This window comes from Streptosporangium sp. NPDC000509 (assembly GCF_042898365.1).
Classification (GTDB): Bacteria; Actinomycetota; Actinomycetes; order Streptosporangiales; family Streptosporangiaceae; genus Streptosporangium.
This window is the reverse complement of sequence record NZ_JBIAYX010000033.1, coordinates 1-49768: the sequence shown is the minus strand read 5'-3', so window position 1 is coordinate 49768 and position 49768 is coordinate 1. Positions and strand designations below refer to the sequence as shown.

Genomic DNA, 49768 nt, shown 5'->3' with positions numbered 1-49768 from the left:
GCAGGGACGCGGCGATGACCCTGGTGGTGCGGGTGGTTTTCATGGGCTTGCTCCGTTTATGGGGGGCGGGGCCGGCCGGTCTGTCGGCCGGCCCCAGTTGATCAGGGCGGCGACCGCGGCGCGTACGCCGTGGTCGCCGCCGGTCAGGTCAGCCGCAGTTGAGCGCGGTGTAGGCGGTCTCGTAGTCGGTGGTAACCGGCTGGCCGCCGATGGTGGCGGTGCCGCTGGTGGTGACGGTGCCGGCGGCGAGCTGTCCGGTCCGGGTGTTGAAGGACTGGTAGGCCTGCTTGCCCGGGGCCACGTTGGCGACCGTCTTGGTGCCGTAGGGGGTGGTCAGGGTGATGTTGGCGGGCACGGTGCCGTTGTTGACGGCCGTGACCGCCAGGTGCACCGTGGTGCCGATGCAACGACCCTGGGCCGTAACGGTGAGCGGGACCGTCGGAGCGGCCGACACCGTGACGGTCTGGGTCTTGATCTCCTCGACGTTCCCGGCCTTGTCGGTGGCGCGGTAGCGCAGCTCGTGGTCGCCGTCACCGGTGACGTTCACCGGCGCGGTGTAAGGCGTCCAGTCGCCGCCGTCCAGGGAGTACTCGATCTTCTCCACGCCGGACGTCTCGTCCGTCGCGGAGAGGGTGACCGGCACCCCGCCGTTGTCCTGCGAACCGACCGTGGAGGTCGTCGTCGGAGCCTTGGCGTCGACCTTGACGGCGAGCGTCTTGGTCGCCTCGACGTTGCCCGCCTTGTCGACGGAGCGGTACGCCAGGTTGTGGTCACCGTCGCCGGTGATGGCGACCGGCGCGGTGTACGTGGTCCAGGCGCCGCCGTCGAGCTGGTACTCGGTCTTGTCGACGCCGCTGCCCTGCGCCTCGTCGGTGCCGGCCAGCGTGACCAGGACCTGACCGGTGAACCATCCGTTCGCCGGCTGGGCCGGGTTCGGGGTGGCCGTGGTCACCGGGGCGGTCGTGTCGGCCGTTCCACCGCCGGTGAGGCGGAAGTAGTCGAACTTGACCGTCTTGGACGCCTGCTGCGCGGTGCCGAGGGTGAACACGCCGATCTTGCCGTTGCCGACGGCGGTGTTCGCCACCGTCTGCGCCATATCGGTCCACGTGGTGCCGTCGGCGGAGTAGGAGCCCTTGAAGGTGGTGCCCTCCTTCTTCAGACGCAGGTGCCAGACGCCCTGGGTGAGCGTGCCGGTCTGCGGCTGCGGGTTCTGGACGGTCCCGCCGATCTCGCTGCGCAGCTCGATCCGGCGCGACACCGCGGAACCCGCGGTGTTGCCGGTGAGGTAGTCGAGCTTCACGTAGTTGTCGTCGTCGGCGTAGACCATCAGGCCGCCCTGCTGGTACTGCTCGTTCAGCGCCGACCCGTCGACCTTCGTCTCCAGCGTCCAGTCGCCACTCGGCGCCGTCTGCAGGATGAAGTTCTTCGGAGTGCCGTTGGTGCTGCCGTAGATGTCACCGGTGGTGGTGTCGATCTCCAGGTTGCCGCCGGTCACCCGGACGGTCGAGCTGTCGGGACGGACGATCGCGTCCCAGCGGCAGGTGTCGAGGGACGAGCCGTTGAACTCGTCGTTCGGCGCCGGCCTGCTCGCGGTGTCGTCGGGGCTGATCTGGAACCAGTCGAAGGAGGCGTCGACCACCGGGCGGGTGCCCGTGCTCGCCAGGGAGAGCAGGCCGATCTTCGGGTTGTTGATCCCGGCGAGGGCCTTGGTCTGCGGCATCGCCGTGAAGGTGGTGCCGTCCGAGGAGTAGTGGGCGGTGATGTTGGTGCCGTCGCTGATGAACCTCACGTACACCGTGTCGGGGTAGGCGTCTCCGAGGGCGGCGGTGTTGCTCTGCGTCACCTCGTTGGGCGTGCCGTTCTCCTCACGGATGAACTGGAAGACGCGGTTGGCGTGGTCGTTCGTCCCCCGCGCCTGGAGCACCATCTTGGCGTAGTTGTTGTCGTCGCCGTAGATGATCAGACCCGCCTGCTGGTACATGTCGCGGGCGTTCAGCGTGACCTTGGTGGTGGCCGTCCAGGCACCCTGCGGTGCCGGCTGGACCACGATGTTGGTCGTGGTGCCGGTGCCGGTGCCGTAGATCTCGGTGAGCGAGGTCGGCAGGACGAGGCTGCCGCCGGCGACCTTGAGGTTCTGGTCCTCACGGATGACCGACCAGCGGTTCCTGTCGAGCTCGGTGCCCAGGAAGTCGTCGGAACGACCGGAGAAGCAGTTGGTGTTCGGCGGGTCCACCTTGATGGTGAGCGTCTTGCTCGTCGAGGCGCCCTTGGAGTCGGCCACGGTCACCGTGGCGTTGTACGTGCCGGGGGCGTTGTAGGTGTAGCTCGCGTTGGCGGTGGTCGGCTGCGGCGAGCCGTTCACGCCGAAGTTCCACTTGTAGGTGAGCGGGGTGTTGTTGTCGGGGTCGGTGGCGGTCGAGGTGAAGTCGACCTTCAGCGGGGCGATACCCGTGGTCGGGGTGGCCGTCGCGTCCACCGTCGGGCGCTGGTTGTCGGTGACGCCCTGGCCGATGAAGTCGACCCAGTTGAAGTTGAGCAGGTAGGCGTCGTTGGCCGCGCTCGCCGGCTTGCGCACGATGAAGAACACCGGGCCGGTCGTCGTCGGAACGTTGTTCAGGTCGACCGTGACGTCCTGGAACGTCTGCCAGCCGCCGGTGGGCGCGATGTCCACCGAGCCCAGCAGGGTGCCGGTGTCGGCGTTACCCGCCTTGATCTGCACCGTGCCGCCGGCACCACCCGAGGAGGCGCGGAACCGGACCTGGGAGATACCGCTCAGGTTGAGCGGGGTGTAGGACCAGAAGTCGCCGTCGGTGGTGAAGCCGATGCTCTGGGCGCCGCCCTGAGGGTCGGTGGTCGTCTCGGTCTGGACGCCGGCGGCGTCCGTTCCCGTTCCGCCCGTGACCCGGCCGGTCGACGAGAAGTGCTCGGCCTGCTTGCGCTTGGGCTGGAGGATGACCTCGGCCCGCCCGGTCAGCGACTGAGCGCCACCCTGGCCACCCTTGTCGGTGTAGCTCGCCTCAAGGATGTAGAACAGGTTGTCGTCGATGCCGTGACCGCTGTCGGACAGCGTCTGGATGGTGCCCTCACAGCCCTGGTGCTGGTCGAGCGGGTGACCGTGGCTGTCGTGACCCAGGTACGCCTGGATCTGGATGTCGTCACAGTCGATCGTGCCGTCCTCGGGGTCGGTGACGACGATCTTGTACTTCACCTGGTCGCCGAACTCGAAGAAGCCGCCGTTCGGGGGCAGTTCGAGGGTCACCGTCGGACGGGTGTTGCCCACCGTGATCGGCAGGTTCGCCGTGGCGGTGACGCCGTCGGCGTTGCTGACGGTCAGGACCGCGCTGTACTGCCCGGCCTGGGTGTAGGTGTGCGAGGGGTTGGCGTCGGTCGAGTCGGAGGTGCCGTTACCGTCGAAGTCCCACGAGTAGGTGATCGGCTTGCCGTCCGGGTCGCTCGATCCCTGGCTGGAGAACTGCACGGTGAGCGGGGCCGGGCCGTCGGTCTTGTCCGCGGAGACGCGGGCCACCGGCGGGCGGACGCCCTTGGTGTACTCGATGCGGTAGATGCCGGAGTCGGCGTTGTCGCCGCCGAAGCCGGAGCCCCACTCGATCAGGTACAGCGCGCCGTCGGGACCGAACTTGATGTCCATGGGGCGCTTGAAGCTCATGGACCGCAGGATCTGGTTGATCTTGATCTGGGCGGTGCCGGCCTCGTTGAGCTGGAACGAGAACATCTTGTTCGTGTTCCACTCACCGAAGATCGCCTTGCCGTCCCAGTAGGCCGGCCACTTGACGGTCGACGCGAGGTCGGCGTCGTAGCGGTAGACCGGACCTGCCATCGGCGCGCCGCCGTTGAGCTCCGGGAAGGAGTTGGCGTTGGTGGCGCTGGTGTACCAGATCTTCGCCGCGATCGCCGGGGGCAGCGTGGTCAGACCGGTGTTGTTGGGCGAGTCGTTGGTCGTCGCGGCACAGTTGAACACGGCGCCCGACGTCTTGGTGGCGAAGTTGTAGTCGTTGTACGGGGTGTTGTCGCCCACGCAGAACGGCCAGCCGTAGTTGCCCGGCTTGTCGACCAGGTTCCACTCGACGGTGCCGCGCGGACCACGGTTGGCATTCGCGGAGCCGGCGTCGGGTCCGTAGTCGGCGACCATCGGGAAGCCGGTCTTCGGGTCCAGGCCCATGCGGAACGGGTTACGGAAGCCCATGGCGTAGATCTCGGGCTTGGTCTTGGCCGTGCCCGCGGGGAACAGGTTCCCGCTCGGCACGGTGTAGGTGCCGTCCGCCTGCGGGGTGATGCGCAGCAGCTTGCCGCTCAGGTCGTTGGTGTTGCCCGAGGTGCGCTGGGCGTCCCAGGAGGACCGGCCGGACTGCTCGTCGATCGGCGTGTAGCCGTCCGAGGCGAACGGGTTGGTGTTGTCACCGGTGGCCAGCCACAGGTCACCCGTCTTGTGGTCCATGAGCATGCCACCACCGTGGTGGCAGCACTCGGCCCGCTGCACCGGCACGTTGAGCACGACCTTCTCGCTGGAGAAGTCGAGCGAGTCGCCGTTGACCGTGAACCTGCTCAGCCGGTCGACGTTCTGGCCCACCGGCGAGTAGAAGAGGTACAGCCAGTTGTTGGTGTCGAAGTTCCGGTCCAGCGCCAGGCCGAGCAGACCGCTCTCGTTGGCGGTGAACACGTTCAGACGACCGGCCGTCACGGTCGAGCCGTTGGTCTTGATGACCTTCACGTCGCCCAGGCGGTCGATGTAGAAGACCCGCCCGTCCTTGGCGATGTCGGTCATCATCGGGTTCGACGTGTTGTCGTCGAGCGTGACCTTCTCGAAGCTACCGCTCTGCGAGGCAGAGCAGTCGGCCTTCTCGACGCCCGCGGCGGTCTTGATTCCGCCGAGGAGCATCTTCAGGAAGTTCGGCTCGACGAAGCTCGCCTTGGTGTGGCCGAGGCCGGTGTACCAGGAGCGTCCGCCGTCGTAGTCCTGACACCACACCGTCGGGTGGTCGGCGCCCATGGTGGCACCGGTGTAGGACTTCTCGTCCATCGACGCGAGCACGTGCACGTTGGCACGCGGGTTGGTCGTGTAGTCGTACCACTCGTCGGTGCGGGTCCACGAGGTCGGCAGGTGCGCCGTCGAGGGGTGCGCGGGGTCCTCGACCTTGACGGTGGCCTGCTGGATCGCCGGGTGCGACTTGAAGTACGCGCCGACGAGCTTGCCGTACCACTCCCAGCTGTAGCCACTGTCGGAGGCCGCGTGGACGCCGGCGTAGCCGCCGCCACCCTTGATGTAGCGCTCGAAGGCGGCCTTCTGGTCCGGCGTGCTCACGGGGTCGCCGGTCGTGGACATGAAGATGACGGCCTTGTACTGAGCCAGGTTGGCGTCAGTGAACTTGGCGCTGTCCTCGGTCGTGTCGACCGCGAAGTTGTTCTCCAGGCCGAGCTGCTGGACCGCCGCGATTCCCTCGGGAATCGAGTCGTGCCGGAAGCCGCTGGTCTTGGAGAAGACCAGGACCTTGAAGTCGGGATCGGCGAGGTTGGCCGCCGACGCCACGCTGGTCGAGGCGGAGCCGGTGGTGGCGTTCGCCGGTGATGTCAGGAATGTGAAGACAGGGAGCAGGGGCGCGACGACGGCCAGAGCCATCATCGCAGCCGTCCGACGTAGGGAGCGGTTTTCTGTTAACGGCAGGCTCTTGGAGAGCCCGGCCCACGTTCGAGAACGTGGTGACATGGTGATCCCTTTCCTGACTGGGGGGTCGTCAGGCAAAGCGCGCGCCGCCGCGCTGGTGCCACTTGTTACATGGGGATGAGGTTGGGTACTGCGGTGATCTGGAGGGTGCCGCCTCCAGGCTTGTGGGGATCCGTTAGCCGGTCGAGAGCTGGGGTAACGGATCCGTGATCATGGTTGGGTGGTCGATGAGCCGGTTGACCACCATGTTCGCCGCGCCTCGTGAGGCGGCTCCGAAGCCGAGATCGGAGGCGACGAACCTGCATCGGTTGGCGGAGCCGGCGACGACGAGCCGCTCCAGCTCCGCCTGGGCGTGGGGTAACAGCCATTCGGCGAGCGTGGCGAAGTAGCCGCCGACGACGATCACTCGCGGGTTGAACAGGTTGGCCAGGATCGAGCCGCCGAGCCCGAGCCACCGCCCCACCTGTGCGACCGCGTCCGTCATCTGCCGGTCGCCCGCGACCAGTCCTCTGGCGATCTCCGTGGCGTGCTCCTCGGGGTCGGATACCGGCAGATCGGCCGACCTGCGCGCCTGGTCCGGCTCGGTCGCCCGTACCAGCGCGGCCAGGCCCACCTTGGTCTCCCAGCAGCCGTGCCGCCCGCAGCCGCAGCGGATGCCGCCCGGGTCGACCGGCAGGTGGCCGACCTCGCCGGAGAAGCCGTCCGCGCCGCGCAGCAGCTTGCCGTCGACGAAGATGCCGCCCCCCACGCCGACCTCGCCCGTCAGGTAGACGAGGTGGGGGGTGCCGGCGGCGACGCCGACGGTGTGCTCGGCCACGGCCGCGAGGTTGGCGTCGTTGTCCACCGAAACTGGAACGTTCCCCGTGCCGAGCGCGTCGGAGAGGCGTTCCGCGAGGGGCAGGTCGTGCCAGCCCAGGTTGGGGGCGAACGTGACGACGCCACGCGCCACGTCGACCAGGCCGGGGACCGCCACCCCGAGACCGGCGGGGACGGCTCCGGCGAGTCTCATCGCCTCGATGGCCTCCAGGGCCATCCGGCCGAGCATGCGCAGCGCGTGATCCGGTCCGCCGGCGATCGCGTCGAAGCCGATCCGGCGCTCCACCAGGACCCGGCCGCTGAGGTCGGATCCGTGGACCGAGATGTAGTCGACGTTTATCTCCAGGCCCAGCGCGCCGACGTGCGTGCCGTGCAGGGCCAGGGGCCGCCGTGGGCGGCCGATCGCGCCGACGTGCTCGGTGTCGACCTCGCGGACCAGTCGCCGGTCGAGCAGCTCGGACACCAGATTGGAGACCGTGGCCCGGTGCAGGCCGGTCGCCTCCGCGATGTCGGCCCGGGACTGGGACACGTTGTCGCGCAGGTGGCGCAGGACCAGGGAGAGGTTTGTCTGGCGCACCATGGGGGAGCTGGTCGGCAAGGCGGTGCCGGTCGCGTGGGTGACGCTGTACCCGTGGGTCACGCGTGCCACCGCCTTCTTTTGTCTCGGCAATCAACTAATGAGGTTTGTAACACGCGAGTGTCCGGTGTGCACCTTGTTGCGAGGTAACGAGTTGACATCTTCGCGTATGCGCAGGTGAGAGACGTATCGCATGTTACGCACTGTTACGTTTTTCGTCGCATGTCTCCTCCCGGCCCGATGGCCCCCGCTCCGACCGGTCACGCGGAGCGGCTGAGGCATCCGGTTGAGGCCCTCATCGGTCCCGGCGCCCGCACCGCGTCGAGCCGCCGAGGGGACGGGCCGACCGAGAACGCCGCAGCGGCCCCGCGGGGCAGGGTGCCCGCCGGACCCACGAGGACGGGCACGAACGAAGCGGGTACGAACGAAGCGGGCACGAACGAAGCGGGCACGGCCCGACGGCCGTGCCCGCTTCGTTGGTACCGGTTGTGTTCGAGGTCAGAGCGCGTCGTCGTCGGTGACGACGAGGCGGGCGAACCCGTTTCCGATCGTCGCGTTCGTCGGCACGGACGCGACCACCTGGTATGACTGGGCGGTCGTCGCCGGTGTGGTGTCGCCCACGATCGGCACCTGGAAGGTGGCCGACCTCGCCCCGACGGGGATGACGACCTGCTGGGCCAGCGCCGTGATCACCGGTGCGACGCCGGTGACGATCGACTGGACGTTGACCGTCACCGGTTTCTTGCTCCGCCCCGAGAGCGTCAGCGTCATGGTGGCGACGCCGGGACCGTTCCCTTCGGGGACCGTGAGACTCTGCAGCGAGACCTGCGGCAACTCGTCCAGTTCGGACTTGCCCACGCGGACGTCGGAGAACGCGAGGTCGCCCAGGTACACGCCGCCGGTCGGGCTCGCGCCGGTGAGGCGGACCTCTCGCACGTCACGCAGGTTGACCTCGTCGAAGGACGACGTCGGGATGCGCACCGTCCGCAGCCACGTCTTGGGCAGCGGCGAGGTCGTACCGGGGAACGGCGTGAGGGCGTCACTCACGCCGGAGACCGGCACGGTGCCGGTCCTGCCGCGGCCGTCGACGACGGTGACCGCCAGGTCGACGTTCCCCGTCGCGTTCTCGTCGAGGGCCGCGCGGAAGGTCAGGGCGTCGCGGCCGTTGACGTTCCGCGACCCCGGGGGCAGCGGAACGCTCACCTCGCCGCTGGTGTCGGTCCAGGAGAACCGCAGGACCGGTGTGGCGGTGACGTTTCCGGCGTACGTCGCGGGTGTCCAGGACGGTGCCTGCGACGTGGTCAGCCTGGTGGCGCAGGTGGGCAGGCCGCTCTGCGGCGAGCGGTCCAGCATGCCGGCACAGATCACGCCGGTCGCCGCGCCGGAGACGGTGAAGGGGGACGACGGCGAGGTGAAGGGAGCCACATCGACGCGCTTGTCGAACTCGGCCTGCGCGACCGTGTGGACGACCGCACGCCCGGCGGAATCGGGAACGGCACCGCTGCCGTCGAACAGCGGGAGCAGCGCGTGCTCCTTGCCCTGGACGAGACGGAAGAACCCGGCGATGTAGGCCGTGCCCACCGCGTACTGCTCGGCCGGGGTGAGCCGGCCGGGGGCGGCCGTGCTGCCGCACACCGGGTCGTTCCGGTTGCTCCAGTCGTCGGACGCCGGCGCGACGGCCACGCCCGGCGTCCACTCGGTGTTGAAGAAGTTGTGATTCGTTCCCATGATCATGAGTGAGGAACGGAACGCCTCGTCCTTCTCGAAGGCGTACAGGGAGTCGTCGTAGAAGTGCTGTCCCTGCTGGTTGGAGACGTCCCCGTCGCAGTACGGCAGGAAGACGGACATCGGGATGTTGGGCAGGGTGGCACGGGCGAAGTCGGTGGGCGCGAGCGGAAGGACCGCCTTGATCCCGTACGGCTTGGGGCGCCCGGCGTTGAGCAGTGCCGCCTTGACAACACCCTCACCTCCGCGCGAGTGTCCCATCAGGCCGACGTCGTCCATGTCGAGACGGCCCTTGAAAAGCTCGACGAGCTTGGCCTCGCCCTTCCCCTTGGTCGCGTCGGCGAGCAGGTCGAGATGGCGCATGACGACCTCGCCGCGCGCGAGCGCGCCCCGGTCCTCGCTGAACGGGTTGTCGGCGGCGTTGACGCCGTTGGCGCTGACCGACACGACGGCGTACCCGTGACTGGCGAGCACGTCGGCGGGGCCGTCGTACCCGGTGAAGCTGAGGATCGGCTGCTGCCCTGCCGGGCACGGCCAGGTGGTGTTCGACGTCTGGCGCGTGACGGGGTTGTAGCACGCGGAGTGGCGGCCGTGCTGGAAGACGACCAGGGGAAGCCTGCCGGTGGCCTCCTTCGGCAGATACGTCTTCGCGCGGACCTCGGCCTGCCTGCCGCCGAGGCCGGCCAGGGTGATGGCGGTGTCGCCGAGGTCGTACTCGTCGTGGACGACCGTGTAGCGCCCGGGAGCCGCCGGGTCGACCGGCGGAGCGGGGGTACCCGGCTTCCCCGGCCGGGAGGGCGCCGGTTCGGGAGCGATCCTCCCGGTGGGGGCGGGCTCCGAGGGGACTTCTCCGTTCCAGGCCACGTCGACGGACGTCGCACCGGAGACGCCGGGGTCGGTCGTGGTCACCGTCAGGGTCGTGCCGTCCGGCGACTCCACGGCGGGGCCGAGGGAGGTGCCGTCGACGGCGAGTTCCGGTATGGCGTCCCGTACCGGAAGCGGCTCGGCGAGTCGAAGTGTGATCTTGTAGCCACCGTCGACGGTCTCGATCGACCAGGCGCCGTCTTCACCGGTTCCGGAGACGGGCGGGTCGGCGTGGGCGGAGCCCGCGAAGAGCATGGTGGAGATCATCGCGGCGGTCACGGCTCCGACGAGAGTCCGTGTCCTGAATTGCGCATGTAAGCGCATGTCTTTCCCTTCGAGCGCAATGCCCCCAAGGCGGTGCTTACGTCCGCTGTTGGTGGGGTTTTTGCATGTACGGCCCGAATCAGATCGTGCGGGATCGCCTGCGAGGGTTACGAGGTTTTTGCGAGTCTGTAAATGACATTCGGTGATGACCGTTGGAAAACCGCTCGCTGGATCCCCCTGGTCGTCCGGCGACCGCGGTGTGGACTCGGCCGCCGGATTCCAGGTCGCCGTCCCCGCTCGGCCTCGTCGTGCTCACGGGGGTCTGGCGCGGAGGGTTTCAGGAGCGAGAGGGTTTCAGAGGTGAGAGGGTTTCGGGGACGAGAGGGTTTCAGGGGCGAGAGGCGACAAGCCCGTCGGGCCCGCCCGCCCACGGAGGGTTGGCGCCGGCCACCGAGCAGGTGAGCGAGGCGACCCGGGCGGCGAAGGTCGCGGCGTCCACCGCCAGGTCGAGATCGAGCCGGTCGAGCCGCCCGCCGAGCAGGCCGGAGGCGTCCAGCCGGTGCAGGAGCCCGGCGGTGAAGGAGTCACCGGCGCCGACGGTGTCGACGACCTCCGTGGGCGGTGTGGGGACCGTGGCGCGCTCACCGTCGACGGACAGCAGCGCCCCCCGCGGGCCGCGGGTCACCACGACCAGACGGACCCCGGCGTCGTGCCAGGTGTCGCAGACCCGCTCGACGGGCTCGTCGGGGTGAATGTGCTCCAGGTCGTCGTCGCTCAGTTTGATCATGTCGGCCAGCGTGCACCACCGGGGCATCCGCTCGGCGTAGACGGCCGCGTCGACGAGCGCGGTCCGCACGTTGGGGTCGATCGAGATCGTGGCGTGGGCGGCGGCCGCCGCCAGTGCCTCCTCGACGGCCTCCGCGCCCGGCGCACGGACCAGGGCGAGCGAGCCGGTGTGCAGGCACGAGACGTCGCCGATCCGTCCCGCGGTGAGCTCCGCCGCGCTCCACCCCCAGTCGGCGGCACCGTTGGCGTGGAAGGAGTAGCGGGCCTGTCCCGACTCGTCCAGGGTGGCCACCGCCAGGGTGCTCGGCTCCACGGCGGCGACACAGCCGCCGAGATCGACCCCCGAGGCGGTGAGGTGCGCGCGGAACAGGGCGCCGAAGGAATCGCCCGACAGGCGTCCGAGAAAGCGGGTGGGGGTGCCCAGGCGCGCCAGGGCCACCGCGGTGTTCGCGGGCCCGCCACCTGGGAGAACGCGCAGGGTGAGCTCGTTCTCCGAACTGGCGGCGGTGAACGCGTCGGCGACGCACTCGCCGAGCACGGCGATCTGGGTGGAGGGCATGGTCCCTGCCTTTTCTGGAGACGCTTTCGAGGAGACTCGCCTGGGCGCTTCGGCCGGATCGCCGGTTCGTCGCGGCGGTGGGATTGACGTTTCCCGCCGGGGAGTCCATCATCCGTGGCAGTGGATGTCAACGTTGACATGTGTCAACGTTGACATCGAAACCCGGCGACAGGCGGGGTGTTCGAGACCGGTGCTCGCGCCGTCACGACCACGTCGGCCGGCTGTGGGGGAAAGGCGCGGCCGGCTCGCCGTTTCGTACCTGACCTCCATCGGCCCGGTGCGATCACCCGTCGCCCCGGACCGGGCACGGCCGCTCGCCCGCGACGACGCGGTACGTGCGGGAAACGGGGCTAGCCTGTTCGCGGCGCCGTGCCGCCGACAGACCGACGAGCCGAACACGAGGAGCGGTGATCCATGCCCAAGGTGCGCCGCGCCACCATGACGGACGTGGCCCGCGAGGTCGGCGTGACGGCGAAGACCGTCTCACGGGTGGTCAACGACGACGGCCCGGTGGCCAGGGAGACCAGAGAGCGCGTCCTGGAGGCGATGGGAAGGCTCGGGTTCCAGCCCAACCTCATGGCCAGGAACACGCGCGTGGGCGCCCGGGACTCCACGGTCGGGCTCGTCATCCCCGACATGGGCAACCCGTTCTTCGGCACGGTCGCGGGAAGTCTGGAGAACGAGGTGCGGGCCCGGGGTCTCACCCTGATCGTCGGCTCCTCCGACGAGACCGCCGAACGGGAACGCGCGCTCATCTCGACCCTCCTGGCCAGGAGGGTCACCGCGCTCATCGTGGTGCCCTCCGCGGGAAGCGACCACCGCCACCTGCGCGCGGAGCGGGCCGCAGGGCTGCCCCTGGTGTTCCTGGACCGCCTCGCCTCGGGGCTGACCGCCGACTCCGTCGTCAGCTCCAACCGCGAGGGCGCCCGTACAGGGGTGGCGCACATGATCGCCCACGGTCACCGGAGGATCGCCTTCGTCGGAGACCTGCCCGCGCTCCACACCCGCAGGGAGAGGTTCCTGGGCTACCGCGACGCGCTCGCCGCGGCCGGGATCGGCTTCGACCGGACCCTCGTGGAGACCGGGCACGACCACGAGACCGCCGCGGCGGCCGTCACCGGGCTGGTCGGCGGCGAGGACCCGGCGACGGCGGTCTTCGCGGCGAACAACGTCGCCGCGACCGGCGCGATCCTCGGGCTCGCCCGGCTCGGCCGCGGGGACGTCGCCCTGGTCGGCTTCGACGACCTGCCACTCGCCGAGGTGCTGAAGCCCGCCCTCACCGTCGTGGCCCAGGACCCCGCGGCCATCGGCAGGGCCGCCGCCGGGTTGCTGAAGGGCCGGCTGGACGGCGAGCGCTCCAGGGCCAGGACGGTCGTCGTCCCCACCCGGCTGATCGTCCGAGGCTCCGGGGAGATCCCCCCCGCGGCCGTGCCCTGATCCCGGAACGCGGTCTCGGCACCCGCCCGGGCCTCGGCACCCGGCCGTGCCCCCGCCGGAGCACGGCTGCGACGGGGCGTTTCCCGCCGGTCGCCGCGACGGCCCGTGGGGTCGCCCCCGGCTGGAGCCGAGCCCGCGCTCAGGTGACGGCCGCGACGGCGAGGACGGCGCCGGAGGCGCCGTCGACGGTGATCTCCTGGCCGGTGACGATGTGCTCGGTCGCCCCCCTCACCCCCACCACCGCGGGGATACCGTACTCACGGGCCACCACGGCACCGTGGGAGTTGGCGCCGCCCATCTCCATCACCAGGCCGCCCGCCGTGAGGAAGAGCGGGGTCCAGCCGGGGTCGGTGGAGGGACAGACCAGGATCTCCCCTGGTTCCAGGTGCGCGCCGACCGGGTCGAGGACGACCCTCGCGACACCGGTGACGGTGCCGGCCGAGGCAGGGGTGCCGGTCAGCGCACCGTCCACCGGTGCCGGTACGCCGACGGCCTCCGGCTCGGTGCCGTCCGACAGCAGGACGCGGGGGACGTGCCTGCGGCGCAGCTCACGGGCGGCCTCCTCGCGCCGCCGCGCCACGAGCTCCGCCGGTGCGGGGCGCGTGGCCCCGCCGGACGAGGGGAGGTCGAGGGCCTGCCTGGCCTCGCGGAAGGTGAGGAAGAAGACGTCGTCGGCATCGGCGAGCAGCCCGCGCGCCGCCAGCTCGACACCGACGGCGAGCAGCTCGGCCCGCATCGCGGCCAGGGCGGTAATGAGGGCGTACTTGGGCATCTCCCGCAGACCCGCCAGTGCCCGGGTCCTGCCGAGCGCGAAACGGACGAAGCGCCCGCGAAGCCCTCCGGCGCGCCCGCTCAAGGTCTTGATCATGAGGGTGGCCTCGGCGGCGCCCGTGGCGAACAGCGCGTCGGGGGCGAGGGCCGGGTCCTCCAGCCGCAGGTAGTTGGCGAGAACGCCGATGATGTGGGTCGGGTCCTCCGACCAGCGCGGCAGCCCGAGGTCGATCTCGGCGACGGCCCTGACGCCGTAGACGGCGAGGAAGTCCGCCAGGCCCTTCTGCGCCACGCCGGGAAGCGATCCGGCACGGAAACGCTCGGTCAGCTCGGCGACGGGAGCGCCCAGCAGCAGGGAGGTGGCCTCGCGGTCCTCGCGGACGCGGACGGCCACCCGCCACAGCGCCAGATCCATCTCGGTGGTCACGTTGTGCGGCAGCCCGCGCAGGACCGTCTGCAGCTCGCCCGGCCTGGCCCGTTCCCCCAGCGCCTTGGCGGCGAGGCCGAGCATCGCGAACCCGGCCACCGCGGCCGGAGCGATCGTCGGCAGCAGCGGGAAGACCTCGCGGCTCAGCACCCGCTCGACGTGGTCGAGACGCTGGATCGGGGTGGAGCCCTCGGGCGCGCTCAGCTCCCCGCGCAGGCGCGCGTTCAGCAGTTCCACGTCCCGGTGCGCCGCCGCGGGGTTGAGCAGGGCCTTCACGGCGCGTCGCGGGGCGCGGAAGCGGGACGCGATCCGCACCGCCCGGCGCAGAAGCGGGCGGAGCGAGGGCTGGGTGACGCTGAACCGGGGATCGTCGAGCAGCCCGCGCAGCACCTTCGCCGACCTCGCCTCCATCACGTCGAGCAACCTCGGGAAGGCGACGCGGCCCACCCTGCCGCGCATGAAGCCGGTGATGTCGAAGAACAGCCGCCCGCCCGACTCCGCGACGACGGGGGCACCGGCCACCCGGTCCGTCACCGGGATCCCCACGATCTCCATCGCCGACGACGACAGCAGCCTGAAGGCCGACATGCCCATGGGGGTGATCGGCCGGTAGAGCCCCTGGGCGAGGCTGAAGCAGAAGTAGATCCGGGTGCCTTCGCCGGGCGGCTCGTCCGGCGTGCCGCCTTCTCCCGCGCCCGCACCGCCGGCGTTCGCGCGACCCGCCACGGGCGGCGGGCTCGCGGACGGCTCCGAGTGACGGGGGATCGGATAGAGCGTGGTGATGGGACGCGACTGGGTCAGCCACAGGACACCATCGGCGTCGATCGCCCACTCGGTGTCCTGAGGCGCCCCGTAGTGCCGCTCGACCCGGTCGCCGAGTTCGGCCAGCGCCCGCACCTGCGCGTCCGTGACGCAGGCCTCCTCGGCGGAGCCCGCCTGTGCCACGGGCGGCGCCTCGACGTGCTCGACGCCGCCGCCCGGCAGCGACCGTACGGCGAGCCGCTTGTCGCCGAGGCGACGCTCGGTGATCTCGCCGGTGGCGGTGTCGACCACGAAGTGATCGGGGTTGACCGCGCCGGAGACCACGGCCTCACCGAGCCCGGGAGCGGCGTCGATCACCGCCTCGCGCCGCCGCCCGGTGACCGGGTTGGCGGTGAACATCACCCCCGCCACCTCCGACTGGACCATCTCCTGAACGACCACCGCGAGGCGCACCGCGCCGTGGTCGATGCCGTTCGCGGCCCGGTAGGCGACGGCCCGGTCCGTCCAGAGGGAGGCCCAGCACCGCCGGACCGCGTCCAGTACGGCGTCGGCGCCGATCACGTTGAGGTAGGTGTCCTGCTGCCCGGCGAAGCTGGCGTCCGGCAGATCCTCGGCGGTCGCGGAGGAGCGGACCGCGACGGGACCGGCCGCACTGTCGCGTACGGCGCTCGCGATGTCGTCGGGGACCGGCGCGGCGAGCACGAGCTCGCGGGCCTTCGCGGCCAGGGCGTTCAGGGCGGGGACGTCCCCGGCGGACGTGGTGGCGAGGGCCGCGAGCACGTCCTCCAGCCCGGCTCGCTCGGTGACCCTGTAGTACGCCTCGGTGGTGACGCACAGACCGGGGGGAACGGGAAGCCCGGCGGTGGTGAGCACGCCGAGATTGGCGGCCTTGCCGCCGACGAGGGGCAGCATCTCCGCCCCGATGTCATCGAACGTCAGGATGAGGGGATCGGGCATGGGCGCGTCTCCTTGAGGCTTCGCCGAGAAGCGTCGTGGCCCGCATCACGAGCTCGCGTTCTCCGGCGGTCAGATAGGCCATGACTTCGAGCTGGGCGTCGGCACGGACGCGCTCGAACGTGCGGAGGAACTCCGCTCCGGCCGGGGTGAGGGCGATCCGCCGTACCCGCCGGTCACCGGGGTCCTCCCGGCGGTCGGCCAGCCCTCGCCGTACGAGCTGGTCGACCAGGCGGCTGGTGGCCGAGACGGACCGGCTGACGCGCCCGGCGAGTTCGCGGAGCGTCGGGGGAGCCGGGACGTCGAGGGTGTAGAGCGTGGCGACCTGGATCATGGAGGGCTCGTCGCCCTCGAACCCGCTCAGCAGGTGGAGCAGCAGGCCGGGGATGAGCGCCCGCCGGAGATCGCCGATGTCGTCGGCCAGCCGATCGCGCTCCGCACCGTCCACGGGGTCCATCGGACAACTCCTTGCATCACTGCAATTAATGCGTCACTACAACGTTAAGCCGGAGAAACCAGGAAGTCAACAAGTGATGAAATAGCCGTGTGGGCGTGAGCGCCTCCCTCCGGGTGAACCGGAGTGGCTACCGTGCGCGTCCACGGGTAAAAAGCCCTTCGGGGGAGGGCGGCGAGAGGAGACAGGCATGGCCGACACGCCCACCACCGACGAGATGACGATAGAGACACACGGACGCGGAGAGGCGCTCGCCCTGGCCGAGACGATCTGTGATCTGTACGAGGCGGTGTTCTCGCTGCCGCCCTTCGACGGGGACGCCGCCGAGTTCGCCAACCAGCGCTCCTACTTTCCCAAGCTGGCCGAGCGGCCGGGGTTCCGGCTCACCACCGCGCGATCCGGACCGGAGTTCATCGGGTTCGGGTACGGATACCCGTTGCCCGCCGACACCCGCTGGTGGAGCACGCTGGCCGACCCGGTCGACGAGGAGTTCGCGGCCGAGACCGGGACCAGGACGTTCGCCCTCATCGACTACGGAGTGCTGCCCGAGTGGCGGGGCGCCGGAGTCGGGCGCCGGATCCACGACGAACTGCTCTCGGCCTCCGGGACCGAACGGGCCACCCTCTCGGTGCAGCCCAAGGCCGTGAGGACCCGCGAGATATACCGGAGGTGGGGATGGCGGAAAGTGTCCCACAAGCTGATGGACCCGCCGATCCCCGCCCCCGTCTTCGAGATCCTGGTGCTGGAGAAGATGCCCCGGACATGCTGATCGATCACGGACGCCCGGCGTACGTCGATCGACCGTGAACGCCCGTGACGCGCTGATCGACCGCGACGAACCGCGAGCCGTCAGGGGATGAACCCGACCCGTCAGACGGAGCGCCGCAGTCCGTGCGGCGATGAACCCGACCCGTCAGGCGAAGAACCGCGTGAGTCGTACGGCGAAGGACCAAAACGGTCAGCCGATGGGCGGGAAGCCGTCAGGCGATGAGCTGGAAGGCGTGCAGCTTCTCGTCCAGGGCGACGACCTGACGGGTCCTCGCCCACGGATTCAGCGTCTCGCGGACCTCCACCACCGAGCGCGCCAACCGCGGCGAGGTGTTTCTACAGGTCAGACGGGCGGCCTCACCGATCTGCTCGCACGCCTCGTCGATGGCGCGCAGCCGCAGGTGCCCGCGCGCCAGATCCAGGTGGATGAACGCCATGTTGCGGACGAACGCCGGATCGATCCGGGTCAGGGACCGGGCGGCCATCTCGATCGCGGTCTGGGCGTCGTCCATGTCCAGCAGGCACTTGGTCTTGGTCGACAGATACTGCCCGTCGCCGTAGAAGTAGAGCAACTCGGCCCCCACGTCGCCCTCGCCCGCGTGACCCAGCTCGCGGCGGGCCTGGTCGAGGCTGGTCATGCACCGGGCATGGTCCTTGTGACGGTCGCTCTTGCCCGAGCGGCGCAACACCGCCGAGTAGGCGCGGGCCCCCACGTCGCACGCGTACGACACCAGCAGCTTGCTGTTGGCGCGCTGCCCCCAGGCCAGCGCGCCCAGCGCGTGCTCGACCCCCTGCCTGGGGTCGCCCCGCCAGGTCGCGAGCTGCGACCAGTTGGCCAGGACGAAGCTGTTCATCGCGTCGTTGTCGGCCTGGTGTGCGGCCGACTTGGCCTGCTCGTAGTAGTGGTTCGCCCCGTTGAAGTCGTTGAGGTTGAACAGCACCCAGGCGGTGAACCTGCAGATGTTGGCCAGCAGCGACAGCAGCCGGTCGCGCACCTCGTCGGTCGACGCGGCCGGGATCAGCGAACGCACCAGGTGGTGCTGTGCGAGCACGGTCCCCAGCACCGACTGCGGGCCGAGGGTGTCCTCCTGGCGCATGCAGTGGTGCAGCACGGCGTCGATGTGAGCGACGGTGGCCTCGTCCACCCGGGACGGTTCCGCGGCGATCAGGGCGAGCCGGTCGAGCTCGTCGCCGTTGAGCCTGTCCAGCAGCGGAGAGGCCGCAGCGGCCGCGGCGGCGGCCCTGATCAGGGCCAGGACGTCGCGCCGTTTCATCGCCGCCGCCCACCGGGCGAGCGCCTGCACCAGGGCGTCGTACTCCTCGTCGCGCGGCGTCCCGAACGACACGGGTCCCATGGGCAGGGTGGGCAGGGCCGCCAGCACCCCCTGGATGTCCTCGGGATCGAGGCTGCCCGCCGCCCCGGCCGCCACCAGCGCCCGCCCCCGGGACCGGACGGCCGCCGCGTTGTGCTCGTCGGCATCGCGGTGATCTTCACCGTCGACCAGGTCGGCGGTGCGGCACTGGTAGATGCGTGCCAGCCGGTTGAGCCCGGCGATCGGCGGCTCGTTGCCGGTGGGGCCGGGCCACGCTTCCCACGACCCGAGTTTCCGGGTCGTCAGTGGCTCGTTCGGCCAGTATTCGTTCCATAGATGGCAGACCTTGGCTTGTGTCAGGCGATGCGCCTCACGGAAGCCCTGGCGGGAGTTCAGGCGCCAACGTAGCTTGAACTCAGCGGCGACCTCGGCCCACGTGCAACCACGTTCGCGAAGCTCAGCGCTGAAGGCGTCCATCTGCTGCTTGACGCTGCGCGGTGCACGTGGCATCGTCTCAGCCCCTCCCGGCGGGTTCTCCGGCGGCAATTCTTCGGGCTGAACGTTACTGGTCAATCACGTTCGGTGACTACCGAGTACAGAAACCGGCGACCAGATCGCCGCTACTTGCCGCGTCGTCGCTCTACGAGACGAGACGGCCCCTCAGGGTGACGAACAGACTCGCTGCCGTCGCCTGTTTCCTGCACACTCCGTGCAGCAGGCTTGAGACAACGCCGGAGCCGTCGGATCCATGTGGTCTCACCGCTCGGGCGGGGGCGTCCCTTCCTGCGCCGGGGACGCGCGACCGAATCTCCGTTGAACCTCCCTGGAGCCAGCAATGACCGTGCTCCCCGTCGAACGGCTGGGACCGATGCACTCACCGTTTCACCCTGATCCGGACGCCGCCGACCACCTGTCCCCGGACTCCCAAGGCTCCCCGGACTCCCTGGACTCTCTGGACTCTCTGGACACGAACGAGTTGCGGCTGGTGGCGCAGCCGGTCGCGGCCTCCGAGGCACGCGACTTCACCCGCGCGCAACTGCGGACATGGGGCCTGGAGGAGCTGTCCGAGCTCTGCGTCCTGGTCGTCTCCGAGATGACCACCAACGCCATCAAGGCCACCGCGACCCCGCCGGTCCCGTACGGCTACACCCACCCACCGGCTCCCGGCCACCCGCACGCCTCCGGCCACTCACCCGTGCCCGGTCACCCGCACACCTCCGACCGACCGCCCGGCAGCGGCCACTCGCGAACCGCCGGCCCGTACCCGATCCTCCTGCGGCTCCACCTCACCACCGAGGGCCTGCGCGTGGAGGTGTGGGACAGCTCCGACGACTCGCCCGAGCTCACCGAGGCGGGGGAGGACGACGAGAGCGGCCGGGGCCTGCTGCTCGTCGGCATGTGCGCCGACGAATGGGGCCACCACCCCTCACCGGGCGGCGGAAAGGTGGTCTTCGCCCGCTGGGACCTGCCGCCCGCCCGGCGCATCCCGGCCACGCCGCCCTCGCGGCCTTACGCCTACTCCCGGACCCGTGCGACGCGGGGGTGACCCCTCTCGGCACACCTGGTCAACAGCCGCTCCGTCCCATGTCCACGCCCCGCCCTGCCCCGCGTCCACGCGGAGAACCGCGTCGGCGCGGTCGCCGTCCCGCGGGGCGAGCGGTCCACCGTGACCGTCCGGAGGGGCGATCGGCTCACCGCGCCGGCATGGTCAGCGTTCAGAGGACGATCGCCCCACGGCGTTCTGGACGCTGACCACCGAGAGCACCGAGTCGACCAGCTCCGCGACGGACCGGCCACCACCCGTGTCGATGCGATCCAGCCCCAGCCTGTCGACGACCTCCAGCATGAGCACCTGATAACGCTCCGTGCGGGCCAGGAAAATGTCCATCAAGTGTCGTTCGTCGCCGGTCGCCACCTCGTAGCGGCCGGCCGCGCGCACCCGAGCACGCACGACGGCGTCGTCCGCGGTGAGCCACACGGCGGCCGTGCGCGAGACGTTCAGCTCCGCGACACGGGCGGGCCAGAGCGCCGACCCCTCCAGGACCAGGCCCGTGCCGGTCCCGGAAGAACGAGCCGTGATCAGCTCCTCGATGCGGGGCCACAGCCGTTCGTAGTGGTCGAGCACGGACGCGATCAGCTCGTCGACCGTGAGGGTCTTGTAGTGCTCGGCGACGTGCGTCGGCACCTCCCATTCCGGGGTCCGCCAGGGCCGTCCGGGGTGCCGCGCGAGCTTGTCCGTCGAAAGGCACTCGAAACCGAGCCTGTCGGCCACCGCCCGGCCGATGGTCGACTTCCCGACGTTCGACGTTCCCCCGAGCAGCACCACCCGTACACCGCTCATACCGGCGACCTTACCGCCGCGATGAGGCCGGCCCGAAGACCGGAGCGCCACCCCCCAGGGAAGGGCTGCCCCCTGCCCGCTCACACCGGCGACCTCGACCGCCGCGATGAGACCGGTCCGGAGACGGATGATGCAGGATGTCGGGATGGATGCGATCCTGCGCGCCGCCGGTGACGTGATGGGAACCGAGCTGTCCGACCCGGTGGACCTCGGCGGCAGCCCGCGCAGCGTCGTCCTGCGCTGCCGGACGGCTTCCGGCGGCAGCGTCGTCGTCAAGAAGTACGGCACGGAGCCCGATGACCTGCGCGCCTTCACCGCCGAGGCGGCCGGGCTCTCGTTGCGGCTGGCCGGTCCCGAACTGCTGGGCGTGGACGACTCGATCCCGCTGCTGGTGATGGAGGACCTCGGGTCCGCGCCGACACTGGCGGACGTGCTGCTCGGCGACGATCCGCAGGCCGCACTGGACGGCCTGTCGGCCTGGGCGCGCGGGCTCGGGCGACTGGCCGCCGCGTCGGTTCACCGGCGCGCCGACCTGGCCGCCCTGTCCGCCGGGTACGGCATGGGCGTGCCGTCCTGGGACGAGGAACCGTGGCTCCTCCGGTACGCGGCCGAATTCCCTGCGGCGCTCGCCGGGATCGGCGTCGAGGCGCCGCCGGAGCTGGCCGGGGAGCTGGAGCGGATCGCGGCGACGGGCGCGGACGAGTTTCTCGCCTTCACCCCCGGCGACACCTGCCCGGACAACAACCTGCTCACCCCGGACGGCCTGCGACTCATCGACTTCGAGTCGGCCTGCTACCTGCCGGTCTTCATGACGGCCGCGTACTGCCGGATGCCCTTCGCCACCTGCTGGTGCGTCTTCACGCTGCCCGCCGGTCTGGCGGAGAAGATCGAGGAGACCTACCGCGCGGAGGTCGTCGCGGTGTACCCGCAGCTGGTCGAGGACGAGATCTGGCAGCCCGGGATCCGGCGGGCGGTCGCGCTCTGGACGGTGTATCTGACGGCCAACCTGATCCCGCGCATGGCGAAGGACGAGCCGGCCCACAGGACCCGGCGTCCGGTCCCGACGCTGCGGCAGCTGCTGAGACACCGCTGGGAGATGGCGAGCACCCTGGAGGAGTTCCCGACCTTCGCGGAGACGATGCGGCTGCTGCTCCGGGACGTGGCCGGCGGCTGGGACGTCCCCCCGCTGCCGGGCTACCCCGCGTTCGGGGACTTCGGATGACGCCCCGAACCGTCTCCTGAAGGACGTTTCGTAACGCGGGCGGTCACCCTCGGCGGGACGTTCGCTTGGACGGACGTCCCGCCCCGCGCCGAACTAAGATCATCGAATGCTCAGGCCGCCCTCCGCAGCGCAGGTGACACCGCCTCAGAGAACGCGTGCACCGGTACGCCGGGTGCTGCGACGAGTGATCGCCGTCGCGGTCGCTGTCTGCGCGCTGCTGGGCGCGGTGCGGCTCGTCGTGCCCGCCACGGCGGGTACGGCCGACGAGCCGCCCGGGGTCCGGCGGCAGCTGATGTTCCTGCGCGCGGCACTCGACGGCGGCGCCGGAGACCAGGCGCAGAACCTGTTCCCCGAGGGCTACGTCTTCCTGCACGTGCTGTACGGCCTGAGCTGGGTCGAGCTCGGCATGCGCGAACCGGCCGGCGAGCGGTCGGCGGCGCTGCGGGAGGCGCGCTGGGCGCTGGCCCGGCTGGAGTCCCCGTCCGGCCGCGCCCCGTTCAGCGCGGACCTCACCCCGCCGCACGGCGTCTTCTACCGGGGGTGGATCAACTGGCTGCGCGGCGGGACGCTCGCCCTGCAACCGTCCGAGCGGCGCGACCCGGCCGAGCTGCGCCGGTTCGCCGACGACTCCGCCGCGCTCGGCGAGGCGTTCGGCGCCTCGGAGTCGCCCTACCTGGAGGCCTACCCCGGGCAGGCGTGGCCGGTCGACTCGATCGTGGCCATGGCGTCGCTGCGGCTGCACGACACGCTGCTGCCACCCCGGTTCGCCGGTACCGCCGACCGATGGCTCCGGGCGGTACGCCAGCGGCTCGACCTCCGCACCGGCCTGCTTCCGCACCGCGCCGACCCCGGCACCGGCGCCCCGGCCGAGGTGGCCAGAGGCAGCTCGCAGAGCCTCGGCCAGCGTTTCCTCGTCGAGATCGACCCGGCCTTCGCCGCCGAACAGTACCGGCGCTTCCGCGACCTCTACGTCGTCTCCCCGCTCGGCCTCGGACCGGCCGTACGCGAGTACCCCGTGGGCATGGACGGCCCGGGCGACGTCGACTCCGGCCCGCTTCCGCTCGGCGTGAGCCTGTCGGCGACTGCGGTGGCCCTCGGCACCGCCCAGATCCACGGCGACGCCCCGCTCGCCGAGGCGTTGGCGAACTACGGCGAGCTGGCCGGGCTGCCGATCGACACCCCCTGGACCAAGAGGTACGCCTTCGGCCTCCTCCCGATCGGCGACGCCTTCCTGGCCTGGTCAAAGACCGCCCGCCCCTGGGTGACGCCACCCCCCTCACCGCCCCCGGCGACCATCTCGCCCTGGTGGCGCACACCGCTGCTGGCGTTGCTGCTCGTCATCGGTCTCGCTCCCTGGACGCCCGCCCTGGTGCGGCGCCGTCGAAACCGTCGTGCCCGTCCCGTACCGGCGGAGGTGACGGGCGAGGTGTGACCTTTGGTGTCATCCGCCGGCTCGACGAGCCGCAACATAGCCTTCCAGGATTTCCGCCAGTTCCTTCGGCCGGCTGAGCGCGACGCAGTGCCCGGCGGTGATCTCGTCAGGGGTGATGTTCAGGCGTTCGGCCGCCAGGCGGCGGAAGAAGTCAGGCGGAAAGGAACGATCCTGGTCGCACAGCACGAATCTCGTCGGCACGTCCGGCCACGCGTCGAGAGGCCAGGGCTCACCCATCCGGGCCTCCGCCTGCGGACGCTCCCTGCGCATGGCCTCCTCGGCCAGCTCACGCGGCACGTCGTGATAGAAGTCGGCGTACGGATCCCCGGTGCCGCCGGTGCTTTCACCATCCCTCTGTACCTGCTCCCGTTTCGCGTCCTGGAAGCCGGTGTTCTCCCACCACTCCACCGGCGACTCGCCGGGCGCCGGAATCATCGCGGCCACCAGGACCAGCACATCGACCGGAAGCCGAGCGGCGACCAGGGGAGCGGTGAACCCTCCGAACGACTGACCGACCACGACGAGGTCCTCACGGTCACCAACAGCCTCGATCACCGCGTCGGCGTACTCGTTCAGTCCTGCCGAGTCGTCGTCGCAGGGAAGGTCCGGAGCGACCACGTCGTGCCCACGGGCCCGTAACTCGGCCTCCACCAGGTGCCAGTACCAGCCGACGTCTCCCGCGCCATGGATCAAAACGAAGGTACTCATAGTCGGCGACCGCCTGTCATCTCATCGTGTCGGGACTCGTTAGACCGGTCTTTCCCTGCGTTCGACGAAAGATGTGATCACCGATGCTCTCGGCAATCCGGCAGAGACCTGCAATGAGACCGGTCCGGAGACCGGAGTGGAACTGAGGCTCGTGTCCGTGCTGCGAACCCCGTCAAAGACCGTTAGTTGAGGTCGAAGGCGACGTCGACGAGTTCGATCGTCAGAATCTCCGGATTGTCGAGGAGATTGCGCAGGTCGGCGAGTTTCCAGCCGTCGAGGACGAGCCCGTACGCGACGCCCTCCTCGGCCGCCCCGACGAGCCAGTCGCGACTCAGCTCGAACTCCTCAAGGTCGTCTCCCTCTTCGAGCAGCCCGACCCACCTGCGGAACTGCACCAGTGACGCCTCGGGCTCGGTCTCGCAGTGATAGGGAAGCCTGTCTCGACTGTCCTCCATGACCATGTAGCGATCCCAGACGACTGCGTTCATGGAGGGCGGATCACTGGAGTCGTCGAAGAAGGACGTGGCATAGATGTAGGAGACGCCCCCTTCTGCGCAGGTTTTCTGCCTCCGGTTGAAGGCGACGAGTTGCTCGGCGGTCATCGAATGCGCGAACTCCACGACCGCGACGGCTTCAAGAGTCTGGGGGAGCCCGTCGATGGTCTTCTTGGCCTTCTCCGTCGCCTGCCTGCCGACGTCAGGTTCCCAACTCACGGAGTCGATCGCGGCGAACAGACTGCCGGACGGTTCATCGAGAAAGGGAGCCCGGACCGAGCCGAACAGATCTTTTGTGATCTTGTACTCCGTCTCGTCCCCGCTGGGACCGGCCCGGCGCGGCTCGCCTCGCAGCGTATAGGTCGTCTCCAGAAGTCCCCCGCCGTCGCCGTGACCGTATGACAGGCGCTTGTCCGGGTTCGCGATCTGGGCGGCCGTGCCGTATACCAGGACCGACCGTTCATCGAAGTCGAACAGCCAAAGAACTCGGTCGACCGCGCTGAGAGCCAGAAACAGCGCCGTGGCGACGGCCAGGACTTTGAGGAGAGACCTGGCCACGTATGCCCAGTCGGGCTCCCTCGCGTTCATCGCCGTGTGCTCCTACGACCTAGATCAAATCGGGTACGGCGCACCATAGCCGCCAGGAAACGGCCCGCGTGGAAGAACTCAGGAGGAAGGTGTGTCCCGGATTGAACTGGATGTCGACTATCCACACTACGATCATTGGCCGCGTAGCATAATTACATGCTTACTTGATCACTCGAAGGTGGAGGCGATGATCGTTGAGTATGTCCGGTACCGCGTCCCCCGAGCCGACGAGTTCGAGGCCGCCTACCGCCGCGCGGTGGTGCCGCTGGGCGGGGCGCCCCAGTGCCTGGACTACGAGCTGTCGAAGTGCGCCGACGAGCCGGGCGTCTACATCCTCCGCATCGTCTGGACCTCGGCGCAGGGTCACCTGGAGGGCTTCCGGGGCAGCGAGCACTTCACGGAGTTCTTCGCCGAGATGAAGCCGTACGTCGCGGACATCGAGGAGATGCGGCACTACGAACCGGTGATCGGAAAGACCGAGCCGGTGCTCACGAAGAGCGAGCCGACGCTGTTCGACTGGGCGGGCGGCGCGTCGGCGTTCGAGCGGCTGACCGAGACGTTCTACGGTCACGTCCGCGAGGACGAGGTGATCGGCCCGCTGTTCGCGCACATGGACCCGGACCATCCCCGGTACGTCGCGCTGTGGCTGGCGGAGGCCTTCGGCGGCCCCGACCGCTACACCCGCGAACGCGGAGGCTATCCGCACATGCTCTCCCAGCATCTCGGCAAGCACCTCACCGAGCGGCAGCGCCGCAGATGGGTGAGCCTGCTGATGGACGCGGCCGACGAGGTGGGGCTCCCGGCCGACCCCGAGTTCCGGGCGGCGTTCGCCGGATACATCGAGTGGAGCACCCGCCTCGCGGCGGAGAACTCCCAGCCCGGCGCCACCCCGCCCTTCCGGGCACCGGTCCCCCGCTGGGGCTGGGGAGTCGCCCCGCCCTACCAGCCGTGATCTCGCTTGGGCTATCGGCCCTGGCCGTCCGGAATGAGACCAACCTGGAGACCGGAGTGGAACGGCCCGTCACCGTCGCCATCTGGACGAACCAGGGCAACCCGCAATGAGACCGGAGTGGAGCTCGTAGTCCTGCGGATCGATCACCCGATACCCGGCGACCCCGCAATGAGACCGGTCCGAAGACCGGAGTGGAACCAGAAGTTGTCTCGCCACCCGACGAACATGTCCCCGCCGCAATGAGACCGATCCGGAGACCGGAGTGAAACCTCCCGATTGGCAAGCATTCCGCTCGCGCCAATCGCCCCGCAATGAGACCAGTCCGGAGACCGGAGTGAAACCGGTGCGTGAGCTGGTCTTACAGCGCAGAGTAGTTGAATTGAATCACAGCTATGTCTGGTTTGGTGCTTCAAGTGTTCGTTTGGACTTCGGACCCCCCTGGGAAAAGTGGGCGTGCTTGGGGTTCCTAACCGAGGCCGGGGCGGGTGCAGCAAGGCGAGGTTCCCGTCGGGACGGAGATCGGTGCTATGTGGTTTTCAAATGGCGAGTCGTGCGTACGCGTCGGTAATCAGGTGACCATCACGGGAAGTGGGGCCAGGACGCCGTCGAAGGTGCGGCCGGGGATGCGTTGGCGTTCTGCTCCGTAGACGTTGAAGACGCCGAGGGCGGGCCACTGGGTGGAGTCGACCGTGGGCACGCGGTCGCGGGGGGCGAGTGTGGGGTGGTCGAGAGGCTCCTCACGGAGGGGAGATCGAGGGCGGGGCGCCAGAGAGGCCACAGCATGACGGAGGTGGAGCCCGTTCGGTGCCAGAGGGTGGCGCGGAGGCGGTGGCCGTCGCCGGTGATGCGGAGGAGGGGCAGGGCCATTGTGGCCAGCCAGGTGGCTCCGGGGACGCCGATTTCCCGGCCAGGGCGGCCCTCGGTGTCGTCGCTGTTGCTGCGCAGCACGCGGTGGTCGAGGTATTCGCCGGTGAATCCCTCGCCCCGCCGCCAGCCGACGAGGGCCTCCAGGAGTCGCTGAGGTTCGTTTCGTACCGCCTCCAGGGGTTTCTCGAAGAACGTGCGTAGCTTCTGCTGTCCGCTGGGGGCGGTGAACGGTGTGATGGCGCAGCGTCCCTGCTTGTCGAGGGCGAGGTCGGTGACCAAGGACGGCAGCCAGGTCTCCACCGCCTCGGGTGACTCGCCATCAGCTGGTGGAAGTCATCACGGGAGCAGCGCAGCGGATCTTTTCCCGAGCCGGATGGCGGTGGGAAACCGGCTCCGCCGTCGGGGAGGACGGCCGAGTCGGGGATGAACTCGATGACATCGCGCAGGGCGTTCGCTATCTCCTCGGCCGTCTCGTACGGGCTGTGCAGGATCGCGCAGGCGGTGGTGTCGGAGAAGGAGAGCGCGGTGGGCACGCGGCGGATGTCGGTGCAGACGCGCAGGAGGCCCAGGGCAGCGAGGAAGCCGAGTGGGTCTCGTCCGTCGAGGGCGGGCAGTTCCGTGCCGAAGGTCGTCATGTCCGCTCCTCGCTGAGGGCCGAGCACCAGATGTCGGCCAGCCGGACGACGGCTTCCATGCGGGCGAGCCCCCAGCGGCCGTATCGCTGGTTGAGGCGCTCGAAGCGAGCGGGAGACGTCCAGTCGACCGATCGGGAGGTGTCGACCTCGATGGGCCGGCCGTCCCGCTCGATCTTGGTGGTCGGTGCGGGGTCGATGACCGGGGGGAGCAACGGGCGGCTCCGTCCGTGGTGGCTGGCGACGAGGTGCAGGACCAGGTCGTGGTCGACGTCGCGTACGTTGGACAGCGTCGAAATTTAAGCCGTCCGAAATGACCATAACGAACGCACAAATAAACATATGGGAGCAATGTGCTGGCGAGCTCCCGCACGGCCCCAAGGTCCTCTGGTGGCGCTCAGTACCTCCGGCTTGTCATGGTCGGCCCCGCCCAAAAGCCCTGCCCAGGCACCTCCGCCTGTCTGCAATGGACCGAGCAACAAGCTGTGCGGAAACACGCATCCACACTGGTGGATATTTTTGAGCCTGGACGTGAGGTCAGCTCGTCTGGTATGTGTGATTCCTTGCCCAACGCGGGAGGTTTCATGGCACGTCGAGCACTGCTCGTATTCGAAACCGATGGTTCACAGATCTTCGTTGAAGTAGATGAACAGACCCTAGGCCCAGAACGAGTAGCCGTTCGAGACAAAATGGTGAATGGTGCAAAAGTAACATTCAATGAAGCGATAAGTGTGATCCGTCCTGCAGCTCAAGCGATACTGGATGAGCTGGCAAGTATGGAAACTAAACCAGATGAAGTCGAAGTATCTTTTGGACTAAAGTTCACGGCCAGTGCCGCAGTTCTCGTAGCCTCGGGCTCCAGTGAATCAAGCTGCGCAGTGAAGATGGTCTGGAAAACCCCTCCCGCCTAAGATGAATACTGAAACACTGCTGCCGCTGCAATTTATCGCCCAAGTGCTGTGGTTGAACGGTGTGGCCGACAGAATGATGGTTGTGCTGGGCGATATTCGTTTTAGGCGTTACATACTCACCTCTTTGCACTCATCGCATGGTCCACCTGCAGGCGTTTATGCTGATATGGCGCCGGAAGGACTGCGGCTGACGGAATCATTCCTATATACAGGGGTTATCGCATTGGCTACCCTCATAACGAGGGTCGGCGGCGACCTAAGAGGCGGAAGATGATACGGCTCCTGGTCGTGTTTCCCGGCCCGATCCGCGGTGGTTGTGAGGAGCATGCACTCATGATCATCCGTGCGGCCGTGCGCGCCGGACACATGATCGTTCCTTGTTGCGTGGTGAACGAAGCGACCGCGTCCGTCAGTGAAGATCTGGGTGAGCTCGGGCTCACTGTCACGCCGTGGGAGCTCGGGAGCGTCGAGGACGACTGGATCTCCTGGGGAACGGTCGAGGAGCAGCGGGCGAGCGCCTCGCGGGTCCTGTCGGAGACCGATCCGGACGCGGTGTTACTGTTCCTGCCGGAGCCTGATTCGAGCGTCGGCATTTTAGTGGCCTGCGCGGAGAAGGATGTTCCAACAGTCGCGGTGTTCACCGTGGTGCCTCCGGGATATCCGGTCTCGCCGGAGAACCGCGCGCGGGGGGCCCTCGCCCGCCGGGGTCGGCAATTATGGGTCGCCATCTCCGAAGACAACCGCCGCCAACTGATCGATGCCTTCGGCATCGAGGCGTCCACTCAGATTCCTGTGGTGCGCAACGGCCGGAATCTCCCTGCCGCCTGGCGCGACCCCGAACCGGCCAGGGTCGACGCCGTCCGCGTGGGCCTGCGGGCCGAGCTCGGCATCCCCTCAGCGTCCCGAGTAGTGCTGACAGTGGCCACGCTGTCCGTGTCCAAGGGCCATCTGGATCTCCTGAACGCGATCCCCCTCCTGTCGCCGTCGCACGCCGATGTGCACTTCGTGTGGGCGGGCGACGGCTGGGAGCGCGACCGGCTTGAGGCCGCGATCGCCGTGGCCGGGCTGAGCCACCGGGTACACATGATCGGCTACCGGACCGACGTACCGGCGCTTCTGCACGCGGCTGACCTCTTCGTTTTTCCTTCGCACAGTGAGGGTTACTCGCTCGCCGTGATCGAGGCGATGAGCGCCGGTTTGCCGATCATCGCCGCGGACGTGAGCAGTACTCCCGAGCAACTGGGCCACGGTCGGTATGGGCTGCTTTCTCCGGTCGGAGACCCGACGGCGTTGGCGGAACGGCTCGACCACGCGCTCAGCAACCCGGCGCGGATGCGCGCGCTCGCCAATGCCGCGCTACTAGCCGGCCGCGCGATGACCGAGGAGGCGATGTGTGCCGCGACGCTGCAACTAGTGGAAGACATGGTCAGTTCGCCGTGAGCTTGAATCCAAGCCGATTCGATCGGGTCATGACCTGATGCGGAGCGAGCGAGTTAAGTCGGTGCCGCCCTTCAGGACGCTCGGGCGGAAGATGACCTCGGACCCCGCAGCGGTTTCCATGGGACCGGATCGCAACGACGTCCTCACCATCCGCGACGACGGATCGGTCCGGCACTTCACGCTGAACGGCAGCGAATACCGAGAATCCAATATTCCAGACGCGCCGGACGATCTGGTCGGCAATCCAGTGCTCTGCAGTTGGGGGCAGTTCCGACTGGACGCGTTCGTGCGCGACGCGCGAGACAGCCTGTGGCACAACGCCTGGGACGGGGAGTGGAGCGGGTGGACGTCCGTCGCGTCAGTCGGTGTCAGCGCGGACCCCGCCGTCGTCAGTTGGGGCACGGGCCGGTTCGATCTCTACACCAGGACGACCGCAGGCCTGCTGGACCATCACTGGTATCACCATCCCCTCGGTTTGAACGGCCCTGATGGTATGGGCGGTCCGATCGCCGGGCGCCCAGCCGCGGTGACGACCAGCCTGTACGGAACTCAGGTCGTGGTACGAGGGGCGGACGATGGGCTGCTGCGCCGCCAGTACCACGTCCCCGACCAGCGTTCGCACGAGTGGACGTCCACCACCTGGCAACCGGCCCGCGGCCGTTTCCTTGTAGGGCCGCAGTCCGTCGCGTGCAACGGGGACTCGTTGGCGTGCACCGACGACCCGGTGCTCGTGTGGTGTCGCGGCGAGGGACGAGTGGAGAATCGACTGCTCGGCTACGCCCGGCAAGGCGACCGGTTGGTGCAAGTGGAGCCCATGACATGGCAGCAGGATCCCCGCGACCGACTGCTTGAGGACCCGATCGTGTCATCCGACCTCGCCGTGGTGTCCATGCGTTCCCGCCGGATCGACGGCTTCGCAGCGATCGGCCCCGATACCGGCACCGTCGGCTGGGTGGACGTGGAGTTGACAGAGGACGGCGGCTCCGACACCCGCTGGCGAGTGCTCGACGACGGTCACACGGCGGCGTCGGGCCGACCGGCGGTTACCTCGACGAGGCCCGGACGCCTCGATCTCTACTTCCGCAGTGCCGACGGCCGACTCTGCCATGGCTACTGGGAGGACGCCGCCGACAGATGGAACGTGCGATGACCGAGCGGTCGCAGTGGTTCGGCGCGGCGGTCGCGATCCTGGGAACCGACGGTGAGCCGATCGGAGCCGGTTTCCTCGTGACCGAACGGCAGGTGCTGACGTGTGCGCACGTAGTCAACGTCGCCATCGGGGCGGATCCCATCGACCCGGCCAGACCGGAGTATCCAGTGCTGGTCCGCTTTCCGCTCAGCGGGAGTGCCCGCCTTTTTGAGGCTACCGTCGTCGGCTGGGCGCCAGTCGGTACCGAAGGAGCGGACGACATCGCGTTGCTGGAGCTGGCCGACGAATCTCCCGCGCGTCCGGTTCGCCTGGTGGACACGTCCGAGGTGTGGGGGCACGGATTCCGGACGTACGGCTTCCCCGATGGTCATCCGGGAGGCCTGTGGGCGACCGGCCTCGTCCGCGGCCCGCAGTCCACCGGGTGGATCCAATTGGAGGACGTGAAGACACCTGGGGCCGCCGTCGAAGGTGGCTTCAGCGGCGGTGCGGTCTACGACGAGCAACTCGACGCAGTCATCGGGATGATCGTCGCGCGAGACGTCCACGAGAGTCGCAAGATCGGCTTCATGCTCCCGGCCGCGCTGCTCGTCGCAGGAGTGCCCGGACTGGCGGCTCATGTTGAGGCACACGAAGATCCTGCCGGGGTGCTTTCCGGTGTGCCGTCGCTGCCCCCGCATTTTGTCGCCCGTACCCGTGAGCTCGGACTGGTGGCGGACTCGCTGCGCTCGGACCTACCGACCGACGGGCGCCAGGTGGCGATAGTGGGCATGGGCGGCGCGGGCAAGTCCGTACTGGCAGCGGCGATCAGCCGCGAACCCGCCGTCCGGCGTGCGTTTCCCGACGGTGTCGTCTGGATCGAGCTGGGCCCTGCCCCATCGATACCCGAACGCCAGGCGCAGTTGGCTGGCGCGTTCGGCATGCTAGACGCCGCGTTCGTCGACGCCCAGCAAGGGAAGGCAGCCCTGACGAAAGTGCTGGCCGACCTTCGCTGCCTCGTGGTGCTGGACAACGTGTGGGATGTGGCGCATCTGGGCTCGTTTGACATTCTCGGTGACGACGGCCGCCTGCTGATCACCACCAGGGACGCCCGGTTGGCACGCGCCGTCGGCGCGACTCGCCATGACCTCGGCGTCCTGGACCGCGAACAGGCCGTCGCCCTGCTCGCCGAGTGGGCGGGCCAGCCGATGGAAGGACTTACCAAACATGCCGCCGAACTCGCATCCGAGTGCGGCGATCTGCCGCTCGCACTGGCCATGGCCGGGGCAATGGTGGGCGGACGTCCCGATCGCTGGTCCGGCGTGCTGCGCCGGCTGCGCGGCTCCGACCTCGGAAAGATCCGCCAGTCGTTCGCCAACTATCCTTACCCCACACTGCTGCGTGCGCTCAGCGCCAGTGTCGACGCGCTCGAACCCGACCAGCGGGAGCGATACTACGAACTCTCCATCTTCCAGGACCGGCGCGCGACGTGTGGCGCCGTTGAGATGTTGTGGGGACCTGCCGGACTCGACGACCTCGATACCCAGGATCTGCTGGACACATTCGTCGACCGTTCACTCGGTCAGTGGGATGCGGATGGCCGGCTGGTTCTGCATGATCTGCAGATGGACTACGTCCGCCACCACACCCCAAGGCCGGAAGGCCTGCACCGGCGCCTCGTCGACGCGTACGGGAGCGGCATCAGGCGGGACTGGCCGAGCGGGCCAAACGACGGCTACTACTTCGAGAACCTGGTCCATCACCTCGCCGCTGCGGGATACCTGAACGAGGTGCGCAATTTACTGCTCGACCTGCGATGGCTGACCGAGAAGCTGGCCGCGACCGACGTGACGGCGCTGCTAGCCGACTTCGAGCTGACCGATCAGTCAGAAGCCGCAGTACGCACCGTCCGGGACGCGCTGCGGATGGCCGCCCACGTCCTGGCCAAAAATCCGGAACAGCTCCGGGCCCAGCTCGTCGGCCGACTGGCAGATCAGGCGTCGGAACCGGTTCAGCGACTGGTCGCCGCAGCGCGGGAATGGCGTGGCGAAAGCTGGCTGTGCCCGGCAGGTGCCAGCCTCGCGGAGCCAGGCGGCCCGCTGCTGCGCAGCCTGGTCGGGCACACGAGCTTCGCCCCTGGCCTGGCCTCCTCCCACGACGCCCAGCGTGCTATCTCCGGTGCGGCCGACGGCACGGTTCGGGTGTGGGACCTCGGCAGCGGAGCTGAACTGCACACCCTGCGCGGCCACGAGAGCGGCGTGTGGTCGGTCGCGATCACCCCCGACGACCAGTTCGTGATCTCGGGCTCGAACGATGCCACCGTCCGGGTGTGGGACATCGAGAGCGGAACAGAACGCCATGTCCTGCGTGGTCACCAGGGCACCGTGTGGTCCGTCGTGGTCATCCCCGGCGGCGGACCGCGCATCGCATCGGCGTCCGCCGACGGAACGATCCGGGTGTGGGACTTGACGGCTGGCGCTGAACAACTCGTTCTGCGCGGCCACGAGGCCGCCGTCGTCAAGATCGTGCCGAGTGCCGACGGCCGCGTGCTCGCCTCGAAGTCCAGTGACGGGACCCTGCGCATCTGGGATCTGAGCGACGGCAACCAGATCCTCTGCCTCGACAGCGGCGAACGCCAGGTGCAGTCGTTCGCCATGGCCCTCACCGCCAGGCACGCTCTCTTCGCAGGTGACAGCGGCCGCATCCATGTCTGGAACCTGGCGGACGGCTCTCTCGCCCACGTCCTCGATTCTTCCGCCACCGGCCGCGTGTGGGAGATCGTGGTCACCTCTGACGGAAACCGTGCCATCACCTCCTCCACGGTCGGCCCGCTCACAGTGTGGGATCTCGGCACTGGTGCAGCGCTCCGGGTCATGCACGGGCACGTTGGCTGGGTCGAGCAGTTGGCGGTGGCGCCCGACGAAAGACACATCTTGTCGGGCGGGGACGATGCGATTCTGCGGTTGTGGGACATCGACACTGGCACCCCGACCGCCACGATGCGCGGTCACGGAGGCTGGATCGTCAGCGCCGCGCTCACTCCCGACGGCCTCCACGCGATCTCCGGCGCCAGCGACAGCATGCTGAGGGTGTGGGATCTCAAGGCACTCGCCGCGGGAAGGTCCGTCAGCGGTCACAGCGGCTGGGTCAGCGTCGTCTCCGTGATCGACTCCGAGACGGCCGTCTCCGCGTCGGATGACGGATCCCTCCGGTTGTGGGACATCGCGACCGGAGCTGAGCGCAACGTGCTGAGCTGGCACGTCGGGCCGGTCACCGGCCTGGCCGTGACCGAGGATGGAAGCTTCGTCGCCTCTGGATCATACGACGGCTCGGTCGCGGTTTGGCGGGTCGCCACGGGGGTGCGGAAGCGGGAATTGCCCGCTGACGCTCCCGTCACCTCGGTCGTCCTCACCGCCGGTGACCGTCATATCGTCGCCGGTACGACGCAGGGCACCCTGAACATGTGGGATCTGGACACCGGAGCGAACCATTGTGTGCTGCCCTTCGGTGAATCAGTCGAGCAACTACGCGCCTCGCCGGGTGGCCGTCTGGTGGCCGCCGGCGGAGCGCTCGGCACGGTGACCGTCTGGGACGGCGAGACGGGCGAGCACCTGCGTGACTTCCGTGGCAAGGGCGGCCCTATCCTGACCCTCGCTTTCACCCCTGACGCCGAGCGCGTGGTCAGCGGATGCATCGACGGGATGCTCACCATGTGGGATGTGCGATCCGGTCGACTCATCTGGGAACGTCACGCTCACACGTCCCTGCTAAACACGGTCCACGTGCTCGGCGACCGCCTCGTGTCCGGCGGTGGAGACGGCTCCATCCTGGTCTGGCGGTCGGCGGATGGCGAACGTCTGTCCACCCTGATGACCGGCAGCGGCCCGGTACGCGCGCTCACCGCCACGGCCGACGACCGTCACATCATTGGCACTTCAGCGGAGAGCCTGGTCCTTTTCGACATCGGCACCGGGGCCCGGATCACCGGTTTCGACGGCGACAGCGCCATCACTAGCGTCTCCGTCGGCGGGGCGTTGGTATGCGGTGAAGCAACCGGCGCGGTCCACGTCCTGCACCTGCGAGGCCCCCTGACCTAATAAGGTTCGGCGCTACTCCGTGTTCCGGGTGTCATAAGCCAACTTGATCTTCAAGGGTCGCATCCGCCGAGGCCACGATCACGTTGCCTTGGTGGAGAAGCCCACCCCGAACTCTACTTAGAGAGGGAAGCTGTGCGACGTTTGCTTTACGTGGATTGCTACACTCTCCCTAAAAATCGATCCGGTGATGTGCCGTCGAGTATGTCGATCGGCTATGGGATTACGGCGAGCAGTGTCATCCGTAGTTCTCTTAGTAAGAGCGGCTTCGAGCTTATCCGCCCACTGGCCGAGCTTGAGCCATTCGATGACGGCTCGCGGAGCGCCCGCCTGCGCTGGGTGCTGCGCGGCTACGAACGAATCGCAGCGGACATCGCCGAGCGACGACCAGACCTGATATTCGTTTTTCATTCCTTCAGCGCTTTTCCCACAGAGATCCGCCGTATCATGATTGAACTGGGAATACAGGTGCCGATGATCGGATACACCCACGGCAGCCACTGGGACCCGTCGGACTCTTTCCGTCGAAATCTCTACCCGCAACTGGAGATGCTGGATCTGGCCAACCTGATGGCACTCGACCGAATCCTGTTCGGCTCGGATTTCATCAAAACAACAATACTGGACAACGTTGGCAGCCTGAATCATGGGATCGCACGCTCGGTAGCCGCGCGGTCCGTCGTCACGGGCATCCCGATCGACACCGGATTTATTGATGACTGCCGAACCTATGAGAAGTATTCGCGGACCACCGTGGTTTTCAACCATGCCCTCGTTCCTGCGAAGAACCCACTGCAGTTCATCAGCATGATCAAGCGGGTTATGGCAGAGTTCGACGTCAACGTACTCATCACCCGGGCCGCGACAAATAATGCCACAGGGTTTGCTGAGATCAGGGCCTTGCGCAAGCAGTTTGGTGAACGGGTGCTGCTGGGCGGGGACATGCCGTTGCCCAACTATTTCCGTGCACTCTGGATGTCGGATATCCAGGTGTCGACGGCGGCACACGAAAGCCTTGGGATAGCGACTCTCGAGGCGATGTACACAGAAAATTGCTGCCTGCTGCCCCACAGGGGAAGCTATCCGGAAATATGTGCGAACAATGAAGATGTCCTATACGGCTCAATCGACGAACTCGAGCACCGTCTTATCCATTTCATTACGAATCCAGAAGCAGCACGCCTGGTTGGCCGGACACTATCCAAGCAAGCACGCCTCCACGATGCCGCAGCGGTTAATTCACGACTGATGAACGTGATTGAGGACATCCTCGGAATCGACGGATAACCCTACGGGTGTCGAAACTCACCGAGCCGTTCCGCATAACGAATGACGTTGTGTAACTGCCGTCCGTGTGCTGGCGGGAATGAGTTGGGTGGCTTGCCTGACGCCGGACCGTGCGGGTTCCGACAATGTCATCCGTGCAGGTCGGTGTTCCCGATGTAGTCGGGAGGGACTCGGAGGAAGGTTCATACACGGAATTCTTTGACATTGGCTGGAACCGCGTTAGACTGAGAAGATGCCGATTACTCTCTGCGAACTTTTCGAGGGAAAGCTGCCCCCAGCCCATCTCGCTCGGGGAGAGGCTTTCCTTCGGGGGTGGACGTCTAGGCATCTGGTGCAAGTAAAAGAGAAACCGAGCCATCCACGCAGCCCTAACATATTCCCGATCGCATCGCAAGAAGGGAACGCCGATGGGTGATGTTTTCTGGGGGCTCCACACGCCTCTTGCTGCCGGGCTGATCCGCGCCCAAGGCATTACCGCGGCCTACGAGACCGGTACACATTTCGGTTTCGGCGCCCTCCAATTGGCCGCGATGATGGAAAACGTCTGGACTGTGGAAGCGGACCAAGGGCTGTTCAATTTCTGCGTGGACACCTATGCGGATCTCACCAAGGTTCATTTCATCGAAGGGGAGTCCAGTAGAGCGTTACGTTCCTACGCGGCGGGCATGGAGCAGCCCACGCTATTCGTACTGGACGCCCACTGGTTCCCCGTGTCTCCCCGGGCGGACTACCGTCCGGACAACCTGTGCCCCGTCATCGATGAACTCCTGGCGATCAAGTCGTGCCCAGCTGCCTTGCTGGAATCCTCCGCAGTCATTGTCGACGACGCGCAGATGTTTCTCGGATCGCTCAAGGTGCCGTTCGTCCGAAGCACACTGCCGAGCATCAAACAAGTGATCGACCTGGTCGACTCGTGTTTCGAACGTACAGTTGTGACGGACGACGTCATCATCGGATGCGCGGACGTGGGTGTCGCCGCGATCGAAGAATACCTCAATTGGCGAGACGTTTTGAAGTTCCCGTGATTCGGGAGGATGCTGGGAAATAAGAAAACTGGCCTGCTTACACGCTGCCTGCTTACCATTTCTACAGAGAAGCCATGTTTCCTGGGCTACGCGAGGAGAAAAGTTCGTTTTAATGCCTCCGGGTGGATTCGCGGCTGATCAGGTGCCAGGCGACGTCGGTGTCCCGGTCGGCCGAGGTGAGGTGGCCGAGGGCGGTGCGGGCGCAGCGGGCACCCTGGTCGCGTAGGGACTGGGCGATCGTGGTGAGCCCGGCAGGGGCGGCGGCGTCGGAGTCGTCCCAGCCGCTGAGGGTGAGGTCGCCGGGAACGGTGAGGCCCAGGTGGGCGGCGGCGCGCAGGACGCCGAGGGCCAGTTCGTCGCTCATCGCGGCGATCGCGTCGCAGGCGTTCGGACCGGTGAGCAACTCGGCCGCGAGTGTCTCGGCCTCCCGTGCGCTGTTGGTGGAGCAGACCGCGACACGGACCTGTGACCAGTCGCAGCCGGTCTCCGCCCAGGCGTCGCGGTAGCCGCGCAGACGTTGGCGGGTGACCCGGAAGGTCGAGGTGTCGGGGTCGATGCCCGCAGGCGCGTCGGCCGAGGTGGTTCGGGAGTCGGCGTCGGTGATGCCCGGGGTGCTGTCGGCGGTTCCTGAAGCGGTGCGGGTGTTTTGGGGAGGCGCGCTCCCGGGAGCGTCGTTCGCTCCTGGAAGCACACGACTGCCGGGGACGCCGAAGGCGACGCGGGAGACCCTCGCGCGGTCGAGGGGAAAGCACAGCACTCCCGGGTGACGTGCCCCCGCGAAGACCTCGCGGCCCACGGCCGCCGCTGCGGCGCGGTCGTCGGCGGCGACGAAGGAGAGGCCGTCGCGGCGCGGGCCGCCGTGGACCACGGCGGGTAGGCCGGTGGCGGTGATGGCGTCGATGACGGGGTCGTCGTCGGCGGTCGTCCAGACCACGAAGGCGTCGACGGCGGCCTCGGTGACCCGGTCGACGTCGGAAGGGCTTCCCGTGACGGGTACGAGCGTGAGCGCCATGCCGTGGTCGGCGCAGACCTGGGCGACGCCGGACAGGAAACGGGTGGCCTGCGGGTCGTCGAAGGCGTAGGTGAGGTGCTCGCCGAGGACGACGCCCAGGTTGCCGGTCCTGCCGCTGCGCAGTGAGCGCGCGCCGGGGTGCGGGCCGGGGTAGCCGAGGCGTTCGGCGGCCTCGCGGACCTTGGCCCGCGCCTCGTCGGAGACCCGGCCCGGTTGGCCGTAGGCGTACGAGACGGTCATCACCGACACGCCTGCCGCGCGGGCGACCTCGGCCATGGTCACCCTGCGTCGTGTCGTCCGTCCGCTCATGGTCCGAGGGTATCTGTGTATCGATACACAGATGATTTGTGTATCGTTACACATATGGCAGGCGGAAAGGGAGGAGTTCGGGCGCGTACCGCTTATATGGGGTTCGCCGCGTTCGGTGCTTTCTGGGGGGTGTGGGGTGCCTCGGTGCCCGCGATCCGCGCCCAGGCCGAGCTCGGCGACGGGCAGTTGGGTACGGCGCTGCTGTTCGTGGGGGCGGGAGCGCTGCCCGCGATGCTCGTCACCGGGAGGGCGGTCGACCGCTGGGGGCTCCGGGTGGCCGCGTTCCTGCTGGTCACGCTCGGCGCGGTGGGGACACTGGTGGCCGTGGCGGGCCGCGACTTCTGGAGCCTGTCGGCGGGGCTGGCGCTGCTCGGGGCTTCTTCGGGGGCGGCCGACGTCGCGATCAACGCGGCGGCGGCCTCGGCGGAGCGGGCGTCGGGCAGGCCGGTCATCACCCGCGCGCACGGCACCTTCTCCGCGATGGTGGTGGTCGGCAGCCTCTCCGCAGGGCTGCTGCTCGGCGGCCTGGGAGTGCCGGTCGTCGTACCGTTCCTGCTGGTCGCGGCGGCCTCGGCCGGTGCGGCACTCGCCGTCGCGGCCGACCGGCGAACCGTCTCGATCGCCGAGGATGTCGTCCCGGGCGCGGCGGGGGCCGCCCGGGGGCGGCACGTCGTGCGCCTGTTCCCGTTGCTCGTGGTCGGTGGCCTGGGCGCGCTCGCCTTCGCGGTGGAGAACGCCCACCAGAGCTGGGGCGCGGTCTACCTCGCCGACGTGGCCGACGCCGGTCCCGCGCTCGCCTCGGCCGGTCCAGCGGTCTTCGCCGCCGTCGTCGCCCTCACCCGCTTCGCCGCCGGCGCGCTCGGCTCCCGGTATGTCACGGTCGTGCTGATCTCCGGCGCGGTGACGGCCGCGGCCGGGACCCTGCTGGTGTCCGGCGCGCGGTCCGTCCCCGTGGTCCTGCTCGGGCTTGCCCTGGCCGCGGCCGGTACGGCGGTGCTCTTCCCCACGCTGATGGGTGTCGTCGCGGCCCAGGTCGGCGAGGCCGCCAGGGGGAGGGCGACATCCGTGGTGGCCACCGTGGCCTACCTCGGCTTCCTCGCCGGTCCCGTCTACGTCGGGCGCTGGGCCGAGACGACCGGCCTGTCAGGGGCGATGGTGGCCGTCGCCGCCCTCGCCGTCGCCCTCGCGGCCCTGTCCTGGCCCGCACTGCGAACGGCCGTCCCCACCGGCTCCCCATGGGAGCGCGCTGATCTTCACCATGCGGAGAAGATCAGCGGTCGAACCCCATGACGCCCGTCTGACCCCTGCCGATTCGCCCTCGCGGCCCGCGTACGAGGTTTTCCTGGTACGCGAGCGCTCGATGGAAAAGATCGTTTACTGCCGGTCGTCACTTTCAATCTGCCGAAGGGTTGCCTTTCAATCTGCCGAAGGGTTGCCTTTCAATCTGCCGAACCGGATGCTTTCGATCTGCCGAAGGGGTGGTTTTCAATCTGCCGGGCGCCTGCCTTTCGATCTGCCGAGATTTCGAGGTGGCCGGATGGCGTTCGGAGGTTCTGCCCCACTGCTCTCGTGCACCCCATCCCGTCCGGTCGCCCGTCCGCCGGAGCCCGGTCGCCCGTTTCCGGATCAGGCTCCGGCGTGACGCCGTCACTGGGCGCCGGCGGCCGGGCGTATCACGATCTCGTTGACGTCGACCTCGGCGGGTCGGCTGATCGCGAAGGCGATGGCGTCCGCGATCGCCTCGGCCGGGATGGCCACCGACCGGTAGGTCTTCATCGCCTCGCGGGCCACCGGGTCCGAGATGGAGTCGGCGAGCTCGGATTCGGTGACGCCGGGGGAGACGACGCTCACCCGGATGTCGCCCGCGGACTCCTGGCGCAGCCCCTCGGAGATCGCGCGCACCGCGAACTTGGTGGCGCAGTACACCGCGGCGGTCGGCGACACCTCGTAGGCGCCGACGGAGGCGATGTTCACGAAGTGCCCGCCGCCCTGCTCCCGCATGACCGGCAGGGCGGCGGCGATGCCGTGCAGTACCCCGCGGACGTTCACGTCGATCATCCGGTCCCACTCGTCGACCCTCAGTTCCGCGAGTGGTGACAGCGGCATCACGCCGGCGTTGTTGACCATCACGTCCAGCCGCCCGTACCGCTCCCGCGCGGTGGACACGAAGGCTCGCACGTCGGCGGCGTCGGTGACGTCCAGCCGCCGGAACGAGGCGCTGCCGCCGTCGCTGGTGATCTTCGCTGTCAACTGTTCCAGCCGGTCCGTACGCCGCGCGCCGAGGAGGAGGTGATGGCCGTCGGCGGCCAGGCGGAGCGCGGTCGCCTCGCCGATCCCGCTGCTCGCCCCGGTGACCGTGATGACCTTGGCCGATGCCCTCATGCCCGCTCCTTCTCCCGGTACAGCACGAGGTGCTCGTGATAGAGCACGCCGTCGCGGATGTCACCCGTGGCGGTGAACCCGGTGTCGTCGACGTAGTCCAGGTGGCTGCCGGTCACCGTGTACCGGCCGGTGTACGCGCTGCGCCGACCGCCGCGTGCCTCGTCGTACCGGCCGTCCGCTCGTAGTTCCTGGCGGATGTGGCCGTCCGCGGTCACCCACATGCCGACCACGTCCACCTTCCCGTCATCGGTGGTTCTCGTCATGCTCTTCTCCCGTACGTGGTGATCTGTCCTTCGTCACCGAGTCTGGGCCGGGTGCGGGCCGCCAACCAGGACGCTCGCCGCCTGGGTGCGACACACCCGGGCAGGCCGCCGTCCGGCCGCCTAGCCTGTGGATATGGCCAACAACGAGCTGGGAGACTTTCTGCGCGCACGCCGTTCGGGCCTGCGGCCGGAAGACGTCGGCATGGCGACCTACGGGGTCCGCAGGGTCGCCGGACTGCGGCGCGAGGAGGTCGCCGTTCTGGCCGGTATGAACGCCGACTACTACACCCGCCTGGAACAGGGGCGCGAACGCCGCCCCTCCCCCCAGGTGCTCGACGCGCTCAGCCGTGCCCTGCACCTGGACGCCGACGCCCGCGCGCACCTGTACCGGCTGGCGGGCGCCGTGCCGGACGAGCGGCCGGGCCGGATCCCGGACACGGTCGGTCCCGCACTGCGCCAGCTGATGGACGGCTACCCGAACACTCCCGCGTTCGTCATCAACCGCACCCTGGACATCCTCGCCGCCAACGCGCTGGCCGACGCCCTGTTCTCGCCCTTCGAGCCCGCCGACAACCTGGCACGGATGGCCTTCCTCGACCCCGCCGGGCGGCACTTCTACACCCGCTGGAACTGGACCGCCCAGGCCACCGTGGCCAACCTGAGGCAGGCGGCCGGCTTCGATCCCGAGGATCCCCGGCTTCGCGAGCTCGTACGGACCCTGACCGAGCGGAGCGGCGAGTTCGCGGCCCTGTGGAGCGCGCACGACGTGCGGGGCAAGACCCGGGACGCGAAACATCTCATGCACCCGGACGTCGGTCCTCTGGTGCTTACCTACCAGGCCTTCGACGTGCGCGACGCGCCCGGCCAGCAACTGATCATCTACCACGCAGAACCCGGTGGTCCCAGCGCCCAGGCACTCACCCTGCTCGGCAGCATCGGCGCCTCCCGGCGACAGCCCCTGGGCCGTTCGGCCGACTGACCCGCGACCCCGGCCGGAGAGAGGCCGGCTTCGAAAGACGGCGGTTCGTGGCATAAGGTGAATGATTGTCGCGTTCTACAGGGGCGCACGCACTGACCGCTCGGCGGCCGCGAGAGCGGTATCACCCCGGTCGAAGCCCACCACCCCCGGTGGGCTCCCGAGCCGGGCGGAGCCTCCGTCTGGATGTTGGACGGAGATCTGTTGAAGTCGTACCTCGCCGTGCTCAGTACGCCCGGAGCCTGGCGGTTCCTCCTCCCCGCCTTCGCCGCGCGCCTGCCGAACGCGATGCTCCAGCTCGGCGTGCTGCTGCTCGTGCACTGGTCCACCGGCTCCTACGGCGTGGCCGGGGTGGCCGCCGCGGTGGCCGCGGTGGCGCCCGCGCTGGTCGGCCCGCGGACCGGGCGGCTCGCCGACAGGTACGGTCAGGCGAGGGTGCTGATCCCGCAGGTCGTCGTGCACGCGGTCGCGCTGGGCGCGCTGCTGGTGCTCGCCTCGGCGCACGCTTCGGCGGTCTCGCTGGTGGTCGTCTCTGCGCTGGCCGGGGCGACGATGCCGCAGGTCGGCTCGATGGTCCGCGCCCGCTGGGCGTACGTGCTCGGCAGGTCGGGCAGGCTGGACACCGCCTTCGCCCTCGAATCCATCACCGACGAGCTGACCTTCACCCTCGCCCCGGTGCTGCTCGTCGCGATCTCGACCGGGTTCTCTCCGGTGTGGGCGTTGTCGGGGTCGCTGGTCATGGTCGTGGTGGGGACGCTCGTGTTCGCGGGGGTGCGCGGCGGAGCCCCGGAGCCGATGCCGGTCCGGGTCCGTTCCCGGCGCGGGGTGCTGCGGCTGCGCGGGGTGGCCGTGCTCGCGGGGGCCTTCGTCGCCCTCGGCGCCGTCTTCGGCAGCCTCCAGGTGGGCGTCACCTCCTACACCGCGGCGCTCGGCCAGGCCGGTGCCGCGGGGCCGGTGTACGCGTGCTTCTCCGGCGCGAGTTTCGTGGGCGGCCTCCTCTACGGCGTGGTCCGCTGGCGGATCGGCACCCCGGCCAGGCTGGCCGCCGCCCTCGGGCTGCTCTCCGCGGCCACCGTCGCCCTGACGTTCGCCGGATCGCTGCCGCCGCTGTACGCCGGAGCCGCCGTGGCCGGGTTCGTCATCGCTCCGGCCATCATCACCGGCTACACCCTGGTCGAGGGTCTCGTGCCCGCCGAGGTGAGGACCGAGGCGTTCACCTGGCTCAACGGCTCCGTGGGTATGGGCATCGCGGCGGGGGCGGCCGTCGCGGGCCAGCTCGTGGACCGCTTCGGCGCGACGTTCGCCTTCCTCGTCCCCCCGGTCACGACCGGTCTGGCCGCCCTGCTCGTGCTGGTCTTCCTGCGCAGCCTGCGGCCGACGGCCGACCGCTCCCCGGTCCGCGAGCTGGTCGCGGCGGCCTGAACCGGCCGGAGAGCGGGCTTGAGCCTGAGGAAGCCTGAGGGAGTACGCGCAGTCGCCTCGGCCGCGACATCGATCGCACGACCCGAACGTGTCGACTCGAACCCCGCCTCCGAAGTGGTTGCAATCTGCTACCGGTTTGGCCTAGCGTTCGCCTACCGATTGCAGATCGCAAGCAGATGCGGGAGGCGAAGAATGGGCGACACCGAGCCGCAGACCGCGGGCGGGAAGGTGCTCTGGCACTTCACGATGTCCCTGGACGGATTCGTGGCGGGGCCGAACCACGAGATGGACTGGATGATGACCGGGATCTCGTTCCGTCCTGACCTGGTCGAGGAGTATGTCGAGACCACGGGCGCCGTGCTGGGAGGGCGAGACGGCTGGGACGCCTTCCCGGACGCGGGCAACACCTATGGCGGCGCCTGGAAAGGGGCGACCTTCGTGCTCACCCACCACCCCGAGGACGCCGAGCCCGCCGACGGGGTCACGTTCCTGAGCTGCGACCTGGCCGAGGTGGTCCGGATCGGGCTGGCGGCGGCCGGCGGCAAGAACCTTGAGGTGCTCTCGCCGACCATCGGCCGTCAGCTCCTCGAACTCGGCCTGATCGACGAGATCGACCTGCACATCGCGCCGGTCCTGCTCGGCGAGGGCATCCGGCTGTACGACAACCCCGGCGGTGAGCCGGTACGCCTTCACCGTGTGGGCGACGGCGACCCCACGTCGGTCGTGAACGTGCGGTACCGGCCCACCGGGACGGCGAAGAAGTCCGCGGCCGAGACCGTCCCTGGCGACTGAGCGACGGTGGCCGATGCCGGAGGGATATGCCGACCGGGCGGGGGATCAGGCGTCGGCGGCCTGGCGGGCGCGGCGGGCCTCGCGGCGCTCGACGAAGCGGGAGGCGGTGGTCTCCAGCCGGGCGAGGAAGTCGTAGAGCTCCTCGCGGGCCTTCTCACCCTCGGCGCCGAGGCCCTTCATGTTGGCCACGTCCCACTGGCGCAGGACCGGCTGCAGGACGTCGTCGATGTGCAGGCGCAGGTCGTAGATGCCGGCGTTGGCGATGGTCATGGCCTTGCGGGTGAAGCCCTCGATGCCGGTCCCCGGCATCTGGAAGGTGGTGACGACGTCGGTCACCGCGCGCATGGTCTGGTCGGGGGTGAGCTGGAAGGCCGCGTTGAGCAGGTTGCGGTAGAAGAGCATGTGCAGGTTCTCGTCGGCGGCGATCCTGGCGAGCAGCCGCTCGCAGTTCGGGTCCTCGGAGGCCTTGCCGGTGTTGCGGTGCGAGATGCGGGTGGCCAGCTCCTGGAAGGAGACGTACGCCACCGAGGCGAGCACGCCCTCGTAGGAGTTGGTGAAGCCCTCGCTCATGTGCACCATCCGGGCGCGCTCCAGCGCGACCGGGTCGACCGCGCGGGTGACCGTGAGGTAGTCGCGGATCGCGGTGCCGTGGCGGCCCTCCTCGGCGGTCCAGCGGTGCACCCAGGTGCCCCACGCCGCGTCGCGGCCCAGGGTGGTGGCGATCTCATGGTGGTAGCTGGGGAGGTTGTCCTCGGTCAGCAGGTTGACGATGAGGGAGATGCGGGCTTCCTCGGGGATCTTGGTGTCGGTCTCGACCCAGGCGTCCCCGCCGTAGAGGCCGTCGTAGTTGCGCCCCTCCGACCAGGGAACGTACTCGTGCGGGAACCACTCCTTGGCCACCTTGTGGTGCCGGTCCAGCTCCCCCGCGACGACAGGCTCAAGTTCGAGCAGCAACTCGGTCTCACTGAACTCTCGCATCAGGTTTCTCCCTCGAAGACTACGGAACCGTAACCTACGTTAGCGTAGGTAAGGCCGCAATCGGTACGTGCCACATGTCTCGTTTACTCGACCATGAGCGATTCAAGGGAGCCGCTTCGACGTCAGCCGAGACCGATCGGCTGGCGAGGATGACGGGTGTCGTCAGGGCTGTCGCCAGGGCCGGGCTGGGCGGGAATCGCCAGGTCACGCGCCCGTACGGCCGGCCGGTGAGCGGACGCGTCGTCGCGGTGACCCGCCCAGAGGGCGGCCATCAGGATCAGCGTCATCTGGGAGAGCACCAGCAGGCGTTGCGCCAGGCCGTAGTGGTCGGCGCCCTCGATCAGCTCCGAGACGAGCGAGCCCGGGTGGGCGGCGAGGAACCAGACGAGCAGCCCCGTCGAGAAGACGGAGACCGCCGCCAGGGGGCCGTTCCCCGACCGGCGGCCGAGCATCCAGCCCGCGCAGGGCAGCGCGGTGAGGACCACGGCCGCCGACCAGCGGTGGATCTCCCCGGCGACCGAGACGACGCCGGGCGCCGCGTCGGTGGGGAACGCGGCGGTGAGCAGGAGTCCCAGCGCCGAGGCGACGAACAGCGCCCGCGCCGCCGCGCCACGCACCGGCTCCACCCGGACGAGCAGGTACGCGACCCACAGACAGCCCATGGCCAGGGCGATCGTGCCGACCACCATCGCCCAGGCGCTGCCGTCACGCAGCGCGTAGTCACTGATCAGGCCACCCATCGGGTTCACCGTGTCCGCCGCGACCAGGTGCGCGTAGCCCATCGCCGCCAGAGCGACCAGCGGCCCGGCCACCCCCGGCCAGGCGGACGGCGGGCGCTCGTTCACCGCCGCACCCCCCGGCCGGTCGTCTCGGAGTCCGTCACGCGGCCTTCCTGAAATCCGGACGTGGAGTTCGTCGCGGCGTCTCCCCGCGGACCGTCTCCGAGCGCGATCGCCCCGGACCTCATCGCGCCACCTCCTGGTAGATCCTCTCGAACCGGGCGAGGGATGCCTGGTGGTCGTGGGTCAGCGCGATGGAACGGCTCGCGGCGCCCATCGTGGCCCGCTCCCGGGACGAGACGAGCAGGGCGGTCAGGTGCCTGGCCAGCTCCTGGACGTCGCCGGGCTGGAACAGGTGGCCGTTCTCGCCGGGCCGTACCAGGTGCGGCAGGGCCATCGCGTCCGCGGCGACGACCGGCAGGCCACTGGCCATCGCCTCCAGGGTGGCGATGCTCTGCAGTTCCGCGACGCCCGGCATGGCGAAGACGTCGCCAGCGGCGTACACCTGGGGCAGCGTCTCGTCGGGTACGAACCCGAGGAAGGACACCCGGTCCCCGACCCCGATCCGGTCGGCGAGCCTGGCGAGCGCGGCCCGCTGCCCTCCGGTGCCCGCCAGCGCGATCTGCGCGTCGACGTTGTTGAGCACGTGCGGCAGGGCGCGGATGAGCTCGTCCAGCCGCTTCTCCTCGTCCAGCCGGCCGACGAACACGATCGTGTCCCGGTCGGGCAGGCCGAAGGCCCCGCGGGACCACGCCTTCGGCTCGGGGCGCGGCTGGAACCTCGCCAGGTCGATGCCGCAGGAGATGGGCTCCACCGGCGGGCCGAAACCCTTGGCCGTGAGCAGCCCGGCCGCGATCCGGGTGGGCGTGGTGACGCGGTCGGCCCTGGAGTAGACGCGGTTGAAGTCCCTCCAGGCCAGCGCTCCCGCCCCGTCGCGGAGGCGGCCGGGGATGTGCGCGAACTGGAAGAGGTTGTCCGGCATGAAGTGGTTGGTCGCCACGACGGGGACGCCCGCGCGCCGGGAGGCGGAGATGGCCGCGCGGCCGACGACGAAGTGCGCCTGCACGTGGACGACGTCGGGGGCGATCCTGTCGATCAGCCGGTCCAGCCGGGTCGGCACCGTGACCCGCATGGTCGGGTGGACCAGCACCGGCGCCGAGCGCAGCCGGTGCACGGTCACCCCGTCCAGGTGATCGGTCCTGGCCGGTCCCTCGTCCGAGGCGCACACCACGTGGACCTCGTTCCCCCGCTCGGCCAGTCCCTGGGCGAGCCGGTGGGCGAAGTAGGCGGCACCGTTCACGTCCGGCGGGTAGGTGTCGGCCCCGATCAGCACCCGGCGGGGCCGGGTGGGCAGGAGGGCGGGACCCGCTACCGAGGGCTGCAGGGTGGTGGCTGACATGGCCATCAAGGCTCCGTTCGTCGTGCTGTCACGTCATGTGGGGGGACATCGGGGTGGTACGGGCCAGCGCGACGGTTCCGCCCGCGACGAGGGCGGCGGCCACCAGTGCGGTGAGCGCGCTCGCCGCACCCGTCGGCAGGGGTTCGCCGAGCAGGAGGGCACCGAAGGCGACGGCGGTGAGGGGGTCGGCCACCTGCAGGGCGGCGAACGCCACGCCGAAGTGGCCGACGGCGTAGGCGCGCTGGAGCAGTACCAGCGCGATCAGGGCGGGCATCGGGACGGCGAGCAGGAACCAGAACTCCCAGTCGCCGTCGACCAGGACGCGGGTGAGCGTGGCGGTCGCGCCGTACAGCACGCCCGCCCCCACGGCGAGCAGGCAGGCCCGCGCGGCGGGGGAGACCCGCCTGGCGAGGGCCCACAGCATCAGGGCGGCGGCGGCCGCCCCCGCGAGCAGGGCCACCGCCTCCCCGGTGCTGAGGTGGGGTTTGCCCGCGTGCTCGGGCACGACCATCACCAGGCCGATCAGCCCGACGGCGATCACCGCGGCCGAGGCCAGCTCGCCGGGCCGTGGCCTGCGGTGTCGCAGGGCCGCGGCGCAGGGCAGGGCGAACAGGAGGCTGGCCACGCCCAGCGGCTGCACCAGCGTGAGCGGGCCGTATTTCAGCGCGACGATGTGCAGGGCCGTGCCGCCCGCGATGGCCAGGCCGCCGAGCAGCCATCGGGGGCGCCGGACGAGACGGCCGAGGCCGGCGTGGGGCGTGCCCGCCGCCTCGAACTGCTGCAGCGCGGCACCGAGTGCGAAGAACAGGGATCCCAGCAACGCCAGGCCGACCGCCAGCACAGTCATGCGCACTCCTCCCAAGCAGATGAAGCCATGGCGAGATGACCGGATCACCTCGTGGAGGCGTCCGTTCAGGGGCTTGTGGTGAACAGTCGAAGCGTCCCGCGCGGGCGGGCAGCGGAGCCATAGGGGTTCTCCCTGACTTCGCAGGGGATTCCCCGAGATTCGCGTCGGGGCCTTCGCCTCGCGGGCCGCTCCTGAGCGGGCTCGACCAGGCGGGGAACGCCTCCCTCACCCCGAACCCGAACCCGAACCCGAACCCGAACCCGAACCTGAGGCCGAGGACCCGAGACCGAGGTCGACGTCGCCGACGGCGTCCTCGTGTCCGGACGCCTCCGCGTCAGGCGGTCGCGCCACCGCGTCGCTCACCTGAGGTGACCGGCGCGCTCTCCACGCGCGGCGCGGTACGGCGGTGGCGGAGGTGGCGGACGGTCTCGACCACGACGGTGATCGTCAGGGCGATGCCGAGACCGAGGAGCAGACCCTTGATCGGGTCGTTCTCGAAGGCCGCGCCGCCCACGTAGCCGATCAGTCCCGAGTAGATCGCCCAGCTCACCGCGGCGAGGGCGTCGAAGAGGGCGAACGAGCGCCGGGGATAGGCGACCGCGCCCATGGTCAGCGTGCAGGCGGTCCGGCCGCCGGGGATGTAGCGGGCCACCACGAGGACGAGCCCGCCCCGCTCGGCCAGCGCACTCTCCGCCCAGGCGAACGCCCGGCGGCTGCGCCTGCCGTTGCGCAGCCGGTCGTTGGTGGTACGCCCGATGGCGTACGAGACGTGGTCGCCCACGAACGCGCCCAGCGCGGCCACCACGATCACCAGGAGCAGGTCGGGAGCCCCGGTGGCGGCGGCGAACACCCCGGCGGTGATGACGGACGTCTCCGCCGGGACCACGGGAAAGAACCCGTCGAGCATCGCCAGCGCGAACAGCGCCAGGTAGATCCAGGGAGATGTCATCACATCGTGCAGGGCGTCGAGGATGGCCTGTGTCACGTCGGGCTCCAGCCGGGGGTCGCGGATGTCTCACCCAGCAGGCTGACGGCCCGGTACTTTCCGGACATCGGGGAGCACCCCGGTGTTCCTCATGACACGTCCCTGAAGAGCACCAGGGTCCTGTCTCCCCACCCCTGAGAAACCGTCCGGGAAAGCCCTCGGGAAGACGACCTTGGAAACCGGACAGAGCCGGTCACATCGCACAGGGTCGGTCGCGTCCCCACCGGCTCACGGCGCCCCTCGGGAAGAGGGCTCAGACATCCCTGGACGTTTGTTGTCAAGCAGCGAGGTCGTTTGATCGATGTGACCAGGCGGTTGCTTGGTCGTAGGGGCTGTGGGTTTTGAGGC

36 protein-coding genes are annotated in these 49768 nt (G+C 69.1%); 16 read left to right on the top strand and 20 right to left on the bottom strand.

Going from position 1 to position 49768, the window contains the following annotated elements; translation table 11 throughout:
- Nucleotides 1-148: 148 nt before the first annotated feature.
- The 4 genes from ACFY3D_RS38450 to ACFY3D_RS38435 form a co-directional block, all read right to left on the bottom strand.
- On the bottom strand, nucleotides 149-5638 hold the full coding sequence (locus ACFY3D_RS38450) for a ThuA domain-containing protein (protein WP_389989310.1): 5490 nt from the start codon (nucleotides 5636-5638) through the stop codon (nucleotides 149-151).
- A 217-nt stretch (nucleotides 5639-5855) separates the two neighbouring features.
- Complete coding sequence (locus tag ACFY3D_RS38445; protein WP_389989308.1) at nucleotides 5856-7076, bottom strand: ROK family protein; 1221 nt, start codon at nucleotides 7074-7076, stop codon at nucleotides 5856-5858.
- 495 nt (nucleotides 7077-7571) lie between these two features.
- A complete protein-coding gene (locus ACFY3D_RS38440; protein WP_389989306.1) occupies nucleotides 7572-9941 on the bottom strand; it encodes a hypothetical protein in 2370 nt (789 codons plus the stop codon).
- A 373-nt stretch (nucleotides 9942-10314) separates the two neighbouring features.
- Nucleotides 10315-11271: a carbohydrate kinase gene (locus ACFY3D_RS38435; protein WP_389989304.1), complete on the bottom strand. Its 957-nt coding sequence runs from the start codon at nucleotides 11269-11271 to the stop codon at nucleotides 10315-10317.
- A gap of 414 nt (nucleotides 11272-11685) precedes the next feature.
- Here ACFY3D_RS38435 and ACFY3D_RS38430 point away from each other — a divergent pair, with 414 nt between their 5' ends.
- Nucleotides 11686-12708 (top strand): LacI family DNA-binding transcriptional regulator, encoded by a 1023-nt coding sequence (locus ACFY3D_RS38430; protein WP_389989302.1) that lies wholly within the window; start codon nucleotides 11686-11688, stop codon nucleotides 12706-12708.
- A 139-nt stretch (nucleotides 12709-12847) separates the two neighbouring features.
- Here the strand turns inward: ACFY3D_RS38430 and ACFY3D_RS38425 are convergent, their stop codons facing one another.
- Together ACFY3D_RS38425 and ACFY3D_RS38420 are read right to left on the bottom strand one after the other, a co-directional pair.
- Nucleotides 12848-15625 (bottom strand): PEP/pyruvate-binding domain-containing protein, encoded by a 2778-nt coding sequence (locus ACFY3D_RS38425; protein WP_389989300.1) that lies wholly within the window; start codon nucleotides 15623-15625, stop codon nucleotides 12848-12850.
- A complete protein-coding gene (locus ACFY3D_RS38420) occupies nucleotides 15594-16079 on the bottom strand; it encodes a MarR family winged helix-turn-helix transcriptional regulator (RefSeq protein WP_389989298.1) in 486 nt (161 codons plus the stop codon). Before ACFY3D_RS38420 ends, ACFY3D_RS38425 begins: the two co-directional genes overlap by 32 nt.
- 187 nt (nucleotides 16080-16266) lie before the next feature.
- Between ACFY3D_RS38420 and ACFY3D_RS38415 the strand changes: the two genes are divergently transcribed.
- A complete protein-coding gene (locus ACFY3D_RS38415) occupies nucleotides 16267-16845 on the top strand; it encodes a GNAT family N-acetyltransferase (RefSeq protein ID WP_389989296.1) in 579 nt (192 codons plus the stop codon).
- 211 nt (nucleotides 16846-17056) lie between these two features.
- Here the strand turns inward: ACFY3D_RS38415 and ACFY3D_RS38410 are convergent, their stop codons facing one another.
- Complete coding sequence (locus ACFY3D_RS38410; RefSeq protein WP_389989294.1) at nucleotides 17057-18667, bottom strand: hypothetical protein; 1611 nt, start codon at nucleotides 18665-18667, stop codon at nucleotides 17057-17059.
- 325 nt (nucleotides 18668-18992) lie between these two features.
- Between ACFY3D_RS38410 and ACFY3D_RS38405 the strand changes: the two genes are divergently transcribed.
- Nucleotides 18993-19703 (top strand): ATP-binding protein, encoded by a 711-nt coding sequence (locus tag ACFY3D_RS38405; RefSeq protein ID WP_389989292.1) that lies wholly within the window; start codon nucleotides 18993-18995, stop codon nucleotides 19701-19703.
- Between the two features lie 162 nt (nucleotides 19704-19865).
- On the opposite strand, the gene ACFY3D_RS38400 is transcribed toward ACFY3D_RS38405, so the two are convergent.
- Nucleotides 19866-20498: a hypothetical protein gene (locus ACFY3D_RS38400; RefSeq protein WP_389989290.1), complete on the bottom strand. Its 633-nt coding sequence runs from the start codon at nucleotides 20496-20498 to the stop codon at nucleotides 19866-19868.
- Between the two features lie 145 nt (nucleotides 20499-20643).
- Here ACFY3D_RS38400 and ACFY3D_RS38395 point away from each other — a divergent pair, with 145 nt between their 5' ends.
- Both ACFY3D_RS38395 and ACFY3D_RS38390 read left to right on the top strand, forming a co-directional pair.
- Complete coding sequence (locus ACFY3D_RS38395) at nucleotides 20644-21720, top strand: hypothetical protein (RefSeq protein WP_389989288.1); 1077 nt, start codon at nucleotides 20644-20646, stop codon at nucleotides 21718-21720.
- A 172-nt stretch (nucleotides 21721-21892) separates the two neighbouring features.
- The gene (locus ACFY3D_RS38390; protein WP_389989286.1) at nucleotides 21893-23152 is read left to right on the top strand and encodes a hypothetical protein; all 1260 of its coding nucleotides are present in this window, start codon (nucleotides 21893-21895) and stop codon (nucleotides 23150-23152) included.
- Between the two features lie 9 nt (nucleotides 23153-23161).
- On the opposite strand, the gene ACFY3D_RS38385 is transcribed toward ACFY3D_RS38390, so the two are convergent.
- Nucleotides 23162-23860 (bottom strand): alpha/beta fold hydrolase, encoded by a 699-nt coding sequence (locus tag ACFY3D_RS38385; RefSeq protein WP_389989284.1) that lies wholly within the window; start codon nucleotides 23858-23860, stop codon nucleotides 23162-23164.
- 182 nt (nucleotides 23861-24042) lie between these two features.
- Nucleotides 24043-24942, bottom strand: coding sequence for a hypothetical protein (locus ACFY3D_RS38380; RefSeq protein ID WP_389989282.1), 900 nt, complete (start codon nucleotides 24940-24942; stop codon nucleotides 24043-24045).
- A 187-nt stretch (nucleotides 24943-25129) separates the two neighbouring features.
- Here ACFY3D_RS38380 and ACFY3D_RS38375 point away from each other — a divergent pair, with 187 nt between their 5' ends.
- Entirely contained in the window at nucleotides 25130-25894 is a 765-nt protein-coding gene (locus ACFY3D_RS38375; protein WP_389989280.1) for a group II truncated hemoglobin, read from the top strand.
- 579 nt (nucleotides 25895-26473) lie between these two features.
- On the opposite strand, the gene ACFY3D_RS38370 is transcribed toward ACFY3D_RS38375, so the two are convergent.
- On the bottom strand, nucleotides 26474-27061 hold the full coding sequence (locus ACFY3D_RS38370) for a hypothetical protein (protein WP_389989278.1): 588 nt from the start codon (nucleotides 27059-27061) through the stop codon (nucleotides 26474-26476).
- A gap of 331 nt (nucleotides 27062-27392) precedes the next feature.
- The gene (locus ACFY3D_RS38365) at nucleotides 27393-27608 is read right to left on the bottom strand and encodes a hypothetical protein (RefSeq protein WP_389989276.1); all 216 of its coding nucleotides are present in this window, start codon (nucleotides 27606-27608) and stop codon (nucleotides 27393-27395) included.
- Nucleotides 27609-27977: 369 nt separating this feature from the next.
- Here ACFY3D_RS38365 and ACFY3D_RS38360 point away from each other — a divergent pair, with 369 nt between their 5' ends.
- The 6 genes from ACFY3D_RS38360 to ACFY3D_RS38335 all read left to right on the top strand — a co-directional run bounded on the left by ACFY3D_RS38360 (nucleotide 27978) and on the right by ACFY3D_RS38335 (nucleotide 37276).
- Complete coding sequence (locus ACFY3D_RS38360; RefSeq protein ID WP_389989274.1) at nucleotides 27978-28304, top strand: CU044_2847 family protein; 327 nt, start codon at nucleotides 27978-27980, stop codon at nucleotides 28302-28304.
- 333 nt (nucleotides 28305-28637) lie between these two features.
- Entirely contained in the window at nucleotides 28638-29744 is a 1107-nt protein-coding gene (locus tag ACFY3D_RS38355; protein WP_389989272.1) for a glycosyltransferase family 4 protein, read from the top strand.
- A 91-nt stretch (nucleotides 29745-29835) separates the two neighbouring features.
- Entirely contained in the window at nucleotides 29836-30894 is a 1059-nt protein-coding gene (locus ACFY3D_RS38350) for a hypothetical protein (RefSeq protein ID WP_389989270.1), read from the top strand.
- Nucleotides 30891-34967 carry an NB-ARC domain-containing protein gene (locus ACFY3D_RS38345; RefSeq protein WP_389989268.1) on the top strand — a complete coding sequence of 1359 codons (4077 nt, stop codon included), beginning with the start codon at nucleotides 30891-30893 and terminating at the stop codon, nucleotides 34965-34967. Before ACFY3D_RS38350 ends, ACFY3D_RS38345 begins: the two co-directional genes overlap by 4 nt.
- Nucleotides 34968-35168: 201 nt before the next feature.
- Entirely contained in the window at nucleotides 35169-36251 is a 1083-nt protein-coding gene (locus ACFY3D_RS38340) for a glycosyltransferase (RefSeq protein WP_389989266.1), read from the top strand.
- 407 nt (nucleotides 36252-36658) lie between these two features.
- A complete protein-coding gene (locus tag ACFY3D_RS38335; RefSeq protein WP_389989264.1) occupies nucleotides 36659-37276 on the top strand; it encodes a hypothetical protein in 618 nt (205 codons plus the stop codon).
- 109 nt (nucleotides 37277-37385) lie between these two features.
- Here the strand turns inward: ACFY3D_RS38335 and ACFY3D_RS38330 are convergent, their stop codons facing one another.
- Nucleotides 37386-38597, bottom strand: a complete 1212-nt coding sequence (locus tag ACFY3D_RS38330; protein WP_389989262.1) for a LacI family DNA-binding transcriptional regulator — start codon at nucleotides 38595-38597, stop codon at nucleotides 37386-37388.
- Between the two features lie 54 nt (nucleotides 38598-38651).
- Here ACFY3D_RS38330 and ACFY3D_RS38325 point away from each other — a divergent pair, with 54 nt between their 5' ends.
- Nucleotides 38652-39887 carry an MFS transporter gene (locus ACFY3D_RS38325; RefSeq protein WP_389989260.1) on the top strand — a complete coding sequence of 412 codons (1236 nt, stop codon included), beginning with the start codon at nucleotides 38652-38654 and terminating at the stop codon, nucleotides 39885-39887.
- Between the two features lie 357 nt (nucleotides 39888-40244).
- Here the strand turns inward: ACFY3D_RS38325 and ACFY3D_RS38320 are convergent, their stop codons facing one another.
- Nucleotides 40245-40979 carry an SDR family oxidoreductase gene (locus ACFY3D_RS38320; RefSeq protein WP_389989258.1) on the bottom strand — a complete coding sequence of 245 codons (735 nt, stop codon included), beginning with the start codon at nucleotides 40977-40979 and terminating at the stop codon, nucleotides 40245-40247.
- Entirely contained in the window at nucleotides 40976-41242 is a 267-nt protein-coding gene (locus tag ACFY3D_RS38315; RefSeq protein ID WP_389989256.1) for an Atu4866 domain-containing protein, read from the bottom strand. Before ACFY3D_RS38315 ends, ACFY3D_RS38320 begins: the two co-directional genes overlap by 4 nt.
- Before the next feature lie 133 nt (nucleotides 41243-41375).
- On the opposite strand from ACFY3D_RS38315, the gene ACFY3D_RS38310 reads away from it, so the two are divergent.
- The 3 genes from ACFY3D_RS38310 to ACFY3D_RS38300 all read left to right on the top strand — a co-directional run bounded on the left by ACFY3D_RS38310 (nucleotide 41376) and on the right by ACFY3D_RS38300 (nucleotide 44432).
- On the top strand, nucleotides 41376-42221 hold the full coding sequence (locus tag ACFY3D_RS38310) for a helix-turn-helix transcriptional regulator (RefSeq protein WP_389989254.1): 846 nt from the start codon (nucleotides 41376-41378) through the stop codon (nucleotides 42219-42221).
- 201 nt (nucleotides 42222-42422) lie between these two features.
- Nucleotides 42423-43640, top strand: a complete 1218-nt coding sequence (locus ACFY3D_RS38305; RefSeq protein ID WP_389989252.1) for an MFS transporter — start codon at nucleotides 42423-42425, stop codon at nucleotides 43638-43640.
- Between the two features lie 192 nt (nucleotides 43641-43832).
- Nucleotides 43833-44432, top strand: a complete 600-nt coding sequence (locus tag ACFY3D_RS38300; RefSeq protein ID WP_389989251.1) for a dihydrofolate reductase family protein — start codon at nucleotides 43833-43835, stop codon at nucleotides 44430-44432.
- Between the two features lie 45 nt (nucleotides 44433-44477).
- Here the strand turns inward: ACFY3D_RS38300 and ACFY3D_RS38295 are convergent, their stop codons facing one another.
- From ACFY3D_RS38295 to ACFY3D_RS38275, 5 genes are all read right to left on the bottom strand, one after another.
- Entirely contained in the window at nucleotides 44478-45410 is a 933-nt protein-coding gene (locus tag ACFY3D_RS38295; RefSeq protein ID WP_389989249.1) for an acyl-ACP desaturase, read from the bottom strand.
- A 122-nt stretch (nucleotides 45411-45532) separates the two neighbouring features.
- A complete protein-coding gene (locus ACFY3D_RS38290) occupies nucleotides 45533-46255 on the bottom strand; it encodes a DUF998 domain-containing protein (protein ID WP_389989247.1) in 723 nt (240 codons plus the stop codon).
- Between the two features lie 118 nt (nucleotides 46256-46373).
- Complete coding sequence (locus ACFY3D_RS38285; RefSeq protein ID WP_389989245.1) at nucleotides 46374-47594, bottom strand: glycosyltransferase; 1221 nt, start codon at nucleotides 47592-47594, stop codon at nucleotides 46374-46376.
- A 22-nt stretch (nucleotides 47595-47616) separates the two neighbouring features.
- Nucleotides 47617-48435 (bottom strand): DMT family transporter, encoded by an 819-nt coding sequence (locus ACFY3D_RS38280; protein WP_389989243.1) that lies wholly within the window; start codon nucleotides 48433-48435, stop codon nucleotides 47617-47619.
- Nucleotides 48436-48769: 334 nt separating this feature from the next.
- Nucleotides 48770-49420 carry a DedA family protein gene (locus ACFY3D_RS38275; RefSeq protein WP_389989241.1) on the bottom strand — a complete coding sequence of 217 codons (651 nt, stop codon included), beginning with the start codon at nucleotides 49418-49420 and terminating at the stop codon, nucleotides 48770-48772.
- Between the last annotated feature and the right edge of the window lie 348 nt (nucleotides 49421-49768).

Bases quoted from the DNA above. Each gene is read 5' to 3' on its own strand.
- ACFY3D_RS38355 (WP_389989272.1), top strand. From the start codon at position 28,638: ATGATCATCCGTGCGGCCGTGCGCGCCGGACACATGATCGTTCCTTGT.
- ACFY3D_RS38445 (WP_389989308.1), bottom strand. From the start codon at position 7,076: ATGGTGCGCCAGACAAACCTCTCCCTGGTCCTGCGCCACCTGCGCGAC.
- ACFY3D_RS38295 (WP_389989249.1), bottom strand. From the start codon at position 45,410: ATGCGAGAGTTCAGTGAGACCGAGTTGCTGCTCGAACTTGAGCCTGTC.
- ACFY3D_RS38375 (WP_389989280.1), top strand. From the start codon at position 25,130: ATGATCGTTGAGTATGTCCGGTACCGCGTCCCCCGAGCCGACGAGTTC.
- ACFY3D_RS38410 (WP_389989294.1), bottom strand. From the start codon at position 18,667: ATGCCACGTGCACCGCGCAGCGTCAAGCAGCAGATGGACGCCTTCAGC.
- ACFY3D_RS38310 (WP_389989254.1), top strand. From the start codon at position 41,376: ATGGCCAACAACGAGCTGGGAGACTTTCTGCGCGCACGCCGTTCGGGC.
- ACFY3D_RS38315 (WP_389989256.1), bottom strand. From the start codon at position 41,242: ATGACGAGAACCACCGATGACGGGAAGGTGGACGTGGTCGGCATGTGG.
- ACFY3D_RS38280 (WP_389989243.1), bottom strand. From the start codon at position 48,435: ATGACTGTGCTGGCGGTCGGCCTGGCGTTGCTGGGATCCCTGTTCTTC.
- ACFY3D_RS38320 (WP_389989258.1), bottom strand. From the start codon at position 40,979: ATGAGGGCATCGGCCAAGGTCATCACGGTCACCGGGGCGAGCAGCGGG.
- ACFY3D_RS38430 (WP_389989302.1), top strand. From the start codon at position 11,686: ATGCCCAAGGTGCGCCGCGCCACCATGACGGACGTGGCCCGCGAGGTC.
- ACFY3D_RS38360 (WP_389989274.1), top strand. From the start codon at position 27,978: ATGGCACGTCGAGCACTGCTCGTATTCGAAACCGATGGTTCACAGATC.
- ACFY3D_RS38380 (WP_389989282.1), bottom strand. From the start codon at position 24,942: ATGAACGCGAGGGAGCCCGACTGGGCATACGTGGCCAGGTCTCTCCTC.
- ACFY3D_RS38340 (WP_389989266.1), top strand. From the start codon at position 35,169: ATGTCGATCGGCTATGGGATTACGGCGAGCAGTGTCATCCGTAGTTCT.
- ACFY3D_RS38285 (WP_389989245.1), bottom strand. From the start codon at position 47,594: ATGGCCATGTCAGCCACCACCCTGCAGCCCTCGGTAGCGGGTCCCGCC.
- ACFY3D_RS38395 (WP_389989288.1), top strand. From the start codon at position 20,644: ATGGATGCGATCCTGCGCGCCGCCGGTGACGTGATGGGAACCGAGCTG.
- ACFY3D_RS38400 (WP_389989290.1), bottom strand. From the start codon at position 20,498: ATGAGCGGTGTACGGGTGGTGCTGCTCGGGGGAACGTCGAACGTCGGG.
- ACFY3D_RS38405 (WP_389989292.1), top strand. From the start codon at position 18,993: ATGACCGTGCTCCCCGTCGAACGGCTGGGACCGATGCACTCACCGTTT.
- ACFY3D_RS38450 (WP_389989310.1), bottom strand. From the start codon at position 5,638: ATGATGGCTCTGGCCGTCGTCGCGCCCCTGCTCCCTGTCTTCACATTC.
- ACFY3D_RS38425 (WP_389989300.1), bottom strand. From the start codon at position 15,625: ATGCCCGATCCCCTCATCCTGACGTTCGATGACATCGGGGCGGAGATG.
- ACFY3D_RS38385 (WP_389989284.1), bottom strand. From the start codon at position 23,860: ATGAGTACCTTCGTTTTGATCCATGGCGCGGGAGACGTCGGCTGGTAC.
- ACFY3D_RS38350 (WP_389989270.1), top strand. From the start codon at position 29,836: ATGACCTCGGACCCCGCAGCGGTTTCCATGGGACCGGATCGCAACGAC.
- ACFY3D_RS38415 (WP_389989296.1), top strand. From the start codon at position 16,267: ATGGCCGACACGCCCACCACCGACGAGATGACGATAGAGACACACGGA.
- ACFY3D_RS38420 (WP_389989298.1), bottom strand. From the start codon at position 16,079: ATGGACCCCGTGGACGGTGCGGAGCGCGATCGGCTGGCCGACGACATC.
- ACFY3D_RS38330 (WP_389989262.1), bottom strand. From the start codon at position 38,597: ATGAGCGGACGGACGACACGACGCAGGGTGACCATGGCCGAGGTCGCC.
- ACFY3D_RS38345 (WP_389989268.1), top strand. From the start codon at position 30,891: ATGACCGAGCGGTCGCAGTGGTTCGGCGCGGCGGTCGCGATCCTGGGA.
- ACFY3D_RS38300 (WP_389989251.1), top strand. From the start codon at position 43,833: ATGGGCGACACCGAGCCGCAGACCGCGGGCGGGAAGGTGCTCTGGCAC.
- ACFY3D_RS38335 (WP_389989264.1), top strand. From the start codon at position 36,659: ATGGGTGATGTTTTCTGGGGGCTCCACACGCCTCTTGCTGCCGGGCTG.
- ACFY3D_RS38325 (WP_389989260.1), top strand. From the start codon at position 38,652: ATGGCAGGCGGAAAGGGAGGAGTTCGGGCGCGTACCGCTTATATGGGG.
- ACFY3D_RS38435 (WP_389989304.1), bottom strand. From the start codon at position 11,271: ATGCCCTCCACCCAGATCGCCGTGCTCGGCGAGTGCGTCGCCGACGCG.